At 53.9% G+C, this 52,585-nt stretch carries 45 protein-coding genes; 17 read left to right on the plus strand and 28 right to left on the minus strand.

Going from position 1 to position 52,585, the window contains the following annotated elements; genetic code table 11:
• Window positions 1-66: 66 nt before the first annotated feature.
• From ACRBCU_RS18830 to ACRBCU_RS18855, 6 genes are all read right to left on the minus strand, one after another.
• Window positions 67-918: a glycosyltransferase family 8 protein gene (locus tag ACRBCU_RS18830; RefSeq protein ID WP_431366936.1), complete on the minus strand. Its 852-nt coding sequence runs from the start codon at window positions 916-918 to the stop codon at window positions 67-69.
• Window positions 915-1,817 carry a hypothetical protein gene (locus ACRBCU_RS18835; RefSeq protein ID WP_431366937.1) on the minus strand — a complete coding sequence of 301 codons (903 nt, stop codon included), beginning with the start codon at window positions 1,815-1,817 and terminating at the stop codon, window positions 915-917. The genes ACRBCU_RS18830 and ACRBCU_RS18835 overlap by 4 nt, the downstream gene beginning before the upstream one ends.
• A gap of 28 nt (window positions 1,818-1,845) precedes the next feature.
• A complete protein-coding gene (locus tag ACRBCU_RS18840) occupies window positions 1,846-2,430 on the minus strand; it encodes an aspartyl/asparaginyl beta-hydroxylase domain-containing protein (protein WP_431366938.1) in 585 nt (194 codons plus the stop codon).
• 115 nt (window positions 2,431-2,545) lie between these two features.
• Window positions 2,546-4,162: an alpha-D-glucose phosphate-specific phosphoglucomutase gene (locus tag ACRBCU_RS18845; RefSeq protein WP_431366939.1), complete on the minus strand. Its 1,617-nt coding sequence runs from the start codon at window positions 4,160-4,162 to the stop codon at window positions 2,546-2,548.
• 126 nt (window positions 4,163-4,288) lie between these two features.
• Window positions 4,289-5,404, minus strand: coding sequence for a ParB/RepB/Spo0J family partition protein (locus ACRBCU_RS18850; RefSeq protein WP_431366940.1), 1,116 nt, complete (start codon window positions 5,402-5,404; stop codon window positions 4,289-4,291).
• Window positions 5,391-6,800, minus strand: a complete 1,410-nt coding sequence (locus ACRBCU_RS18855; protein WP_431366941.1) for an AAA family ATPase — start codon at window positions 6,798-6,800, stop codon at window positions 5,391-5,393. The genes ACRBCU_RS18850 and ACRBCU_RS18855 overlap by 14 nt, the downstream gene beginning before the upstream one ends.
• A gap of 489 nt (window positions 6,801-7,289) precedes the next feature.
• Here ACRBCU_RS18855 and ACRBCU_RS18860 point away from each other — a divergent pair, with 489 nt between their 5' ends.
• Window positions 7,290-8,498, plus strand: coding sequence for a replication initiation protein (locus tag ACRBCU_RS18860; RefSeq protein ID WP_431366942.1), 1,209 nt, complete (start codon window positions 7,290-7,292; stop codon window positions 8,496-8,498).
• Between the two features lie 5 nt (window positions 8,499-8,503).
• Here the strand turns inward: ACRBCU_RS18860 and ACRBCU_RS18865 are convergent, their stop codons facing one another.
• From ACRBCU_RS18865 to ACRBCU_RS18910, 10 genes are all read right to left on the minus strand, one after another.
• A complete protein-coding gene (locus ACRBCU_RS18865) occupies window positions 8,504-10,498 on the minus strand; it encodes a pentapeptide repeat-containing protein (protein WP_431366943.1) in 1,995 nt (664 codons plus the stop codon).
• Between the two features lie 48 nt (window positions 10,499-10,546).
• Window positions 10,547-13,942, minus strand: coding sequence for a hypothetical protein (locus tag ACRBCU_RS18870; RefSeq protein WP_431366944.1), 3,396 nt, complete (start codon window positions 13,940-13,942; stop codon window positions 10,547-10,549).
• Window positions 13,943-13,996: 54 nt separating this feature from the next.
• Window positions 13,997-16,315 carry a pentapeptide repeat-containing protein gene (locus tag ACRBCU_RS18875; protein WP_431366945.1) on the minus strand — a complete coding sequence of 773 codons (2,319 nt, stop codon included), beginning with the start codon at window positions 16,313-16,315 and terminating at the stop codon, window positions 13,997-13,999.
• A gap of 249 nt (window positions 16,316-16,564) precedes the next feature.
• Window positions 16,565-17,950, minus strand: a complete 1,386-nt coding sequence (locus ACRBCU_RS18880) for an SAM-dependent methyltransferase (protein ID WP_431366946.1) — start codon at window positions 17,948-17,950, stop codon at window positions 16,565-16,567.
• 9 nt (window positions 17,951-17,959) lie between these two features.
• On the minus strand, window positions 17,960-18,730 hold the full coding sequence (locus ACRBCU_RS18885; RefSeq protein WP_431366947.1) for a phytanoyl-CoA dioxygenase family protein: 771 nt from the start codon (window positions 18,728-18,730) through the stop codon (window positions 17,960-17,962).
• Window positions 18,727-20,547 carry an asparagine synthase-related protein gene (locus ACRBCU_RS18890; protein WP_431366948.1) on the minus strand — a complete coding sequence of 607 codons (1,821 nt, stop codon included), beginning with the start codon at window positions 20,545-20,547 and terminating at the stop codon, window positions 18,727-18,729. The genes ACRBCU_RS18885 and ACRBCU_RS18890 overlap by 4 nt, the downstream gene beginning before the upstream one ends.
• 15 nt (window positions 20,548-20,562) lie before the next feature.
• Window positions 20,563-20,715, minus strand: a complete 153-nt coding sequence (locus tag ACRBCU_RS18895; protein WP_431366949.1) for a hypothetical protein — start codon at window positions 20,713-20,715, stop codon at window positions 20,563-20,565.
• The gene (locus ACRBCU_RS18900; protein ID WP_431366950.1) at window positions 20,712-21,005 is read right to left on the minus strand and encodes a PqqD family peptide modification chaperone; all 294 of its coding nucleotides are present in this window, start codon (window positions 21,003-21,005) and stop codon (window positions 20,712-20,714) included. Before ACRBCU_RS18900 ends, ACRBCU_RS18895 begins: the two co-directional genes overlap by 4 nt.
• Before the next feature lie 79 nt (window positions 21,006-21,084).
• Window positions 21,085-21,930, minus strand: coding sequence for a sulfotransferase domain-containing protein (locus ACRBCU_RS18905; RefSeq protein WP_431366951.1), 846 nt, complete (start codon window positions 21,928-21,930; stop codon window positions 21,085-21,087).
• Complete coding sequence (locus ACRBCU_RS18910; protein ID WP_431366952.1) at window positions 21,927-22,880, minus strand: hypothetical protein; 954 nt, start codon at window positions 22,878-22,880, stop codon at window positions 21,927-21,929. Before ACRBCU_RS18910 ends, ACRBCU_RS18905 begins: the two co-directional genes overlap by 4 nt.
• Window positions 22,881-22,979: 99 nt before the next feature.
• Here ACRBCU_RS18910 and ACRBCU_RS18915 point away from each other — a divergent pair, with 99 nt between their 5' ends.
• Window positions 22,980-23,720 (plus strand): hypothetical protein, encoded by a 741-nt coding sequence (locus ACRBCU_RS18915; RefSeq protein WP_431366953.1) that lies wholly within the window; start codon window positions 22,980-22,982, stop codon window positions 23,718-23,720.
• Window positions 23,721-23,759: 39 nt separating this feature from the next.
• Window positions 23,760-25,478, plus strand: a complete 1,719-nt coding sequence (locus ACRBCU_RS18920; RefSeq protein ID WP_431366954.1) for an ABC transporter ATP-binding protein — start codon at window positions 23,760-23,762, stop codon at window positions 25,476-25,478.
• On the opposite strand, the gene ACRBCU_RS18925 is transcribed toward ACRBCU_RS18920, so the two are convergent.
• Entirely contained in the window at window positions 25,435-26,619 is a 1,185-nt protein-coding gene (locus tag ACRBCU_RS18925) for a nucleotidyltransferase domain-containing protein (protein WP_431366955.1), read from the minus strand. The two genes, ACRBCU_RS18920 and ACRBCU_RS18925, sit on opposite strands and share 44 nt — an antisense overlap.
• Window positions 26,620-26,851: 232 nt before the next feature.
• Between ACRBCU_RS18925 and ACRBCU_RS18930 the strand changes: the two genes are divergently transcribed.
• Window positions 26,852-27,385, plus strand: a complete 534-nt coding sequence (locus ACRBCU_RS18930; RefSeq protein WP_431366956.1) for a phage tail protein — start codon at window positions 26,852-26,854, stop codon at window positions 27,383-27,385.
• Window positions 27,386-27,430: 45 nt separating this feature from the next.
• Here ACRBCU_RS18930 and ACRBCU_RS18935 read toward each other — a convergent pair whose 3' ends face one another.
• The 4 genes from ACRBCU_RS18935 to gmd all read right to left on the minus strand — a co-directional run bounded on the left by ACRBCU_RS18935 (window position 27,431) and on the right by gmd (window position 30,843).
• A complete protein-coding gene (locus tag ACRBCU_RS18935) occupies window positions 27,431-27,904 on the minus strand; it encodes a lasso peptide biosynthesis B2 protein (protein WP_431366957.1) in 474 nt (157 codons plus the stop codon).
• A gap of 54 nt (window positions 27,905-27,958) precedes the next feature.
• Entirely contained in the window at window positions 27,959-28,612 is a 654-nt protein-coding gene (locus tag ACRBCU_RS18940) for a sugar transferase (protein ID WP_431366958.1), read from the minus strand.
• A 172-nt stretch (window positions 28,613-28,784) separates the two neighbouring features.
• A complete protein-coding gene (gene fcl / locus ACRBCU_RS18945) occupies window positions 28,785-29,720 on the minus strand; it encodes a GDP-L-fucose synthase (RefSeq protein WP_431366959.1) in 936 nt (311 codons plus the stop codon).
• 4 nt (window positions 29,721-29,724) lie between these two features.
• Entirely contained in the window at window positions 29,725-30,843 is a 1,119-nt protein-coding gene (gene gmd / locus ACRBCU_RS18950; protein ID WP_431366960.1) for a GDP-mannose 4,6-dehydratase, read from the minus strand.
• Window positions 30,844-31,023: 180 nt separating this feature from the next.
• Here gmd and ACRBCU_RS18955 point away from each other — a divergent pair, with 180 nt between their 5' ends.
• The 10 genes from ACRBCU_RS18955 (at window position 31,024) to ACRBCU_RS19000 (ending at window position 41,234) form a co-directional block, all read left to right on the plus strand.
• Window positions 31,024-32,280 carry a lipopolysaccharide biosynthesis protein gene (locus tag ACRBCU_RS18955; protein ID WP_431366961.1) on the plus strand — a complete coding sequence of 419 codons (1,257 nt, stop codon included), beginning with the start codon at window positions 31,024-31,026 and terminating at the stop codon, window positions 32,278-32,280.
• A gap of 173 nt (window positions 32,281-32,453) precedes the next feature.
• On the plus strand, window positions 32,454-33,434 hold the full coding sequence (locus tag ACRBCU_RS18960; protein WP_431366962.1) for a glycosyltransferase: 981 nt from the start codon (window positions 32,454-32,456) through the stop codon (window positions 33,432-33,434).
• Entirely contained in the window at window positions 33,431-34,675 is a 1,245-nt protein-coding gene (locus ACRBCU_RS18965; RefSeq protein ID WP_431366963.1) for a glycosyltransferase family 4 protein, read from the plus strand. The genes ACRBCU_RS18960 and ACRBCU_RS18965 overlap by 4 nt, the downstream gene beginning before the upstream one ends.
• The gene (locus ACRBCU_RS18970; RefSeq protein ID WP_431366964.1) at window positions 34,672-35,958 is read left to right on the plus strand and encodes a hypothetical protein; all 1,287 of its coding nucleotides are present in this window, start codon (window positions 34,672-34,674) and stop codon (window positions 35,956-35,958) included. Before ACRBCU_RS18965 ends, ACRBCU_RS18970 begins: the two co-directional genes overlap by 4 nt.
• On the plus strand, window positions 35,955-36,560 hold the full coding sequence (locus tag ACRBCU_RS18975) for an acyltransferase (protein WP_431366965.1): 606 nt from the start codon (window positions 35,955-35,957) through the stop codon (window positions 36,558-36,560). Before ACRBCU_RS18970 ends, ACRBCU_RS18975 begins: the two co-directional genes overlap by 4 nt.
• Window positions 36,553-37,779 (plus strand): glycosyltransferase, encoded by a 1,227-nt coding sequence (locus ACRBCU_RS18980; RefSeq protein ID WP_431366966.1) that lies wholly within the window; start codon window positions 36,553-36,555, stop codon window positions 37,777-37,779. The genes ACRBCU_RS18975 and ACRBCU_RS18980 overlap by 8 nt, the downstream gene beginning before the upstream one ends.
• The gene (locus ACRBCU_RS18985) at window positions 37,776-38,627 is read left to right on the plus strand and encodes a sulfotransferase domain-containing protein (protein ID WP_431366967.1); all 852 of its coding nucleotides are present in this window, start codon (window positions 37,776-37,778) and stop codon (window positions 38,625-38,627) included. Before ACRBCU_RS18980 ends, ACRBCU_RS18985 begins: the two co-directional genes overlap by 4 nt.
• Window positions 38,624-39,757: a glycosyltransferase gene (locus tag ACRBCU_RS18990; protein ID WP_431366968.1), complete on the plus strand. Its 1,134-nt coding sequence runs from the start codon at window positions 38,624-38,626 to the stop codon at window positions 39,755-39,757. Before ACRBCU_RS18985 ends, ACRBCU_RS18990 begins: the two co-directional genes overlap by 4 nt.
• Complete coding sequence (locus ACRBCU_RS18995) at window positions 39,754-40,329, plus strand: acetyltransferase (RefSeq protein WP_431366969.1); 576 nt, start codon at window positions 39,754-39,756, stop codon at window positions 40,327-40,329. Before ACRBCU_RS18990 ends, ACRBCU_RS18995 begins: the two co-directional genes overlap by 4 nt.
• An 11-nt stretch (window positions 40,330-40,340) precedes the next feature.
• Window positions 40,341-41,234 (plus strand): glycosyltransferase family 2 protein, encoded by an 894-nt coding sequence (locus ACRBCU_RS19000; protein WP_431366970.1) that lies wholly within the window; start codon window positions 40,341-40,343, stop codon window positions 41,232-41,234.
• A 3-nt stretch (window positions 41,235-41,237) separates the two neighbouring features.
• Here the strand turns inward: ACRBCU_RS19000 and ACRBCU_RS19005 are convergent, their stop codons facing one another.
• The 3 genes from ACRBCU_RS19005 to ACRBCU_RS19015 form a co-directional block, all read right to left on the minus strand.
• The gene (locus tag ACRBCU_RS19005; RefSeq protein WP_431366971.1) at window positions 41,238-42,128 is read right to left on the minus strand and encodes a hypothetical protein; all 891 of its coding nucleotides are present in this window, start codon (window positions 42,126-42,128) and stop codon (window positions 41,238-41,240) included.
• Entirely contained in the window at window positions 42,125-42,922 is a 798-nt protein-coding gene (locus ACRBCU_RS19010; protein ID WP_431366972.1) for a glycoside hydrolase family 25 protein, read from the minus strand. The genes ACRBCU_RS19005 and ACRBCU_RS19010 overlap by 4 nt, the downstream gene beginning before the upstream one ends.
• 139 nt (window positions 42,923-43,061) lie before the next feature.
• Window positions 43,062-43,898 (minus strand): sulfotransferase, encoded by an 837-nt coding sequence (locus ACRBCU_RS19015; protein ID WP_431366973.1) that lies wholly within the window; start codon window positions 43,896-43,898, stop codon window positions 43,062-43,064.
• 242 nt (window positions 43,899-44,140) lie between these two features.
• On the opposite strand from ACRBCU_RS19015, the gene ACRBCU_RS19020 reads away from it, so the two are divergent.
• Together ACRBCU_RS19020 and ACRBCU_RS19025 are read left to right on the plus strand one after the other, a co-directional pair.
• A complete protein-coding gene (locus tag ACRBCU_RS19020) occupies window positions 44,141-44,902 on the plus strand; it encodes a glycosyltransferase family 2 protein (protein ID WP_431366974.1) in 762 nt (253 codons plus the stop codon).
• 123 nt (window positions 44,903-45,025) lie between these two features.
• Window positions 45,026-47,224: a GumC family protein gene (locus ACRBCU_RS19025; protein WP_431366975.1), complete on the plus strand. Its 2,199-nt coding sequence runs from the start codon at window positions 45,026-45,028 to the stop codon at window positions 47,222-47,224.
• Window positions 47,225-47,307: 83 nt separating this feature from the next.
• Here ACRBCU_RS19025 and ACRBCU_RS19030 read toward each other — a convergent pair whose 3' ends face one another.
• The 4 genes from ACRBCU_RS19030 to ACRBCU_RS19045 form a co-directional block, all read right to left on the minus strand.
• A complete protein-coding gene (locus tag ACRBCU_RS19030; RefSeq protein WP_431366976.1) occupies window positions 47,308-47,562 on the minus strand; it encodes a hypothetical protein in 255 nt (84 codons plus the stop codon).
• An 84-nt stretch (window positions 47,563-47,646) separates the two neighbouring features.
• Window positions 47,647-49,011, minus strand: coding sequence for a polysaccharide biosynthesis/export family protein (locus tag ACRBCU_RS19035; RefSeq protein WP_431366977.1), 1,365 nt, complete (start codon window positions 49,009-49,011; stop codon window positions 47,647-47,649).
• Between the two features lie 24 nt (window positions 49,012-49,035).
• The gene (locus ACRBCU_RS19040; RefSeq protein WP_431366978.1) at window positions 49,036-49,656 is read right to left on the minus strand and encodes a YjbF family lipoprotein; all 621 of its coding nucleotides are present in this window, start codon (window positions 49,654-49,656) and stop codon (window positions 49,036-49,038) included.
• Window positions 49,653-51,701 (minus strand): YjbH domain-containing protein, encoded by a 2,049-nt coding sequence (locus ACRBCU_RS19045; protein WP_431366979.1) that lies wholly within the window; start codon window positions 51,699-51,701, stop codon window positions 49,653-49,655. Before ACRBCU_RS19045 ends, ACRBCU_RS19040 begins: the two co-directional genes overlap by 4 nt.
• 203 nt (window positions 51,702-51,904) lie before the next feature.
• Between ACRBCU_RS19045 and ACRBCU_RS19050 the strand changes: the two genes are divergently transcribed.
• On the plus strand, window positions 51,905-52,585 hold a 681-nt coding region (locus ACRBCU_RS19050), incomplete at its 3' end, for a metallophosphoesterase (protein ID WP_431366980.1).

Genomic DNA, 52,585 nt, shown 5'->3' on the forward strand with positions numbered 1-52,585 from the left:
TGCGACAGGGCGACTGTCCTCCGTCTATGTGGATCAATCACACATCCAGTTTGACACAACCACGCTTTAGCAAAGGCGCTTGCTCAGGCAATCTTTGTAGGCAGCATTCCACCAAGCAACCGCCTTGCGTGCCTCTGGATCACTCTGGATGAGCCTTTGAACAGTCGCAGGTTTCCACGGTTTTGCTGATCCGTTGAAGTGCAAAACCCTCGCATCAGTCACGCCTAACCCCCACCGTTTCGCGATGTCTTTGCGATGTAACAGCACGAAATTATACGCAGGGCCGATCAGATGTTGTTTGCCCTCAAACACGCGATTGAACAGCAATTGATCCGTATGACCCGTCGCGTTCTCATGCCACTTTGAGGGATCAATCATCGCAACAAGTCGATCCAGATTTTCCAGCGTTCGAATGCTTTTGTCCATCACCATAAAGCCTGCGTTAAAGGCAGATCGCAAACCGGCTTTTTCGGGATCATCCGCTTCTTCAACAAAGCTCTCAGGGTCGCGCATAGTGCCTCTGCAAACCGATCCGTCGCCGCAACAGATCAGCGCATAGGGCATTTCGAAAAGCGGCTCGATTGATCCGCGAAACAGAATATCGCTATCACAAAACAACACGCGATCGTACTGGGTCAGCCCAATCGCCTCAATCGAATGAAATTGCGCGGCTTGCTTGCCAAAGCTCGGCATAGCGTCGATCAACCGATCAACATTTTCACGAAGGGGCGCGCGTGGCTTTACAAACTTGATACGTTCAAAGCTGGATTGAAACGCTGCTTTGTGCCTCTCGCTCAGGTCACTTTCGATAAGCACCAGATCGCCAGAGAACCTTTGGTTCTGCTCCAAGAAAGAGTGCAGCATCACCATCGTAGCAGGCACAAAGCCGTCGCTTGTGACCGTTGCCAAAGCCTTCATTTGATGTCCTGCACGATAGCATCTGCCAAGGCTTCAATCTGAAAATCGTGGCTCGGCCTGACGGCGCGCCTAAGCGCATCCTGCTGCACCAAGTTCGTCACCGCATCAAACAAGAATTGACCCATGCCATGCCCGCGATAGTAATTTTTGCGAAAGGTAAGCTGGGTCAGCCAACGAAATTGCGCTGATCGTTCAAGGGGCTGGATTTCCACTGCCTCTTGTTCTTCGGGGGTCAAAAGATAGGCTCGAAAAAACTGACAAGATTGCGCAGCGAATGCACCAACAGGCAGCAAGAACTTCGCTTTGTCTGCCCGCATCGCCGTTAGCCCGTCGCTCGAACGATCCAGCCTTTCAAGAGCGCTGTCCATCAACCGAACCGTGGGAAAGGCCGAGTGGACCTGCACATCGGGGCCACTGAAGGAGAGCGCGCTAATGTCGTCGGACAGCATGCGATAGCCCCGATCCAGCATCGCGGCCAACAGCGTGGATTTACCAGCGCCAGATTTGCCCAGAAACAGCACCGCGCCTTTCTCGGTCGCAATCGCGCTGGCGTGGAGCGTTAGGATTTCGCGCTGTTGCAAGAGTGCGGCGAAAGCAGAGCCAAGCAAATAGGCATCAACGTCTTGCAGCGCTGCATCTGGAGCAGGATCGACCCAAATCTCGGCCCCGTCCTTCACCAAGAACCGCGCGATATTTTCGATCTCTAACAAGAAGCGGCCTTTCGAGGCCTGCCAATTGCGATACCGAACGTCAAACGGTTCAGCGCCCGATAGTTCGTTGATCCGTCCTGTTCGAACAATGACATCGCTCAGCGCATGCTCGCTCGGGCTAAGCGTCGGCAAAGGGCGATCTGATTGGATCGTCAAACCAAAGGCCGAATATTGGCGCAGGGTCGTCATGGGTGTTCTGACAACAGATCAAACACAATCAAGTGGCTGCATCAAAGTGTTCAAAGATCAAATGAATCCGATCTTCATCGCCTGTATTCTCAACGCCGTGCGGCGCGATATTGTTCACCTCGTAAGCACGGCCAACCGCCAAGTGGCGCTTGCTGTCACCGATGTAAAATACAGCGCCTTCATTCGTTTGAAGGGGGACATGCACCTTGTGCGTGACCAAGTTCGAACCTGCTCCGTCAACATGACGATCAATCACAGCCCCCGCAGACAGGCGCGCAAGCATCACTTTGGAATACTCGCATTGCTTCAGGCCATATTGCGCGGTGATCCCATTCATCACAGGCAGCAGCAAAGGCTTCCAGATCATCCAAATCGGATTGGAATAGAACTCCCGTGGATCGCGGTTTGAGGGGGTGAAACGAAAGATGATATGACGGGTATGATGGAACACATCGAATTTGTTTTCTTTGGCGTTATCTTCTTGCAGCCAGACTGTTTCAGACAGGCGCTGAACCTGCGCCCAGAGCGGCGCAACGTCGACGGGGCCGAGGTCCAGAAACGTCTCGGGCTTTTCAACCAAAGGCAGCTGCGCTGTATTCAAATCGTTCTTCATCAAAACTACATCCAAAGCATGTGCTAGAGATATAAGAAGCCAGATCAGATCGCAATTAGAAGAACAACTTTAAGGCGATAAACAACATAATTCGCATTATGACGTTATTCTCAAATCAGGTGATCACATCCGGCTCAACCCGCCCGATGAGCGTTTGCATTTCGCTGATTGTCAGCGCGGCCTTGCGCACGTTTTGCAGCATCTCTTGCGGTGCGCGATCTGTTTCGTTTTGGGCAAATTGCTCTAGGTAAAGACGCAGGGTCGCGCCTTGAGTCCCTGTGCCAGAAAGACGGAACACTGCGCGCGCGCCGTCGTCGAAAGCTATACGCATACCTTGGTTTTCGCTCACAGAGCCGTCGACTGGATCGAGGTAGCTGAACTCATCCGCAGAAACGATGCGCATACCCTCAACGGTCTGTCCTGCAAGGTCAGGAAGTTTCGCTGCGAGACGCTGCATCAAGGTCTGGGCTTTCTCGCTCGCTACATTTTCGAAGTCATGGCGCGAGTAATAGTTGCGCCCGAATGTTTGCCAATGATCCATCATGATTTCTGCAACCGATTGCTTGCGCTCTGCAAGAATATTGAGCCACAAAAGCACCGCCCAAAGCCCATCTTTTTCGCGCACATGGCTTGATCCTGTTCCAGCGCTTTCTTCGCCGCAAATTGTGACTTTGCCTGCGTCGAGGAGATTGCCGAAGAACTTCCAACCCGTTGGAGTTTCATATGATCCAAGGCCCAGCTTTTTCGCGACGAGATCGCTTGCGGCACTGGTTGGCATGGAGCGGGCAATTCCTGCAAGGCCATCTGCATATGCCGGCGCGAGATGAGCGTTGGCCGCCAGAACAGCAAGACTGTCCGAGGGCGTGACATAAGCCCCCCGCCCTACAATCATATTGCGGTCCCCGTCCCCATCAGAGGCCGCGCCGATGTCTGGTGCATCTTCGGACATCATTAGATCCATCAGAGGTTTTGCCCAAATCGGGTTGGGATCTGGATGACCTTTGCCAAAATCCTCTAGCGGGATGCCGTTCACAACCGTCCCTTTTGCAGCGCCAAGCGCATCTTCAAGAATGGCATGCGCATATGGACCTGTCACCGCGTGCATTGCATCAAAGCGCATGGTGAAACCACCCGCGAACATGTCGCGTATCGCGGCGAAATCGAACAGGCTTTCCATCAAGCTTTGATAGCTCTCAACTGGATCAACCACGCGCACCAGCATGGCGCCAAGCTGGGCCGTGCCTATTTCTTGCAGGTCAACGTCTGCTGCGTCTGCCAACTGATATTCAGATATCGTAAGGGTCGCGTCGAAGATTTTCGCTGTAAGATTTTCAGGCGCAGGACCGCCGTTTTGGCCGTTAAACTTGACGCCAAAGTCCTCATCAATGCCGCCGGGGTTATGGCTCGCTGAGAGAATGAAACCGCCATCAGCAGCGTTCAAGCGGATCAGATGCGAGGCCGCTGGCGTTGATAGGATGCCCCCCTGCCCTACGATCACCTCGCGCACGCCGTTTGCTGCTGCCATCTTGAGAATTGTTTGAATCGCCTGACGATTAAAAAAGCGCCCATCACCGCCGACAATCAGTTTTTTCCCGGTGCCGCCCTCAATCGCGTTGAACGTAGCTTGAATAAAGTTCTCAAGATAATGTTGCTCCATAAAGACACGGGTCTTTTTGCGCAAACCTGAGGTGCCGGGTTTTTGGCCTTCAATCGGTTGGGTCTTAATCTTCATCACACAATCCTTGCTCAACAGGTTCAACAATATCCCCAATGCCCTATCAAATTCTCGTTGATTGGCAAATTGCAAGTCTGCGGCGTGGATTGGAGAGGCGAAATTACGTCTTGCGCCCCCTGCCCTTTAATCTGACGGTTTTTCGAGCAAATACGCCAGATGCTCTAACGCGCTTTCGACCAAAGCCTGATCGACGTCTCCCCCGATGCGGATCATATGGCCATTGCTGTCTGTGTCATGGCGCAGAGTTACACCAGAGGACAAAACACGGGTGTCGGCCTGCCAACCAGGTTTCGCGGCGAAACCTTTGGGGCGCCCGCCCCGCGCTGGATCTTTACGCGCACCGGGCGCCGCGGCATCTATCACCTGCACCAACGCGGCCCATTCTGCTTCGGCGTTTTCAAAGGTGCCGCGCGCGAGAATATCGCGTAGGTCTGCTTCGCTTCCGTTGCGCAACGCATTGGCAAGGCGCAGGCCCTCGCGCTCTTTGATCGCTTCGGGGTACATCAGCATATCGCCAAGCTCCTCAAAGATCAGAGCAAAGGCGCGAATCTTGCTGCGCTTGGCTTTGGAGGCGACGGCAAAGAGCGTGTTCACCCCCTCTTCCGTGCTGCCGAAAACGCCCTGCTGCGCGGCGACAACAGCGATGCGGCCCCGCTCATAATGGGACAGGTTTGAGCGGATTTCGTTCTCTTCCACCATGGCAGTGATCGCGCCGCCAAGGGCATCTGGATCACGCTCAATCGCGGTGATGTTTTGCCATTTTGGATCAGAGCGCCGCGCCGCGAGTTGGCTCATGGCTTTGTAGCGACGGAATCCCGAGAGCAGACCATAAGGTGCCCTGCCCTCTTTGGTATCGTCCTTGGGGGTTTCGCGGCGAAACACCTCGATTGGTAAACGCATGCCATGTGCTTCGATCGAGTTGGTGAGTTCGCTCATTTCGTCGGCGTCGATCATTGTGCGATCACGAATCATCGCGCGCGCATCGATTTGATCGAGCGGAATCGAAAGAAGCTCTCGTCCCTCTTCGCGAATACGTTGAAGCGCGTCTGCGTCCGCCTTTTGTTTGGCATCCGCAGCCCGGGTTTTCGCATCAACAGGGTTAGCTGAGAGAGCGGCATCAGCACTTATCTGGCTGATCGGAGCCATAGCGGACCGCGGGGAGGTTTCGCGGCGAAACTCCTCTTCGATGCGATTTAGGTCATCCGCAGAGGGCGCGGCTACTTTTCTACGCTTGGCCATCGGTGTGCTCCTGTGCTGCTTCGGCGGCTAATTCTGCGGCGTCTTTGAACCATGCACCGACAATGATTTCTTTAACTTCCGCCCAGGTGCGATCAAATGTTTCGCGCCCGCGCACATAGGTATCGCGGTTAAACTCGCGGTAATCGGCCTCGTAAATGCCATTCACTTGCTCACCCGCCTGCCCGATCATCGCGGTCACGTCTTGGCGGAACGTGGTCATGAGATCGCCAAAGTAGGCTTGCACAACATTAGCGAGATCGGCCTGTTGGTTGGCATCAAAGCGGGTAATGAGCGTGCGCACCGCGTCCCATTCGAATTTGATATCCGGCAGGCCCTGTTGGCGACGCTGCACGTTTTCACCGTCCTCGATGGAGGCGAAGGTGGAATAGAGCATGTCAAAGAAGCGGCCCGTTGAATCAAATTCGAGGAAAGACGCACCGAGCGGAACGAGAAGGATGTCAGCGGCGGCAAGCGCATTGATCGTGAGGTAGCCAAGCGCCGGTGGGGTATCGAGGAAGATAAGGTCATACTCATCAAGCAAACCGCTGTCTTCAAGCCCGTTGGTGAGACCATCCCAGAGCTGCCACCCCCTGCCCTGCATACGCCAAACGGGGATCTGGAATTCGGCCCAATAGAGGTTGAGCTGCGCCCCAATGAGATCGATGTTAGGCCAGTGCGTTTCTTGAACGAGGTTTCGCGGCGAAACCTCCAAGGCTTCGGAAAGGGTTTCGTCGAGCGGAATTTCCGCCTCGCCGCGCGCGGCGCGCACGCTGTTTTCAGCTTGCACATGCTGGGCAAAATCACGGGCAAGGATCGGGAAGGCTGTTTGCCATTCATCGCTGACCTCTCCCCCCATGATGCTGGTTAATGACCCCTGACTATCCAGATCAATTACTAACACTTTGTAACCATCCAGTGCGGCGGACATGGCCAGATGCGCGCAGGTCGAAGTTTTGCCGACCCCACCTTTGAAGTTGGCAACCGCTATGACTTTGGCATCCACACCTTCCGGCCGGTAGGGCTGGTATTCGCGGTTTGCTGCACCCTCGGCGGCGAAATGGGCGCGCAGGGTCATGATCTCGGAGAGGTCGAACCACTTGGAATTGCCCTCGCCCGTGCCTTGGGGAAGGTCAGGATTGGCGCGCAGCACGCGGCGGAAATGGGCGGGAGCGACGGGGATGAGGTAACGGCAGACTTCCCATGTAGAGAAGCGGCGCAGTTGCTTTTTGCCGTCGGGCGCATGGCCTGTCTTGGCCAGTTCATCGCGGCCACGTGCGGCGAAAGCCGCGGCTTTCGCGAATCGGGCGGTGTCGATAGGCTGAGTTAGTTTCGCAGCGGCACGCTCTGGGTCGATACCAAAATAAGGGGGGAGCGGGGGTTTAGCGTTGCTCGTCATTCTGCTGATCTCATGTTCGTTTGTTATTATGATATGGACGAAAGAATGGCACATCATACGCCGAAAAGGAATCATTCTTCTTAAGCTGTCTCACATGGAAGAAAACAACGCCAGAATGGTTTAAGATATATAGATTCTTTATAGACTTTGCGTCTGATAAATGACCCTTTTTCAAAGGGTTAGTTATATTTGGGGATACGAATACAGGATAAAAGGTACCTGAATGCAGGACGAAGGGAGCCTTAGATCGGGATAAAAGGCGCCGATTCGCGGGATGAAGGGTCTAATTGGCAATTTAGGGTCTAACTTGGTAATCCGAGTGCGAAGGTCGGTTCCGATCATCCCGTAACTGGGTACCTTTAAGGGTTGGTTAACGCACAGCGCGCTCGTGGTTAAAGTACCAATTGGATGATTGAGAAGAGGTTCCTTTTGAGATAAGCTGCTCACAATAAGGTTCCAAAGAGAACCGCGAGCAGAGGTACTTTATCCATGCAGGATGATATTCCCAAGGACAGATTGACCGGCGCATTGCGGCGCGGGTCAGTGAAAAAGCACGTTGCCGCGATTCATGTGTCGGGCAAACTGACGCTGCTGCAACGCAAATTGTCGAATGTGTTGCTGCTGAATGCCTATGATCGTCTTGGCGATGCGCAGATGTTTGAAATGGACGCGCGCACACTTTGCATGATGGTTGGATATAACTCGAACGATTTTGACACGCTTAAGGCCTCACTGCGTGGCCTCGCGGAAACGGTGGCGGAATGGGACATGCTGGGCGCGGATGGGGCGCAGGAATGGGGCGTGTCGAGCTTGCTCAGCTATGCCAAGCTGAAAGGCGGGGTGTGCGAATATGCCTACTCGCCCGCGCTTGCGGAAAAGCTGGCGGATCCGAAAGTGTTCGCGCTGATTAACCTTAATATCCAGCGGCGATTTACCAGTGGGCACGCGCTGGCGCTTTATGAAAATTGCTATCGCTTTCATCGCACGGGCAGCACGGGGTGGTGGCCGCTTGAGACGTTTCGTCGTTTGATGGGGGTTGAGGATAGTGCCTATTACCAGACCTTCAAACACCTGAACGCGAAGATCATCAAACCTGCGGTGGCCGAGGTAAACAAGTCGAGCAATATCATTGTGACGGCAGAGACGCGTAAACGGGGCAGGGCAGTAACAGACATAAGGTTCGTGATCGCGCCCAACCCGCAATTGGCGATTCTGGATTTGGATGATGGCACGGGGCTGCGGCGCGCGCCTGTGTATGATCGCTTGCGCGGTATGGGCGTTGCGGATCGTTTGGCGCGGCAATGGATCACCCAGCATGGCGAAGATGTGGTGGCGCAAAAGCTGGCTTATGTGGAAGGGCAGGGGGGTGATGTGCGCTCGCCTGTGGGGTATCTGACGGCGGCGCTGAAGGACGACTATGGCGCTCCAAGCAAGCCCGAGACGCCTAAGAGCGCGCGCGCCAAAGTGTTGGCGGTGGTGCAAGAGCTGGCGAAATCGCGCACGCCGACCCAGCGCGATGCGGACAAGCGGCTGTTCATGTCAACGCTGACGCAGAACAACGCGCGCGATGATTTTGAGCGGCACGGCTGGATGTCGGCGCTGAACCGCGATGCGATAGAAGCCTTCTGGCGCGACCTGTTTCCAGAGGCGTTTGACGCCCTTGGGTCTGAGCCGCGCACAGGAGAAGCAAGAGTCTAATAAGGCTAATACTGCTCATAGTCGGACACACGGCCTGCTAGACCGTCTTGCGCGATGCCGGATGAGCAGGGCGATCCGCTTGGATTGCTGGCGGTCTTGCCCGCATGACCATTTGGACCGGGGTAGCCTGCGGTAAACTGCACGCCAGCCATATCGGGAATCGACGCTGACGCAAAGGTGATGCCGATTGCTGGGCCACCATTGCCGCCCGAACTTGCGCCGCTAGAGCCGCCCCAACCACCAACACCGCCATCGCCACCATCGCCAGCCTCGGCGTTGTTATGAGATTCGCCGCTAGAGCCAGAGCCGTTAGAGCCGGGCGCAACGGAGGGCATGTTAGAGCCACCGTCGCCCCCTGTTCCGCCAGTGCCACCTGTTATTCGCACGTTGTCGAGCGAGATCGTGGCGTCAAAGACCTGAATTCCGATAGAGGCGCCGCCCTGCACGCCGCCTGTTGATGCTGTTGCACCACATGCGCCATCACCACCGTCCCCGCCTGCGCCGCCGTCGGCAGATTCCTGAACCAGAGAGCAGGCTTGGCCAACCGCTTGGCCCGCAGCGCCGCCGCCGCCGCCACTGCCGTTTGTCCCTGCAGTGCCATTGCCGCCATGTGTCGTGAGCCAGACACCAGCGCTGGAATAGCTGCCAGCCACTGTCGTATTGGCGAGGCCCGTTGTGCCGCAGATACCATCAACGCCAGCGCTGCCATTTGGTCCATCGCTGCCGGTGTAGTTGTCGCAGGTCCAGCCGTTGGTATCACAAACGGAATCGGCTGCGGCTGTTCCGCCGCTGCCACCGTTCCCCTGATTGGAGTTACCGCCCTTTGTGCCCGAACAATCATCACCCGAGCAGGTCGCATCGCAGCTCGAAACATCGCCAGTGATGACGTTATAATTAACGTGGCCGTAGGTTGCGCTGCCGCCCGTGCCGCCCGACGCGATGGTGCAGGTGCCAGCAACGCTATCGGTGCCTGTCAGGCCGTCGCCCGCAACCGCACCAGTGATGGCGATATTGGTGAGGGTGAGGTCGGCGCTATTGCTGACGGTGATCGCGATAGAGGTGTCAGAGGTCGTTCCGTCGCTGGCCGCATTGCTGGCCAGCACGTTGAAATTGCCAAGCTGAGTGCCTGTTGAGCTATCAACCGAAATCGCAGGGCTGCCGCCAGCGGGCGCGTAGATGTTTGACGTAGATGTTTCGGGCGCTGTGCCTTCGACGCAGCCGCCAACGAGTTGCTGACCGGTCTTTAGCGAGAGCGTCGCGCTTGGGCTATACTGGCCGTAATAGGCTTTTACCGTGCAGGCGGCATCGTTGCAGGCGGTAAGGCCAGCGCTGAGCGTGAGGCATGTGTTTGTTTCTGATGTTCCGCAGCTATTGCTGTCTGTGCCAGAAGGGCTGACGAAAACCGTTTGAGACGGCGAGGCAAGGAGCGTCGTGGGGCAGGCCCAGCTTGATGAGGCGTCAAGTGTCAGCGGCACCTCGCAAGAGGCGGGGGATTGGTTTTGAATGTCGAGCCGTTTTGCCTGCGCGGATAGGGAACATCCCAGCACAGCATCGGTGAAATTCGCGCGGCAGCCTTGCATGTCGTCGATGAGGGCTGGCCCTGCGATCACGCCTTCAAGCTGTGCGCCTTCAAAATTGGCGCATGAAATGTTGGCGTATTGCAGATCAGCGGCGCTAAGAGTGGCGCCACTAAAGTTGGCTTTGCTGAGGTTGGAATTTTCAAGCGCGTTTCCTCTGCGGCCCGCTTTGGTGAAAGTCGCGCCTTCGAAGTTGGCACCGCTAAGGTCCGCGCCCGTGAACACTGCGCCCTTAAGGGTTGCACCAGAGAAATTGGCACCTGCCAGATTGGAATTGGCGAAATTCGGGCTTTGCAGGGTTTGGCCTGCGAAATTTGCGCCTTGCAGATCGCAATTGGCACAGATGTCTTGGGCGTGGCTTGTAGAGGCCCAGAGCGTCAAGCCAGCGACAATGAGTGACGTGAGTTTAGGAAGAGAAAACATTTCGAATCCTTTGAGAATTGGCGTGACGCGCTTGGGGGTTTGATGGCTTTAACTCTCGGGGATGGGCGGCAACCATTGGCTGACCGAGGGCAGGGTGCGCACCCCTGCGGTGCCGCCATTGTCGGAGGCGGGAACAGCAGGCCCTGCGACAGTGCCATTGCCGTCGGTCACATTGGCAAAGTTCAGCGTATAGAGATCGTGCCACATATCCACGTAGAGCGCGGCGGCGGCCATGCCGTTGGTGGTCACCAGCGGGTTTTCTGACGTCGCCTCTTCGCCGTATTGGTAGATCGCCATATTGTATTGATCGGGCGAGGCACCATCGCCCGTGTAATAGAGCACGAACATATAGGTCATTTTCTGATCCCCGACGGCGCTGATATCGAGATAGGTGTAATCGCCGACACCTTCGATTGGCAGGAAGGGCGTCGGCAGACCGCTTTCATCGAAGAAGCGATTTACCGGGTTGCCGTTGATGTCAAAGGCTTGGATGCGCGCGATGGCGGGGATGGGCAGGGCGAGGCCGCTGTTCGTGCCGCCTTGCGAACTTTCAAGGACCAAGATCGTGCCATCATAGGAGCAGGTGACCGCAACGGGGCGTATAAGCAGACCAACGCGGTCTGCGTCAAAGGACTGGCCTGCGAAATCGACCGCGAAGGGTAGGTCGGTATCGGCAACCCCTGCATCCGGGATTTGTGTGATGCTGAGTTTAGCGCTGGCCTGATTGACTGCCACGACTTTGCCTGCGGGGTGGATCACCATCGAATCGGGATAGAGCGAGAAGCGGCCCCAGCTTGGTAGATCATCGGATGTGTCGATCGTGACGCTTTCGCCGCCAAGGGTGATCGCGCGTAGATGATAGCCACCGCCTTCGTCAGAGGTGGCGAGGGCTTTGCGCGGATCGACGTAGTAGTCCCCAAGCGAGACATCATCTGGATCGGGAACAGGCGTGCCTGTGATTGGCGGGTTAAGTACCCATTGGCCGTTGTCGTCCATTAAGAACTTGGGTGGATAGGGATCATAAACGACTTGGCTAAGCCCTTCAAAGCCTTGCGTGGGGAAGGCCGCGCCTGCCATTGGATCGCCCGGATCATCGCCAATCGTGCCGGGGATATCGACGTTTTGCATGACCGAAAGCTGCTGCTGCGCAGTGCCGCCAGACGCGCTTGGCACACCCAAGCACGCCGCGCGCCATGCAAAGCCGAGGGCGCCAAAGCGTTGACTAAAGCTAAGACCAGACCAAACCGAAATATGATTGCCCGTTGCGCCACTATTGAGTGACGTCCCGAGGGTTTCTTGCGGGTTTTGATCGGTGGGATCCCATTGGTAATTGCCGTTTTGGTAGGTGAGCAAACTGGTCTGGGTATAGATCGAGTTTGCGTCTAGCGGGATCGGGTTTTCGACCAGATACATCGCGACTTCGGCAGCGTCGGCTTCGTTATTGTCCAGCCACCCTGTTGTGGCCTGCGCGGCAGTCCAAGAGTTGATATAGTAGGACACTTCAATCTTGAATTCGCCGCCAAGGGTGTTGTTCGGAAACTCTGCGATGATCAATTCGGTTGGTGTTGTGTCGTAGGTTTGCGTCCAAGTGACTGTTGGGCGGCTGTCTGATTTGTAGATAAAGCGTACCGTGACCGTTGCTTCGTCATCAGGGTGCATGGCGGGGAAGACGCCTGCCTGAGGGTCAGGGTTTACGGTGACTTCTGATGTGATCGTCGCCTTAACGTTTGACGTTATGTTCCAAGGCGAGGTTGTCATTTCAACGACTGTTTGCGTTATCTGAGCAACGCCAACAGACAGGGAAAGCGCAAAGAAAGCCCAGCCTGCGAAGGGGATTTCTTCGGCAGCTTCTTCCACGAGCATTTCAGCTTCGACGTAGACGAGAATCTCGAAAGATATCGGCGAGAACAGCACGTTCGCGATACTGGCCACATCGCCCCAGTCGATTTCCTTGTCCGCGACCAAGCCATACACGGCGTCAGAGAGGTAATAAATGATCTTGGCGAGCGCGGTCTTCCACACGCCTTTGAGCTCTTTGTCGATCAGTTCTTGAGTACCCGCGTTGGACATATTTGAAGCCATACCAGCGAGCATGACGACTGGAACAATCATATCCATCAGGGCGGTCAGGGCACCGCCAAACAGCGGTGTTTTCCCCCAAGTCATTTCACCGCACAGACCAAGCCCAGAGCCGAAGACCTCGGCGGAGACCGCACCCTCGGGGAATTGCATCGTCACATCAAGCGAAGCGTGAACGGTCGGAACGCCAACAATGGTCGTGACACCAGATGTGTAACCGATGAATTGCACTGTGTCGTATTCGATTAGATGTCCAAGAACCTTGCGAATGTCGTAGGTCAGCGACGTTAAGGTGTCTTCGCCAACCGGAGTCCAGTTTTTGAGCGAGATTTCGTTGCCTTCAGCGTCAAGGAAGCGGACGTAATATCCAAGATACCGCAGATCGACGTCGTCGAAATTGACTGTGAATTGCTTTTTGTCCGATTGAATATCAGTGATTTCAATCTTGAGGCCACTGGTGCGCTGGGTATTGGTAAGCGCAACAGTCCAATCGTCGTCTTGTGTGACCGCGACGCTGGCCAATTTGCTGGGACTTGCAGCGGCGGCCTTTGGCGCCGGAGCTGGATCAGCAGAAGGCGTTGGATTGGCCGCAACAATGCTTTGCCCCGCTTGCGTGCGCCATGTGGTGCCCTCAAGCGAGGGATCGCTATTGGCGAGCAACATCAGGTTGGTTTGTGCATCCCCTGCGGCATCCATGTATTGCTGGCAAGGGTTCACGAAATAGCTGTTCATCTCGGGATAGGATTTGGTCACGCCGCGGGGGGTCGTGGCGGTGACATTTGGATCAGCGTCATGCTGGAAGTGCACCAAGGTTGCCCATCCTTCGCCTTCGGTGGTTGTCGGCGTTCCCAGCTCGCGCATAAGGGTGCCGAGATCGTCGAACATGTCGGACAACACCAAATTGCCTGTCATGAACCCAACAAGAGCGCGGGCGACGTCTGGGTTGCGCGTGACAAGTTGAGGGTGGCTATAGGCCAGCGCCATCGCGGTGGTCTTGTGGTTGATCATCTCTTGCAGCACCAGATCGTCGCTTGCGTCTTCTGCGCGCGGCGGCACATAGATTGCCGCGTGGCTTGGAACGGATGGGGCAGCAAATTCGTCGAGGGTATTGGCGCTGTGTTTGATATGGACACGCACAGCAGAGTGGCGGGGCATCATCACGACTTGAGTGAAGTGGGTCAGGTGATGATCGGGAATATCCGCGAGCTTTGGGTTTGCTATGCGGGCTTGTGCGCGGCTCGCATCGGTGTGGGGCTGCAAGGGGTGATTGCCGCCTGCGGCGCGGACCCAATAGTCTTCGCCGTCATAAGCTTGCGAAAGATCGGCGTGAAAAACGGTGGCATAGCAGTCTATGGTCTCGGTCATCGGATTTATCCCCCTAGGTCGTAAAGTGCATTCTTGGAAAGGTTTGGCAGTCGTTTATTGATTTGGGCAATTTGGGTTTGCGATTGGATCCCAAGATCTAGTTTGGCTGTTAAAATCGGCGCATTGGCTGGTTTGATAAGCGGTGTAACTTCCATCAAGGCTCAGCGAGCTACAGGTGAAATCTGGATTGCAGGCCATATAGAGATTAACCAATTTACCCTGCGGGTTTTCGCTCAGGCTATGGGCGATTGTGTCGAGCGGGCCAATGTCGGTGAGTTCGTTCTGTTGCAGGTTCAAGGTTTCAAGCTTGCTGAGCGCTGAAAGATCGGTGTTGAATGAATCCAGTACAGTCGTCAGCACATTGTCAGAGAGATCGGCAAAGACCAGTTCATTCTGGATCGAGAGGTCAAAGGTCACGATAGAGTTGCCAGAGGCATCCAGGTTCTCGAAATAGGTATCTTCAATGCCGGTGATTGAGCTAAGGCAATCACCCTTTGAGACACAGTTTTGCGGAATTTCCAGCCATGTCACGGATGAAATTTTGCTCATGTTCAGTGTGGCCAGCTTGTTGTAGCCGAGTTTGAGTTCGGTCAGGTCAGGAAAGCTGAAACTGGTTGAAAATTCAGTGATCTCGTTCGCGGTCAGGTCCAAAGAAACCAGACCTGTGAAATTCTCAAGACCGCCAAGATCGCTGATATTTTGATCTGCGCAGGATAGGCTAAGCTGCTTGGCCGCGGTGGTGATGGTAATGCTGGTTGGATCGCCGGGCAAAGAGGCGAGCACGCAGGCTTCAAGGTTGGGATCGGTAAACACGACCAGATCGCTTGGCGCGGTTCCGCAATCTGGTTCGCTCCACATTATCTGCGTTGAAGGCGGGTTCGTGCAGCTGCTTGTTGTCCAATTGGGGATTTTCCATTGGTTTGCATCGCAGATCGCGGGATCACCGTTGGGGCAGGCCACTTCGGTGGTAAGATCGGGGAAAGTAACGGGGCCATAAGGATCACCCGTCGCGGCGATTGTTCCGCAGTTCTGAAAGCCTTCGACGGCAGGGCAGCAATCGGCGGCGGCTGGCATCACCGCGTTCACAAAATTGGCCTGCGTTACCACGCTATTGGTAAAGTTCGATCCACCCATTTGAGCGCAAGAAAAGGTCACGCCTGAATTTTCACCACCGCTTTGTAGCGTGGCGTTCGAGAAGTTGGCGTTTTGCAGGATGGACGCGCTGAAATCGACTTGTTCCAGCACAGTGTTGGTGCCGGAAAAGTCAACATTGGGCATGATCGCGCCCACGAATGAAGTGCCTTGCAATTGCAGGTCTTTAAAGCTTGCGCCCTCTAGATTTGAGCTGCCAAAGACGAGGCCGTTCAGCTTGGCCGCATCGAAGATCGCGTTTTGGAAATCCGCCGTTGTGATAATCGCGCTATTAAGCGGCGAAGAGGCTTGTAGATTGGCATTTTTGAACGACGCGTTGCGGAAATTCGTTTGATTCATGCTGGCACTGCTGAACATCGCGTAGTCCAGCGTCGCATAGGCGAAAATCGTTTGAGTGAGTGTCGTGGATTGGAAGTTCGCTGCGCTGCTCGGCAGTGTTGAAGTCGGCGCTGGCGTGGTGCAATTCGTGGAGATCGCGCTGGAAGAGCTGGTTTGCTCATAATAGGCGCGCGCGCAGGTTAGATCGGCGTAAGCTAAGGTCGAGCCGCTCAGATCAATGCCGTTAAGCGCGGTGTTTTGCAGGATCGCATTGGTGAGGGTAGATTCAGAGAAATCGACGCCTGTAAGATTTGCGCCCGTCATGTCGATGCTGGTGAAATCCGTCATCGAAAGCATCGCGCCACTGATGTCTTTCCCAACAAGGTTGAACAGCTCGGGTGTCAGGTTTTGAAAGTTGGTTGCGGTGAAATCAATCTTGCCCCAATTGTCGGTCGAAATCGTGCGCACGTCGATAATCGCACTGGCAAAGCTGGAGCGGCAGGTGGCATCGGAAAACGACTGCGCCCCACCAAAGGACGCGTCCATCATCGCGGTTCCCGAGAAATCCGTGCAATCAAAGTTGGCATATTCCAGCAGCACTGCTTCGATGTTAGCCGAGATAAAGCAAGCGCTGGTCAGGGTCGCGTTGTTGAACGTGGTTGTGCCGCGCTGCGTTGAGCCAAGGGTTGTTCCGCCAAAAGTGGCCCCCGTCAAATCCTGCCCCGTAAAGTCGGTTCCAGAAATGTCGCTGCCGTTAAAATTCGCGCCTCTCAGGTCCAAGCCACTGGAAGCGGTGAAATTGCGATCGGTGAGAACTTGGTTCGAATAGTCTGGCCCCGTTCCTGGTGTGCATTCGGGCGTATCCGCGCTGGCGGAAAACGATGCGCAGGTGAGGAAAAACATGGCAAGGCCAAGGCGCTTAAACTGGGATATGAGTTGTGAAAATACAGAGATATTCGGTCACCTTTATTTGGCTGAACAACACTGAAACAAGAAAGAATTTTGCATAAAACGCGAGCAATCACACGCAAGCGTTGTGTAATTTTTTTCGCCTGTCAATTTTTTATTAAAGGTCAGTTCCCGTTAAAGCTGTGCAAAGCTGAGTTTCAAACTCAACATTTGTCTTTTTACGCAAGGGGAAAACGGGCGCTTTTAGCGTTCCAAGGACAGGGCAAAAAAGCGAAATGGTGTGAAGGCGTGAGGGTCGGACAGCGGCAGAAATCGCAGATTGGACACCTGATTAATCCGAGGTCCAATGAGAGATTCGAGCGCCTCGCGCGAATAGGCCAGATGGGGAATCGGCGCGCAATCGAGCAGGGGCAAGACCCCCTTAGACAAAACGTGGAAAGAGGGCGTGTCCAAAGGTTGAAATGCTTTGTCAAAGTCGAGCATTTCACCGAGCGTTTGAATGTTTGTCTGAAAGCCGAGCTTGTCGGAGACCGTTTTCAGATGCCCGAACTGCACCAAAAATTCGAGATGGTTTTGCAGGTGAACGGCCTTTGGAACGCGATCCAATGTGCCGTATTCCGTCAGGATTGCTTTGCCCGTTTCCGAGAGGCATTTGCCTAGCGTTTCCAAAAAGCGAATGGCCCCGAAATTGATGACGCTTGTTTGATTGGGGCCAGTGATCGATTTTGGCAAATCGAGATCATATTTGATCGCTAACCCCGTTGCGTCCGAGGTTGCCTTATTATTGTGCACATCAGCAACATTGATCGGCGCGACGCTTAGATCAGCGATGACTTCATTGCTAATCACGAGATCGAATTTTTCATGTGCGAAGTCATAGGTTTCGATATTGCCGTGTAAAAATCTGATCTTGCCCAGATGCTCGGCGCAGACGGTTTTTTGCGACTCTGCCAGATCGGGAGAAAGATCAAAAAGAGTCAGGGAAATTGTGTCGTACAGATCGCGGCGGCGCTGTGAAAGGGTAGTCAGAAGCGCTTCCGCGAAATAGCCCAAGCCGCATCCGACCTCGATGATGCGCGCGTTGGGGGTGATCCAGCCTTGCTCTAACAGCCAGTCGCAAAACGCTTCGCCGTAGGTGCGATTTTTCAGGGCGTCGCTGGGTGCGCGATAGGCATGAGAAATCGTGGTTTCAACGCTGTCAAATTGCTCATGCGCGGCGCTTATTCCAGTTTTGTGAAACGTGTCGTTGTCGTCTTTCGTCGCGTTCATCGCGGCCCAGATGTCGCGCAGTTCAATAGCCGCGGCTATGGTTTTGTCGCGTTTCGCTGCCATTTTTGGATCGGCCATGCGCAAGCTGATCGCATCGGGTGCCCAAGTGATGAGATCGCGAAATATGTCATCGCATTGAGCGAGCGACATGCCCAGCATATGCGCAATATCGGTTTTGGAGCGAGAGCCATCAATGCACTCAAGGAGGCGGTGTTCGATATCGCTGAGAGTTCGGGTTTTTATTGCGCCCGAAGCGCTATGAAAAACGGCGGTCTGCGCGCCCGTGTCGTCGGTGCGCAGCCATACGAGGTCTGGCGCAATGTCGATCAAGGCGGAGGCTGAAAAATCTGCTGAATTCATTGGCGCGCCTTAAAAATAGAGCTTTGCACGTTCAAACAGAGTTTGCTGTGCGCTGTCCATTTGCTCATACCGTTGACGATCAAGGTTTAGTGGATCGATCTTGGAGAAATTGCTTGTGTCGATGAACCATTTTCGGCTGAAGCCAAGGGTTATGATCGGCCGCAAGTCTTGGGATCGGTTCGCGGTGCCACGGTGCTGCACGCGATAATCCATAAGAAGCGCCGAGCCGAGTGGGACATCCGGGCAAACGCCCGCTTGGTCTTCGGGGTTTGAAAGCGGCTTGCGATGGGTTCCGGGCCACATTTGCGTGGTTCCGTTTATCGCATTGAGCGGCACCAACGGCACAAATAGATTTAGCGCAAAGGCGGGTGTCATGTAGTCCAAGGGCGAGGCAAAAAGCCCTTGGTAATCCGTATGTGTGTGTTGGGATTCAGCGCCTGGCTGGGACACAACGCAACAAAAACAGTTGATGATATGAGCCGTGCCCAAGATCCTATCTAGGCAGAGCGTTAACGCGCGCGGGGCGTAGAGCGCAGGGTCATCAAATGCATCGTGGATTGGCAAATTGATCATCCTGCGTTTGTGCCCGACGCGGGCAAAGGTATCCGTTTTCATCTGTGATTGATAGGTTTTCGCCGCCTCGTCCTTTAGGATTTGCAGCGTTGAAAGCGGAAGAAAGTCAGTGATTTGCAAGCAACCCTGCGTTTGAAAAACCTGCGCGGCGGCGTCGCTGGGGAGGTCTTGCAAGGTGAATTTCTCAAGCTGTGGGTGCTGGGTCATCTGTGTTTCACCCCGATAAATGTCAACGCGACGAGCAATTTTGCAAAGCCAGAGCGTTTGCGCAGATTACTGACTTGTAGCGCGTCCTCAAGCTTGTCTCGATCAATATATTTCATCCTTGGAGATTGAATTTGACCTTGGCGCAGCATGGTGCCCGCCTCGCTTAAGGCCGCAAAACTGGCTTGAAGGCTCGCTCCTGCGCGCGCGGGTTCGGTTCCTTTTGGGCTTGTGAGAATGAGGTCTGGCAAAATTGGAGCCATCGCTTGTCGGTAAAAGAGCCGCTGATGGAGTGGAGATTGAAAGGCATTCTCGGGCAGCGCAAAGACAAATTCCAAAATGCGTTTGTCGAGCAGAGGATAGACATAGGTGATGCCGCGCTTCGCGCCGTCATTAGCCCACCCTTCAATGCGTGCGTTGAGATGGCCGCGCTCAAAAGAATTGCGCATTGCGCGCCGCGCGCTGGTTTTCCGCACATCCCGCCATGGGGGCAGGGGGGTGATGTTTTCAAAGAGCTGTTGGTTGAAATACGAAAGCATATGCGCCAGTTCGTCGCTCTCTTTGGGGGACAAAAGGAATGTGCTGTCGCTCCGTTTGGCGAGCGATCTAAGAATGGTTTTCCAGCGCGGAATGTCGCGTGATCCTTCGCGAATAAAGGATTGCAGCAACGGCTCGGGCAGAAGCAATGCGTATAGACCTGCGCGCAGCTCGGAAGCGATTGCCTTGAATCCGTTCCTGCCCTGCGCGCGGGCAAAGCGATAGAGCGTAAGCCATTGCAGGCGCAGAGCAAGTCCCGGCAAATATCCGCGCCCATTGAACGAGGCGACTTCATCTCCGCCCACGCCAGAGAGGATGGTTTTGACACCCAGCGTTTGCGCGCGCTTAAGCACCGGCCACTCGCCATAGAGACTGCCGTCTGCTCTGTTGATCGTGTCGTCGCGATCCCAAATTTCCAAGCAATCCTGCGTGCTGATCGGACAGAATTGCGGGCTCAGGCCCGTTGCATCGCAGGCTGCTTGGAGCAAAGCATATTCGTCAGAAGCGAAGGCGCGCCATGTGGCTTTGCCTTCGCCTGATAGCGTTTCGATTTGATCTGGTGGTGGCTGCCATGCAAAAGCCGTCGCTGGTTTGCGACCCTCGCTGCGCAAAATATCAGAGGCGACAATCGCGACAGATGTGCAGTCCATGCCGCCGCTCAGATGCACACCGATATTGTCATGATCTGGCAGACGGTCTTTGACAGCTTGCTTGAAAATTTCGCGAAATCTGCTCTGTGCTGCATCGGGGTCGCTGTAGTCCATTGGCGCTATATCGCGCGGGCTCCAATAGGGCACGCTGGCGGCGCCCTCTGGCGTGATCGTAACGATATGCGCAGGCGGCACTTTTTTAACGGCAGTCAGAAACGTTCGGCTTGGATGATTGAAAGGACGTGACAGAGCGCGGCGGGTGAATGAAAGGTCGATTTCATCGGAAACCTTTCCAAGTTGCAGCAGCTCTTCGATTGATTCGGCAATGACAAAGCGATGATCATCGTAGCTATAGTGGGCAATTCCGCAGCCGCTCACATCGCGAAAGCAAACGACCGCGTGTTTTTTTGAATCCCAAAGGGCAACGACAAAATCCCCGAGAATTAGTTTTGCCGCGCCTTCGTCAAATTTTAAATAAAGTGAGGTGAGAATCTGCTGAACGCCTGCGCGTTGATCTAGGGCGCAAAGACCTGACAACTCGCTCAGATTATCAATTCGACCTGTAAAAAACAGCAAAGCCGTCTCAGCAGCTTCTGAGAGGCTTTCTGACCAACAGATCTGGCCAAAATTCATCTGGTGTTGGCCAGTTTAGGACGGGCGATATCGGAAAAAGCCCTCAAGCGGATCAAGGCGACGTGAGCCTGTTTTGGTCTCGGTTGGGATATCAAGCGTTTTCAGCTCAAGCGATTGCCAAGCCTTTTTCTGCGAGGTTTCCAACGAGGTTTCGATCTTGTCGGTCATTTATTTTCTCCATTCGGGAGGATAATTAGGTCGCGTTCAATCAAGGAATTCACAAACGGTAGCACCTCGGCTTCACACTGCTCTGCCGACACGTCGTATTCTGAAATCAAAGTTTCTGTGAGTGACTTGATGGTCTGTTCGGTTTCAAGCAAATTCCAAATTCGCCCGGCTGGACCAGGCATGCTGAAATAAGATCCGCTTTCAACATCCATCATCACCACTTCGTCATCTAGGTCAGACGCGAGAATGTGTTGGGAACGTAAAACGAGTGTATTTAGGTCGGCTTTCATTTCTTGCTCCGCGAAGTCTACTCTACCTTAGCATGCATGGATGCACCCATCAAGAAAGCAAACTGCCTGTGCAAGCGCCTTATTTCAGATACCCGAATTTGTGCATCATTTCGGCATGATCTTTTTGTAAGGTTAATTGCTGAGCGCTTGAAAGGTGGCTTTGCCAGATGTCCTTTTTGCCTTGTCGAAAGAACGCCTTGGCCCCCGTGCGCATCGTGGCAAAGCTGTCTTTGCGCTCTTGCTCTTGTAGCGTTTTGAAACGCGTGAAGGCGATCGCTTTTTGCAGACGCGTTTCGTCAATGGGCCTCTTGAGAAATTGCAGGGCTTTCGAAAAGGTTTCCTCTGGCGTATCGAGCATATCTTCGTAGCGCATAACATGCAGTGGAAGCGTTCCATCGAGCCAGCTTTGCGCGAAATTGCTCCATGATCCTGTTTGATGTGGCACGGAATCGGTCAAGGTCTGATTTGGCGATTCATGCGCACCTGCCATGCGCGCGATGGTGCGCTCGATGCTCATCCGCAGGAAATGTGACATCGAGATCGCTACATCAAGCGGGCTTCGAAGGATCAGGATCGCGCCGGCGGAGCTGGTCGAAGAAAAAACAGGCTCGCCCGAGCGCGTGTAGGTGAAGCGCTCGTGGGTTTTGATGAACTGTGCGGCGTTGGGGTCTGCCAAATGATCGTAGACGCGTGGCCGCATTTCGGTCAGCAGGTCTGGCGGATAATCTGCGGTTTCTATCCCGAGCATGTTGTCGAATGTGCTTCGTTGATAGGCAAACGATCCGCTAGGCAGATCATTAATATGCATCGGCTTCTCTGGGTTTTGCATATAGGTTTCAAGGAATAACCGCAGCCAAGTGTTGCCAGATTTCGGATAAGAGGCGATCCAGTAATTGCCTTTGCCTTGTTGTATGGGCGCGCTCATTTTTGCGCCTCCAAGGGGGCTGATAGATGCGCGGCCAAGACGTCAACACCACTTTCCAAGCAGGCTAGATCATGGGGCTTTTTCAGGTGGTAGACCCGAGCTTGCCGTGTGATGCCGTTCAGCGCATTAAAATAGGGTTGAAACAGCTGCATTCCTTTCAGAAACGCGCGCTTGTGAACGCACCGCGTCAGCGGCGCGAGCACCTCGACCCCTGAGATTTGATCAAGCGTTGTCACTGTTTCAGGCGTCCAATCGAGGAAGATAATCTGATCCACTCGCATTTTTCGGGTGCAAAAATCGGGCATCTTGAAAACGTGTTTTCCTTGATGGTTCAGCTCCATATCAAGGCCAAGTTTGGCACTGGCATCTGGCATCAGTTTGACCGCGTTCCAAGACGGACGCGCGACGTATTCACCGTCGATGTTTTCCAGTGCGGTGATGTCATCGCTTATCATCTGAAACCCGCGTTGGTTCAGTGCAGCGAGCAGCAAGGATTTGCCCGCGCCTGACACGCCCGCAAGCAGCGCCGCGCCTGCATCTGTCACCACCGCCGCCGCATGCATCGCAAGCAAGTGGCGCTGTTGTAGCAGCGCGCAAAACCCTGTGCTCAAGATGAGCGTTTCAACCTGCTCTGGTGCGGCCTCTGGCAAAATATCAAGGGCTATGTCGCACCCGTTTTGCACCCGCATCGTGCCTATGCCGGGCACAGATATCTGGAATTGATCAGGCGCAGTTTTCCAAAGAACCCCGCAATCTTTCGCTTCAAAGTTGTTGCATTGAATGTTTGACGCCGCAATGGAAACGCTTGGCGCATCGCCAGTGTGATCAAGGGTCAATAAAGGCAGCTCGATCTGCGAGGTGATCCCAATTCCAAAGGCGCGATATCGAAACGCTGTTTGCGCGGGAGGGGCAAATGGGGGCCTTATCTGCGACATAGGGGCATTGATCATCACTTTAGGGTCTTTATTTTTTCTAGGGAGTCTGACCTAAGTTGACCAGAGCGGAACGTACACAACTGTGACGCGCAGTGTTTGGGAAAAGGAGCCAAATTGATTGTTGTACTGACAATGGGACGGTCTGGCTCGTCGCTGATGATGCAAACGCTAAAACTGCTCGGGGCAGACGTTTTTGGCTATACGTTTCGCAAAAATCCAACAGACGCTCATTTCGCGTTAAACCCGAAGGGCTACTTTGAGGATGGGCGGCTATATGCCCGAGGATTGAAGAGTGAAGCGTTTCGAAGATTGCAGGCGCAGGGCAATCCCAAGATTGCGTTTAAGACCGATGTTCTCAATTTTGTCGAAAGCGATGCGATAGAGCTATGGCAAGGCGCGATCCATCAGATCACCTGTGTTTTGGTGTCTATTCGAATTCCCTGTGAGCAAGCCAGATCAGAATTTTTAGGGACAGATGTGCACCCGATGCCTGACGGCTCAATGCCCAGTGCAAAGCTGGCAGAATTTCAATTCTCGACCGAGTTTTTGCAAAACTATCGCCAGAATTTCCAAACGCTGGAACGTCATATTGAAGGGCCGCTGTCGTGCTATGGTGATCGTCTTCATGCGATAGATTATGCTCAGGCGCGCATTGATCCAGATCGCTATGTGCGCCGCGTCGCAACCTGTGCAAAACTCACGCCAACGGACACTGAAATTGAGCAAGCCATCGATAATATCGAAGAGGGGCTTTATCGAAACAAAGCGGATGATCTGAGCGAGACACAGGGGCATTGGGCGCAAAGGCTGGGCGCGCAAAAAGTATATGAAGAGCTAAGAATGCGTTTTCCATGACCGCGCCTTGAGATGAACTAAGCAGAAAGAGCCAACATTATGTACGCAGCGTTTCGTCAATATTTGCGAGACTTTTTGAGCTACGCCAATGATCAGATCTTGCGCGCTGTTGGCTATAGCTTTGCTGGCGCGTTGACCGAAGGGTTTGGTCTGCTGCTTTTGTTGCCAATTCTTCAGCTTGTTGCAGGCGAGAGCGATGCTCCGCTTGCGCTATGGCTTGGCGAGACGATGCGCGCCATTGGGCTGCATTCAATCAAAGCTCAGGTGATCGCACTGATCGCCGGATTCATGGGTTTGATCGTCTTGCGCAGCTTCATCACATGGAAGCGCACCACGCTGTTGGCACGTATTTCGCAAGGTTTTATCGACCAATGGCGCTCTCGTATTTTTCAGGCTTTGGCAAATGCGAAATGGCAAACCCTGCTGAATGTGCAGATGCACGAAGGGCAGCACGCCATTTTGCAAGATGTGAACCGAATGGCGGGCGGCACGCATCATATTTTGCAAGGCAGTGTCACCGCGATCATGGTTTTGGTGCAGTTGGGTGTGTCCTTTTTGATATCGCCCGATTTGACAGCGCTTGTGCTGGTTTTGATCCTCGTTAGCGCTTTGATTTTGCCGCGCCTAATGCGCCGTGCGCGCAGGTTGGGCGCGCGTCAAACGCAGGCGGGTAAGCAGCTTCAGCAAACCCTCGTTCAGTTCATGGCGGGATTAAAACTGGTCAAAGTCTATCGAACCGAAGCTGCCCATGTGGCGCATTTCGACAATAACGTTGGTGAAATTCGGCATGAAATTTTGCGCTTTGGTGTTGAACAAGCGACAGCGCAGGCGATTTTTCAGATCAGTAGCGCATTGATGCTCAGCATCACGGTTATGCTTGGGCTGTTTGTACTGAACACCAGTCCGCTGACCTTGATCACGGTTGTCATCATTATGGCGCGTATTTCCGGACCTGCTTTCGGGCTGTTTAAAGGCGCGCAACTTTTTGCAAATATGCTGCCCGCCCATAGTGCGCTGTATGCGCTTTTGGCGCGGTTGGAAAATGACGAAGTGCCCGTCGATACGATGCTTCCCAAGCCAGAAGGCGCGTTGGGTGTTAAGTTCCAAGAGGTTTCATTTCGGTATGAGAACGGCGCAGATACGCAAATTGACGGTCTGAATATGAAGGTCGACGCAGGGCAGATGATCGCTTTGATCGGCCCGTCTGGCGCGGGGAAAAGTACAGTTCTAGACTTGATGAACGGGCTTTTGACGCCAAGCAGTGGGCAGGTTCAGGTTGGCGATCTGTCTACGTCCGATCCGCAGGCGCTAGGCGCGATCGCGCGGGCGCTTGCCTATGTGCCGCAGGATTCTTTCTTGATTGATCGCACGCTGCGCGAGGCGTTGTTGATGGATACGAAGAATGCCTCGGACAGTGAGATCGAAAATGCGCTGCGTTTGACGGGAGCAGATAAGATCGTCGCTGGTTTGCCTGAGGGGCTGGACTATATGGTCGGGGATCGCGGTCAGCGGTTTTCTGGCGGTGAACGTCAACGCTTTTGCCTCTCGCGCGCGCTTTTGCGTCAACCCGGTTTGCTGATTTTGGACGAGGCGACATCTGCGCTGGATCGCGCGTCAGAGGAGCTGATTCTCGCGGGATTGCGCAAGGACTACGGTCATATGACGATTGTCGTTGTGACCCACCGCGCGGTTGATCCAAAGATTTTCGATCAGATTATTTCGTTGGAAGCGCAGAAGGACGCAGGGCGCGGCGCATAGCCCAGCGGGGCAACCGCAAGATCGGATAGAGCCAATCTAAATGAGCAGGCAAGGGCATTGCGATGATGTCATCCAGTGACGCGCGATGCACCTTGAGCAAGCCCAAAGCCGTGCGAGAATTTGGATAAAAGTGCCGCTGCATCCACCATCGGCGTGCGTTGAAACCTATTTTTTCAAAGACGCGTTCGCGGGTGTAGGGGGCTTCGATACGGTGCAGCGCATAGTCGGTTAACTGCCGTGTCCGCGCCGAGACCGCCGTCGGGGCAGGCGTTGCAAACAAATGATGACACAAGAGCTGGGCCTGCTCTGCGGCAAGGCCGGCCCCTTTTGAATGGGCAGCTTTCATCAAAGGCGCAATGACGTCGTCGCCTTTTGAAAAATACAGGGCTGCGACATCCACAAGCCAACGCAGCCGTGCCCAATCATGCAGGGCACCGTGCTGGCACAGGTAGGCAAAAAGGTCCGCATCCGCCAGCGTTGTAATCTGGCCATAACCTTCAAGCGTCACCGTTTGCGTGGACATCTGACGCTCGATATCGGGCAAAAGGCCGGGCGCATTGGCGAGTTGCCAATGCAGCTCGATGATCATGCCATAAGGGTCAATCAGTTCTATCTGATTGCGATGACGGATAAGCGCGTCGCTTAGCTGCGCGCTGATAGGGGCCTGTGTTCGCCCGATAGAATAATTGGACCCTTCCAAGAGCTTTAGCGCGGTTGGAACATCTTGGGCAGAGACAAGAATGTCGAGATCTTTGCTGCGCTTAATCCCAAGGGTGCCATAGGCGATCTGAGATAAAGATGGTCCTTTGAATTGAACCGAAGCAATCGCGTTTTCGCGCATGAGCGTTTCCAGACGCACGGCTTCTTGTGCTTGGCGCGCAGCGTTTACCGCGATTTTTTGGGCACCTAGTTTGATCGTTGCGGAAAACTCTGCTGGAACTCCGGGCTGCTCGCGCAGCGCATTATGCACCAGTCCCACGACACGGTGTCGCCTGCAGACTTGCTCTACCTGTTCCCAATCTGTGATTTGCGAAATCGCATTGCGCACCGCAATGCGCGCGCCTTCATTTTGTGGCCAGCGGCAGCAAGCGGCAACAAATTGTGTTTCGCGTGAAAGGGGGGCGGGTTGTTCAAACGTCATTCCTGTTCTCTAGCAGTTCAAAGGCGGCACTGCCAACGACACAAGCATTTGGGGTATTGACCACAAAAAGATACCACAAAAGTGTATTTTTTGCAGACAGGCGGGAAAAAATTCTTATCATACAATTTAGCCGAGTAGTTTGGGTAAGGGGTACACGTTAACGCAGATTCTGAGGGCGAGACATTTTCTCGGCAAACGCCATGGAATAAATTGAAAAATTGGGAGTCTCCTTATGGAACCTTTTCTTGGACAGATCATTATGTTTGGCGGCAATTTTGCGCCGCGCGGTTGGGCGTTTTGTGATGGTCAGCTTTTGCCGATTTCAGCAAACTCCGCTCTATTTTCCATTTTAGGAACAACATATGGCGGGGACGGGCGCACGACATTTGGCTTGCCCGAGATGCGGGGTCGTTTGCCGCTTCATCCCGGAAATGGCCCTGGTTTGCCATCATATCATTTGGGTCAACGCGGCGGTCGCAATGACGTGACATTGTTGACTTCGAATTTGCCGAGCCACAATCATGACGTAGGGATTAGAGTGGCAGCCGATCCTGCAGATACGGCGAACCCGAACAATAAGGCGATTGCAACGAGTACAGTGGATATGTTTACGGCAGTAACGAACGATACTAACTTGGTCCCTCTGTCACCAAACTCCGTTACCCAGCACAATGTTGGTGCCAACATTCCCTTCGAAATCGACAATCCTTACATTGCAGTGAACTTCATCATCGCGCTTCAGGGTCTGTTCCCAAGCCGCAGCTAGAGTGTTGCGGATACACAGCCGCTTCCCTTTTTTGGGGGGCGGTTCTCAGTCGCGAAACTGAAAGCTGGCCACAACAGTATGTCCACCATGTGCCGCACCGCCGGTGACAACGCAGGTGCCAGCTGTCACCCAGACATGCGCCGTAAGCATATCGTTCTTGGTGTCTGGCATGACGCCAAATCGCGTATGGTACGGAATGCGGAAAAGTCTGAGCAAAATACAGGCACAAATCGCTTGCGGCAGGCAAACGGAGTGCCAAGGCGTGCGTTTGGCGGTCATGCGGATTGCTTTCCCGATAGCACGCGCTCGATTTTGGGATCGTTCGGGCAAAGCCAAGATATCGTTCTTTGCCTCAGATCTTTTCCCAAATACCGCAACATATCCGCGAAATGGAAGGCATAGAATCATCAATCTGGCGATGCCCAGCAAACAGAACGCGGGCAAAATCAACGCATGTTCAATCAGCCCATAGGACCAGAATGAGGTCCATTTTCGAGATGCAGTTGCTAGAAAACTCATGCCGCGTGCGCCTTTCAACTTGAAACGCTCACGGCTTCAAGGAAGGAAATTATATCAACTTCCCGCACGCATACAAATGACAACAAGCGTGCGCCAAACGATCCGCAATTCTTGGAAAAATCCGAGGTTCTGAATGTATTCCAAATCCGCTGAAACTTTCAGCTTTGTCCCTGCAATACTTTGCACATAACCGATTTGCGTTTGAGCAAGGCCGCTAATTCCCGGGCGAATGATGTGACGGTCAGAGTAACCCGGAACAGAGACGATATATTGCGATGCATATTGAAAATAATCGGGCCGAGGGCCAATCATGCTCATTTCGCCGCGCAATACGTTCAGAATTTGAGGTAACTCGTCGATCCGCAATCTACGCAGCTTGCTTCCAAGGGGCGTAATGCGATCCACTTCTAACGGGCTATCTGGGCACCGCGATGTTGCTTTTTCCTCGGACATCGTGCGGAATTTGTAGGCCTGAAACGGTGCGCAATTCTGACCCATGCGCGTTTGAACGAAGATCAATTTACCTTTGTTCATGAAGGGGTTAAGGATCAAAAGGACAATTGCGCTAAATGCTAAGACAGGCAAAAGCAGCACGCAGCAAACCACATCAAACAAACGTTTGAAAAAGAAGAAACGAGCATTTTTACTGTGGTGAATCACACCATCCGCTTGGGATGCGCTGAACACAGAAAAATCGTGGCTACTCACGGCGGTACGGTTCCCTCGTGAAAAATGAAAGCGTTAAAAAATATATACCTTTGATTAACAGATCGTAAAATCTTGGTCAATGATCGGGGCTTTGTCTAGCTCAATCTTAAATTGCTTTGCTTGGAAGTTGCGCAATTTGATGCAAATGGGTTAACGCAGCGGCGAAACTGTCTTACCCGAGCGTCGTTCGGAAGGCCGCATAGGTGCTGCAAATGCCATCTTCCAAGGGCCGTGCATTGTCCCAGCCAAGGTGCTTCAATCGCGTGCTGTCCATCAACTTGCGGGGCGTTCCGTCAGGCTTGCTTGGATCGAAAACAAGCTCTGCTTCATACCCGACAACTCGGGTGATTGTCTCGGCAAGCTCTTTGATAGAGACCTCAACACCGGAGCCGACATTTATGTGCTCGTCACCTGAATAGGTTTGCAGCAAAAACACCAGCGCATCCGCCAGATCGTCACAATGAAGGAATTCGCGCAGAGGTGTGCCAGACCCCCAAAGTTCGAGTTTAGGGGCGTTATTTTCCTGAGCTTCGTGGGCTTTGCGCATTAACGCAGGTAGCACATGACTGGTCTCTAAATCGTAGTTATCGCCGGGGCCGTATAGGTTGGTGGGCATCGCGGAAATCCAGTCGCGCCCATGTTGTGCGCGAAAGGCCTGGACAAGTTTGATGCCTGCAATTTTGGCGATTGCATACCATTCATTTGTCGGCTCAAGCGGCCCCGTCAGCAGGCTATCTTCCGTGATAGGTTGCTCGGCGAGTTTGGGGTAGATGCATGACGATCCAAGGAACAAAAACCGCTCGACGTCGTTGGCATGAGCGGCGCGCATGATGTTAGTTTCGATCAGCAGATTGTCGAGCAGGAAATCGACGGGCTGCCTGCTGTTGGCAAGGATGCCGCCAACTTTTGCCGCCGCCATAACGATCACATCGGGGCGCATTTTGCCCATCCACGAATCAACTTTAGATTGATTCGTCAGGTCAAGTTCGTCCCGACCAGCGGTGATAACTTCGCAATTTTCGCGCGCAAGTCGCCGCACCACAGCGCTGCCAACCATGCCACGATGCCCTGCCACCCAGACGCGTTTTCCGCTTAGATCGTAATGCATTGCTCTATTCTTCCAAACTGACAGGAAGAGCGAGGCCATGCTCTTTTAACAGCGCATGACGACGCGCCGCTTTTAAATCTTCGTGAACCATTTCAGCGCACATCTCTTGCGCCGTGATTTCAGGTTCCCATCCCAACACCTGTTTCGCTTTGCTTGGATCGCCCAATAACGTTTCCACTTCGGCGGGGCGAAAATACCGTGGATCAATGCGTAAAATGACATCGCCGGTTTTAATTTTTGGGCAAATTGCGGAATCTACCGAAACAACGGTTGCGATTTCATCAATGCCAGTGCCAGAAAATTCTAGCTCGATCGAAAGCTCTGCCGCGCTCCATTGGATAAAATCGCGCACGGAATATTGTTTGCCCGTTGCAATCACAAAGTCTTCTGGCGTGTCTTGTTGCAGCATCATCCACTGCATGCGCACATAATCTTTTGCGTGGCCCCAATCGCGCAGCGCGTCGATGTTGCCCATGTAAAGACAATCCTCGAGCCCCATCGCGATATTGGCCAAACCACGGGTGATTTTACGGGTGACAAAGGTTTCTCCGCGCCGCGGGCTTTCGTGGTTAAACAAAATGCCATTGCAGGCATACATGCCATAAGCTTCGCGGTAGTTCACGGTGATCCAATAGGCGTATAATTTCGCAACGCCATAGGGAGAGCGGGGGTGAAACGGTGTCGTTTCGCTCTGGGGGCTTTCCTGCACGAGACCAAATAGCTCGGATGTAGAGGCCTGATAGAACTTTGTTTTCTGCTCAAACCCAAGAAAGCGGATTGCCTCAAGCAAGCGCAGCGTGCCCATACCGTCCACATCTGCGGTATATTCAGGCGCTTCAAAACTCACGGCGACATGCGATTGCGCGCCCAGGTTATAGACCTCATCCGGCTCAATCTCGGAAATGATGCGTGTGAGGTTGGACGTATCGCTTAGATCACCATAGTGCAGCTTGAACCGCTGGGTTTCGATATGCGGGTCTTCATATATGTGATCAATCCGTCCTGTGTTAAACGAGGAGGCGCGCCGCTTGATGCCGTGAACGTCATAGCCCTTTTCCAACAAAAACTCGGCCAGATAAGATCCGTCTTGACCTGTAACGCCTGTGATCAGGGCTTTTTTCATCAAATTCACCTAGCTCGTTCTAAATTCAGTTAAAAAGTCTTTTGAGAAAAAGGGTAGCACTTTCTTGACCCTATATGATGTTTCTAAGCGAATGGCGATCAGGCGTTTCCACAGATTGCCCTTGGGTGACATAGGCGCAATTGCGAGTTAGGAAGCTTCAGCTAAAGTGGAAAATTCATCATGTCGCCCCTGCGCAGGATCGCAAAAAATTTTGGTATGGTTCTGTCTGGCTCGCTTGCGATTACGGCGATGGGGTTTTTTGCTCTGGCATTGAACACACGCGCTCTTGGCATTGATGATCTGGGCAAGTTGTTTTTGGTGCAAGCCACCTGCGAGTTGACGGCGAAATTGATCAGTTTCCAAAATTGGCAAAGCTACACCAAAGTCGGCGCAGACATCGAAGGGCGGGGAAGTCTAAAGGCGCTCTGGCTCTATGGTGTTGCTTTGGATTTTGCCGCGGCGGCTGTGTCCGCTTTGGTTGTTGTGCTTATTTTATTATTTGCGCCGGCTTTGGTCGGGCTTGATCCCGAAACCGCAAGACTTGGCCTCTTTTTTGCGGCGGGGATGCTGTTGTCGGGCAGAGGAACCTCTATCGGGGCGCTTCGCTTGCTAGGCGCATTCGGCTGGGCGGTGACGATTGACGTGCTGCAAGCGGTCTTGCTGCTGGTTAATGCCGCGTTGCTGTTCGCGATTGGCGCCTCTTTGAGCGCCTATTTGATCACGATTCCGACGATAACAGCGGCTGCATCAGTGCTTGTTTTGCTGGGCGCGTGGATCAAAATCAAGGCGCAAGATGACAATAAGAAAAACCCGCGATTTGACCGTGTCGCGCGCCGCAAGTTCCTGACATTTGCCTTGGGTGTTAGCGCATCAGGCACGCTGAATGCCGTGCGTCAACGCGGTGAAATCCTGATCGTCGGTGCAATTCTTGGCCCCGCAGCTGCCGCGCTATTCGGCGTCGCCTATCGCGTTTCAGAACTTTTTTCACGCTTTGCGGAAACTGCTAGGGTTTCAATTTTTCCTGAATTCAGCCGCCTTGTTGCTGCGGGGCAATTTTCTCAAGCGATGGCGATAGCGAACAAAATATCAAAATGGGCTACCGTTATTGCTGCGGCCGCATTTTTCGGTTTGATGGTAGCGGGTACCAGCATTCTTGCGCTGCTATTTGGCCCAAATTTCGGTGAGGCACAGCCAATGTTGCTTTTGCTTGCTGCTGGGTCTGCGATCTACGCAAGCACCTTTGCCTTCACGTCCCTCGTGCAGATTACCTTTGGGAGCTGGCGCTTTTTTGCAATCAGCTTGTTTGCTTTTGGCGGGTTTTGTGTGTTTGGTGTCTTGGGCCCGCTTTTCTTTGGATTAAATGGTGCTGGCGCTGGTGCGATCGCAAATGCTGTTGTTCTGGCGGCGCTGAGCCGACAAAGCCTTATGAGAAGGTGATTGTGTCGTCTAAGTTGGCCAATTCAGACGCGCGTGCGAATTCTATAGACGAAGTAGACTTTTCATGAGGTAAAGAGTGAATTAGGTCGGCGTTTACGATTTTTGGACCAATGACATTTTCGACTTAGCTGTTGCTGAAACATGGCTGTCGGCTAGGAAATAAGGCGAACTATATGAAATCTTCTATTCATTTTGTGGTCCCTGCGTCCTTTGCTCGTGAGCTTTCAGAATTGCCTGACCAAGCTTTGGGACAGAATTTTCCGTATTGGTTTGCCGGTCGCTACAATTGGGTTGCGCAATCATGGATGGTTTTGCGGCAGTACCGCGAAGGGTTAACGATAGGCACCACGCCCAAAGCGGGGGTGATGAATTTCAGTCATGTCATGGGCTGGCGAGAGAATAACACGCGCAACGGTGAATTTCGTATAAGCGTTCGCGCTGACTATCGTCGCATGTTCGATGTGGATTTCGAAATTTTACAAAACTCAACGGTAAAGACAGGGTCACGTCAGGCCTATTTGCCATACTGGCCAGTTCCCGGTTTGATCGCGCGCAACCCCGATCGCATTGGGCTCAAGACCCTAGCTTATGCAGGGCTTATTGGACCGTTGAATTTAGCCAACGAATTGCGCGCCGCAGATGATCGCTTGAACGCCTATGACTTTCGCGTGATTGAGCCGCATCTTTGGCACGACTTGTCTGAAATTGACGCCTTGGTGGCAATCCGCAGTTTCGACACCAAAACACATGACGCAAAACCACCTAGCAAACTGTTTTCTGCATGGTTGGCCGGTGTGCCTTTGATTGCTGGATATGACAGTGCCTTTTCTTCGGTGGGTAGGCCAGGGGTCGACTACATCCGCGTCAAAAGCGAAGCGGAATTTCATGAAGCCCTCGCGCGGCTTGCCAGCGATCCCAAGTATTACGCGTCGTTCGTAGATGCAGGCAAAGCGCGCGCTGCGGAAGTAAGTCACGACGCAATTGCGAAAATCTGGCTTGAGTGCATCGACACACAGATCACGCCTGCATTCGAAAAATGGCAGGCCGAGGGCGATGCACCATTGCGCGGCTATTTAGCCCGCACAGCAGACGGGATGCGCACAACAGCCTCGCGCGCAAAACGCGCGCTGCGCGCTGTGAAAGGGCGCTCGTGAAACGCGATGTTTCAGTCTTGGTGGTCCAACTCGGCGCGCGCCGCCAATACGCGGTGCCTGCTGCCTTTGCGCAGGCGGGTCAGCTAGAGGCGCTTTATACCGATCTTTGTGCAGGGCGCGGTATTGGGCGGCTGGCACCTTTGATCCAGAAAATCCCGCCTGTGGCGCGGCGCATCAACCTAAGCCGCCGCACCCCGCCGCCCGACGTTCTGGCGCGCACTCATGTCTTTCCAAGCTGGTTCTTGCAAATGCGCGCCGCGCTTTCTGGTGGCGGCACACAGGGCGCGCGCTTGAAAAAAATACGCCAAGCCCATCACCGCGCGTCTATGCGCATGTTGAAATCAGGCTTTGGCAATGCCACCCATGTGTTAACAATGTTTGGCGAAGCCACAGCGTTTCAGCGACGAGCAAAGGCACAAGGGTTGGTGACGATCACAGATATGAACATCGCGCCCAGCACCGAAGCGATTGTGCGCGATGAGCAGCGCAGCTTCCCAGATTGGGAAGCACCCAAGATTTACTATGGTCAAGCGCATGCGGCTAAGGCGGGTGTCGCTCCGATGATGGACGACGTTTTAGCGCATACCGACATATTCCTTTGCCCCTCAGAGTTTGTTCGCAGCGACCTGATCAACAATTTTGGCGTTGCGGCGACCCGCACGCGGCTGGTGCCTTACGCGGTAAATCCAAAATGGAGTGCGGTGAAAGCTCGCCCAGATGTCGGGCGCGTTTTGTTTGCGGGTGGGGCGGAGCTTCGCAAGGGCATCCATATCCTCGCCGCCGCCGCCAGGATCCTGAACGAGCGCGGCCTAAGCTATCGTTTCGACGTCGCTGGCACCGCATCCGTTGAGATACGCGCGCGCCCGGAATGCGCAGCGCTGACGTTTCTTGGCCGTCTAAACGCACAAGACATGAGCGCGGCCTATAGCACCGCTGATATAGTGGCGTTGCCCTCCTTGGCCGAAGGATCGGCAGGCGTCACCTATGAGGCGCTTGGATGCGGCCTGCCTGTTGTCACAACATTTGAAGCAGGCTCTGCCGTGCGCGACGGGATTGACGGCAAGATTGTTCCTGCGCGTGACGCGAGCGCGCTTGCCGATGCAATTGAACTGATTGTGCAAAACCGTGACCTGCGCGATTCAATGGCCAAAAACGCACGCGCGCACGCATTGGAACTGAGTTGGGCAAAATATAGCAGCAAACTCCAAGATGCGCTGTTTGACCCCCTTGGTGCGCTATGATCGTTGTTGTTCTTCTCAGCTTCGCGGTGATCTTTCATGGCATTCGCGTTCATGCGGGATATTTGAAGCTGCCCGTTCTCGTGGCTGTTCTCTATCTTTTGTGGTTCTTGCCGCAAGTCGCAGGCTTGGCCACTGACATTTCCGTACCCGCCTCGGGATATAACCGATTGATCCTGATGATGAGCGTCTGCCTGATCGCGTTCTGGATTGGATGGTATCAAAAGGCGAAACCCGTAATTCCCAGCCCGCCGCCGGATTTCACCAAAATGGTGCTGCCGACGCTCATACTGACTTTGATAAGTATTGCGATCAATCTTTTGCTCGCGCGCTACCGCAACGAATGGACGGGCGGGCAACAATGGAGCGGACCCATCACAATCGTCGCCTTCTTTGCGCAAGTGCGCGAGGTCGCACTGGTGCTGTCGCTCTTGCTCTTCCTCAACCTCAAAGATCGCCGCTCTTTTATGCTGCTTGCTGCAAATTTGGCAATTACAGTGCCGGTGGCAATCGTGTTGCTGCGTCGCTCAGAAATGATCGGACTTCTGGCGGCACTCTTATGCGCATATTGGTTCGCACGCAGGAAAACGATTAGCCCGCCAATTCTTGCCGCTTGCGGTGTTGGCCTTGTGATTGTTGTTTATGTCATTGGCCCCCTGCGCGGGGCGTCTTTGGCAATCGAAGCCAGCACGGGTGAGCGACCGTTGTTGTTTGACCCTGATCTCTGGCGCAACATCAATATCGAATCCGCCATTGCCAAAAATCTTGAGAAAGCACATGACGTGCGAAATGCACTATATGTGATTGATTACACGGCGGAAAACTGGGCTTATAACTTTGGTTTGGCGCTATGGAATGGCTTTGTACGGCTCTATATCCCCGGTCAAATTCTTGGCGCAGAATTTAAACAATCGCTCTATTTCGAACAAGCCCGCAATACGTTTGACTACATCCACTTGGCGTATGGTTTCGAATTTTCGGTCGGAACAACGTCGACAGGCTTCGGCTCTGCCTTTAGCGATTTCGGTTATTTTGGCGCGCTCTACTTTTTCCTGATGGGTTATGTTCTGAAGCTTATGTTCACATATGGGTGCGCTGGATACTTTTGGTCGCAAGTCGCCTATATGTGCTTTTTGCCCAAAGTGCTGGTGTCACTCACTCATGGCCATGACAAATTCTTTGTGTCTATTCCCTTCCTTGCCATTGTAATTCTATCTCTGCGGGCCGCTTCTAAATACCGGTATCGTTTACGTGCGGTGCCGCAGCGGCAAAGGCAGATAAGATGAAGAGATCAATTCCCAATTTGACGATCCGAGCGTTGCATACTGCTGCGCGACGTAGCGCGCTCGCGTGGCGGTGGATTTGGTATCAACTCACTGTCTTTGTCTGGGATCATCCCATTTCGCGCGATACGCGCTTTTATGGTCGGCTTCGCACGGCTTATGTGCCGGCAAATACCTCAACAGGGCGCGGCTGCGGGTTCGGGCATAATGTGTTTCTCAGCGCAGGGCGCGGCGCTAAGATTACGCTCGGTGCGCAGGTGACCGTCAATGATGGCTGCCTGTTGGTCGCCAGCGAATCTATTGAAATCGGCGATCGCGTTGCAATCGGGGAATATGTTTCGATCCGCGATCAACAACATATTCATACCGCCGGAAAAGGCGTGCGCGATCAAGGGTACAAAGTAGCACCCGTCACCATTGGTGCCAATACATGGATCGGACGCGGCGCGTTTATTGGGCCCGGCACCCACATTGGAAAAGACTGCGTGATCGCCGCGAATAGCGTCGTCCACGGTACGTTTCCCGATGGTGTGTTGATCGCAGGGGCGCCCGCGACACTGCGCAAATCACTAAGCGATGACACAGGGAGCGCCGCAGATGCCTAGCGCTGCGCCATCAATCGCCATTCTGACGCGGCAGGTTACCCATTACCATCACCCGCGCTTTGAAGCGGCGGGGCAGAGGTTGGGCAATCTTCATGTGATTTCTGTTGCCAATGAGGGCAAATTTGCTCAGGTGCTCGCCAGCGATGCGCCCAGCGGGTACACCGTGCATCGGATGTACCAAGACCTTGAAACCTATCGCGCGGCGGTCGGGCAGGGCGCGCTTCAAACCCAGCTTTGCAAACGATTGAATACGATTGCGCCTGATGTGGTGGCGATCAGCGGATGGGCATCCCCTGAAAGCTACGCCGCGCTCAGTTGGGCGCGCGAAAACGCCCGCGGCGTCATTGTAATGTCTGACAGCCGCGCTGAGGACGCGCCCCGCAATATGCTGCGCGATTGGATCAAAGGACGCGTTGTGCAGGCCTGCGATAGCGCGCTTGCCGCTGGGCAATCGCACAAGAGCTATCTCGCTCAACTTGGCATGCCGCCCGAAAACATACGGCTCGGCTATGACGTCGTAGACAACGCCTATTTTCGCGAAAAAGGCGCGGCGGCGCTGCGTCAGGCTGATGCAATCCGCTCTCGGTTAAACCTTCCTGCATCCTACATTCTGGCATCTGGCCGCTTTATCGCGAAGAAAAATCTGGACATGCTGATCACCGCTTATGGGCAGGCCTGCGAGCCGCTCACAGCACCGCCAGATTTGGTGATATTAGGCGAAGGCGAATCAAGACAAACGCTGGAAACCATGGCCAATGACCTCACCTCTGGAAAGGTCCATCTGCCCGGCTTCACAACCTTTAAAGAGCTGCCCGCGCTCTATGCTTTATCGCGCGGGTTCGTACATATCCCGACCAGTGAGCAATGGGGCCTTGTGATCAACGAAGCCGCTGCAACAGGTCTGCCGATTGTCGCCTCGCAAGAATGCGGCGCTGCGCAAGAATTGGTGCAACCAGGGCGGAACGGCTGGAGAGTGCCCGCCAAAAACCGAGATGAAATCGCCAAGGCGCTGCACGCGATGATGACGCTTGATGATAGATCACGCCATGAAATGGGCGCGGCAAGTCAAACAATCGTTAGCGACTGGGGGCCAGCCCGCTTTGCAGACAGCCTTGTCCAATGTGCCCAGATCGCGATCGGGTCCGACAAAACGCTGTCCTTCATCGACAAAGCAATCATCAAAGCAATGCGCCGCCGCGTCATCGAGACCGTCGCATGACCCAAGCCGCAGTTACCCGCGCCAACGCGCGCCAGCCGATAATCGTCGCATCCCACCCGCGATCTGGCACGCATCTGGTCATGGACCTCTTGCGCCGCCAATTCAGCTCTCTGCACAACTGGCGATTTTTCGGGCTTCCTCTGGACCACCTTTATCTCAACCTCGAACGCCTTGGCGCGGATCACCGCCGCTTTAGCCAAGCGCAAGCGCGCAAGATTGTGAACAGACCCAAAAGGGCTCTGCTCAAGACCCACTTCACCGCTGATTTTGCCACCAGCTGGGCGCAAGATGAGCGCACGCCACCAAGCGGAGCTTGGCGCGATCTGGCAGAGCAGGCGCATACACTCTACGTTGTGCGTCATCCAATGGATGTGATGGTGTCGTATCATCAATTCCTCAGTGCGATTCACACCGATGTGGCGCAGATGGACCTGATGACTTTCCTGCACAGCCGTCACTGGGACAATAGCGCAGACCGTCTTGGCTGGTGGCAATCACATGTGCAAGGGTGGTCTGCAAAGCCCGATGCCTGCGTTATTCGCTACGAAGACGTGGTCAAAGCAACCCAAAATACGTTATCGCAATTTGCGCACGAAATGGGTGAACAGAGCAAAGATCGCAGGCCGCTCTTGCCGCCCAAAGTTACTTCGCTTCGCAAAACACGTCTGAACAGATTGACCCGTCTTTCCCCTGATAGCACCGCCATTATTGCGGATCGCGCAGGGTTTCCCGCGATCAATTGGCAAAGCGCGCTTTCGCCGTCAGATCGCCGTGAAATCGCTGAGCGGCTAAACCCTGAACTAGACCGTTTCGCCTACTCGCTTGATGACAAGGCGCGCGCGAAATGAACCCTGCAAAGCTAGGCATACTCACCACTGACTTTTCGCCCCGCTCTGGCGGCGTATACGAGGCGATCTTGGGTCAGGCGCGCGCGCTTTCTCAGGCCGGGCGCACACTTGAGGTGATCAACCTGACCTCGCAAACACAGGCACCTTCGCAGACCGATCTCACAGTAAGAGCCGCGCACTCAGGCAAAGACGTGAAACGCGCGCTGATGCAGTCAGAGGCGCGCATCGTGCACTCTCATGGGCTATGGATTCCTGCGGTCTCCCTCGGGGTGCGCAGTTGGCGAAAGCACAAAGAGCGCGCGCTGGTAATCTCTCCGCATGGCATGCTCGATCCTTGGGCGCTGCAAAACGGACGCTTAAAAAAGCGACTGGCGCTTGGCTTGTACGAGCGACGCGCGCTGAATGCGGCCGATTGCTTGCACGCGCTAAACCCAGCCGAAGCCAGCGCGATGCGCGCCCTTGGGCTAAAACAACCGATCGCAATCATTCCAAACGGAGTTGATTTTCCACCGTTGCCATCAAAACCAAACGCCCCAGATGATCCGCGTCGCACTTTGCTTTTCCTTGGCCGCTTGCATCCAAAGAAGGGCCTGAGCGAAACGATACAGGCGTGGTCTTTGCTGCTCTCCAAACACCCCGAAGTACGTAGGCGTTGGCGCATCGTGATTGCTGGTTGGGATGATGGCGATCACCAAACCACGCTTGAAAATCTGGTGCGCAAACTTGGGCTTGAAAATGACATCAGCTTTCGGGGCGCGGTTTACGGCACACAGAAAACAACGCTGCTCGCGGGTGCCAGCGCGTTCATTCTTGCCTCTCATTCAGAAGGTTTGCCAATGGCAGTGCTCGAAGCATGGGCGCATGAATTGCCTGTCTTCATGAGCAAACAAGCCAACCTGCCAGAAGGGTTCACCGCAGGCGGCGCGGTTGAGACAGGCACGTCGCCAGAGACCATCGCCAAAGCGTTAGAACACCACTTAGAGAGCGATGATCTACTCGAATACGGACGGGCAGGGCGCGCATTGGTCGAAGAAAAATTCACTTGGAACAGCGTGGGCTTGCGGTTGAATGCAGTATACGCTTGGCTTCTTGGCGAACAAAACACGCGCCCCGATTGGGTTTTGACATGACACAAACAGGTTCATCACAACGCGATAAAGACTGGGTCGCCGACAATCGCGCCAGCCAGAAATGGACGCGCCTCGAACTGGCTGGCCGCGTTGTTTGGGCCTTGGTCCAGCCGTTGTTTCGCTTTAGCCCGCGACCGCTTTGGGGTTGGCGACGTATGTTGCTGCGCCTGTTTGGCGCCCAGATTGGCCGCGATGTACATATCTTTCCAACCGCCAGAATCACCATTCCTTGGAACCTGAGCGCCGCCGATTCAGCCGCTATCGGGGATCGCGTGATTGTCTACGCGCTTGGCCCTATCCACATCGGTGCGCGCGCGACCATCTCGCAAGGCGCGCATCTTTGCGCAGGCACACATGATTGGCGCGGTCCGGCGATGACCCTGCTGAAACCGCCAATTACCATCGCAGAAGACGTCTGGATTTGCGCTGATGCTTTTGTCGGCCCCGATGTCTCTGTCGGTGCCAAAGCCATTCTCGGTGCGCGCGCAGTTGTCATGAACGATGTGCCAACAGAGGCAATCATGATGGGAAATCCGGCGCAACAAGTTGGACAGCGGGGGGCGCGCTCCTGACCCTTTGTGTTGTGATCCTCACCAAAAACGAAGAGCGCCATATCACCCGCGCGCTTGCCTCCGTCAAAGAGATCGCAGATCGCTGCCTTGTTGTGGACAGCGGCTCTTGCGATCATACCGTCAGCTTGGCGAAACAGGCAGGCGCAGACGTTCTTGAAAATCCGTGGATCAACTACGCCACGCAATTCAACTGGGCGCTTGATCATCTGCCCAAAGGCACCGAATGGGTTCTGCGTCTTGATGCAGACGAAATCGTCACACCTGAACTTGCGCGCGAAATCAATGATCAATTGGCAAGCTTTGGGGAAGCGACGACAGGAGTTTATGTCTCGCGCCGCATGACCTTCCTAGGGCGCGCGATTCGCTGGGGCGGGGTCTTTCCAATCCGCGTATTGCGCCTGTTTCGTGCAGGGCAGGGGCGCTGTGAAAATCGCTGGATGGACGAGCATATTCAAGTCACAGGCACGACCGCCGAACTTCACGGCGAAATCATCGACGACAATCAAAACCCGCTGACATGGTGGGTGAGCAAACACAACGACTACGCAAATCGCGAAGTTGTGGACCTGCTGAACCTCGAACATGGCTTTATGCCCCACGAAACCGTCGCAGATCTGAAAGGCAGGCAACAAGCAGGGGTCAAACGCTGGCTAAAAGAAAAAGTCTACGCGCGTTTGCCCGGTGGCTTCCGCGCCTTTGTCTATTTCTTCTATCGCTACATTGTTCGGCTCGGTTTTCTCGACGGCAAAGAGGGCACCGCCTTTCATGTGCTACAGGGCTTTTGGTATCGCTACCTCGTGGACATGAAGTTGCACGAAACAAAGACCTACATGAAAACGCAAAATGTGGATGCGCTCACTGCAATCCGCGACGTATTGCAGATCGACGTAAAGCCGCATGAATAGCCGCTACTGACTGACGACGAACTTCAAAACGCGATGAAGTACTAACTTCAGCACCAAACCCACAAAGAGCGGCACCAGAATCGCATGGGTCAGCACCCGCGCCCAGAACGACCAAACGAGCGAGCCCGCCGCCTCTACCTTTTGCGTAAGATCATTTGAAAGGTGATCAAAAGCAGAAAGCGCCGTGCCTTTCTTTACCCATTCCTTCGCTGATGACGCATCCGTTGCACGCTCGACTATATCGCTATGCAGCGCCGCCAGCCCTTCGCGGGTGGAGGTATGTAGCGCATGGGTTATCTCTAGTGAACTCCACGCGGAAATCTGAATGCTGTAGGGCACGATGATATAGGTGAAGAGAAACAAAGCGATGGCGATGAAAGCCACGTCTTCCAATAGCGCGGTCAGTTTCGCCTCTGCGCCCATACCGCGCGCGATCAGCAACAGGCCAAGACCAATCATCGCGAAGGCAAAGATCGTCCCGCTTACCGCATTGGAAATCGCGAGCAAAAAAGTCAGCACCTCAAAGGCCGCAGTAGACAGCACAAGCGCATCAACCCCTTGATTCAAAAGCAAACCAAGCGAATGTATCGCATGCCCGACACTCACGTTTGCAGAAGCGACAAAGTTAAATCCAAGCTCTACGCTAGAGACCACATCAACAACCGCCAAAATCGCGCCAAGCGTTGCCAGCTCTTTCACCGCGCCAGCTTGGACCGATTGAATATAGGCTTGGTTGCTCTCGTTTAGCTGTTGCCCGCCAAGAAATTGCGCCAACGGATCCAACACACCGGTGAACCAAACAAGCCCGACTACAAAGAGGGCGATGCCTAGTATCAACTGCATCCCGATCTCGATTTCGCGTGCAACATCGTTTTCAGTTTTCAGCAGGCTCATGTTTTATTTGCTCCGCATATGGAATTGGCAAGCGCGTCGTAGGAGGCTGCAACGTCGAGATCGACCAAACCTTTGATCCCCGCTATGCGCCCTTTTTCGGAGTGCTGCCAAAAGGTCCAGGCAGGCGCAGTTTTCGGGGGTTTCGGCACGCTGCTATATTCAGCCAACCAAAACGGATAACCCGCTAAATCTGCCCCGAGATGCGCGCGCCAAAAAGCGGGGCTGGCATAAACGACGGGTTTGCAGCCCGTTGCCGCCTCGACGTGGTTAAGCCAGACAAGCACGCTGGCTTTGTAACTCGCGCTTTCGCTAGAATTTGGCGCTATCTCCAGATCAAGCGCAGGGAGCAAATCGCCCTGCGTATCCCCCACCGTTTTTAGGAAATGCTCGGCTTGCGTTTTGGGGTCATCATTCGGGCGATAGAAATGATAGGCACCAAAGGGCACGCCTTGTTTCGCCGCCCCCGCACGATGACGGGCAAAGCTTTTGTCGACATAGCTATTGCCCTCACTTGCCTTGGAATAGGCAAAGGCAAGACCATCCGCCTTGGCCTTGGCCCAATCGACAGTCGACTGATAATGCGAAAGATCTACGCCCTTGGGTTGGCCAGTCTTATGCGTCTGCACGTTGGTTGCCGGGGCTTGCGCAGCCGTTCGCGCCGCTTGCGTTGTCACAGCCTTGGCTTCGTGATCTGCGACACTCACCAAAGCGGGGCGGGTCACAACAAGCGCCCCAACGGCGATAGCCACAACAGCAATAAGCACTTTGCTTGGATCAAGACTCTTGTGAAGCACGCCGACCCCCTAACAGGAAAATTGAAGATGAAATCGAATGACTAACAGCGCACTGGGTAAAAATGCTTAAAGTTGTTTTTAAGATACCTCAAATAACCTAAGCGTGTATAGAAAATTCTCACATGCGCGGCAAAACCAGCTATCTCGCACGGGTAATCAACTCGTATCCAAAATGCGCTAACAGTGATTGATGCGGCTCCATTAGCGCGTTGATCGCCTCTAACTGCGCCTGCGTAAGGCGGCTGATCTGCTCATCATTCATGTTGCGCAAACGCTCGTTATAATCGTGTTTCACCAACAGCTTTTGATCAAGGTTCAGCTCTTTGATTTCAGGCACATGGGCTTTGATCTGATCTGCAATTCTAATCGGCTCCGCACACATATCTTCATAGGTGAAAAAAGTGCTGATCCCCCTGTAGCGCCTCTGGTTCTCGCGCTGCATCTCCAAGCACGCCAGAATATGGCGCGTCGCAATATGCAAAAGCGCATCCAGATCAGTCGTTCCCGGACCGCGCCGCCGCACGATAGCTTCAATCACCGCATAAGGATTGCGCACCATGATCAAAAAACGCGTGTTCGCAAAATTTTGTTTCAGCATTTCGGCATAGGCCAGAAACGGCGGCGCCTTCGTAAAGAAAACCCGCGCATCCGCGCTATGTGCCTGCGCTTGGAAATACCAGGTTTTCTTATTCTGCGACCAATTGAAAATAGCAGGATCAACAATTCGATCCAACGACGCCTTGTCAGCCGCCCAAATCAACGCGTTGTCCCTTTGGGTAATCGGTCCAACAAAGCCAAGCGCATGCTGCCCCTCTCGCGACAAGGACCAAATATTAGGCGATGTACCCATCGCTTTTGAAAGATAGGTCGAGCCGCTATTATTCGGGCAAAGCAAAAACAAATTGCAAGAAAGCTGTTGGCCCATATTGGTCTGGGCACCAAAGAACGTAACAGGTGAAGCAGCCATATGGTTCATGCCAAGCCTTTTCCGGTGCGTATTTTAAGAGAAACGGAAACCAGAAATGCGCGGCTGAAGAAGCCTGCATCAGAACTTGTATGCTACATCTAACATACGTCTTTAAATTGCATCGTGCAATCTTTGCGCGTTTGAAAAATTAAAATACACCATTATCGTGTTAGAACAGGCCTTGCACATAGGCAGTGAACAGCACATGGATTACCCTGCAAACTATGCCGCAAGGCAGGGGAAGAGGGACCATGCACGATCCTGAGCCGTTAAAAATCTCTGTTGTGACAGCCGTTTACAATCGCGCGCACACGATTGGTGAAGCCATTCAGTCAGTGCAAGATCAAACCTATTCCAACATCGATCATGTCATTCAGGATGGCGGCTCAACCGATGAAACGTTGAATGTCATCTCAGCATTAAACGAGCCGCGGATCGCCCTGCAAAGCGCTGCGGACGGAGGCATCTACGACGCCATTAACAAAGGCATGGCGCGCGCAACGGGGGATGTTGTCGGCCTCATGCACTCCGATGATATCTTTGCCGACGCCACAATTTTGGAACAGGTCGCAAAAGCCTTTGAAGATCCCACAATCGCGTGCGTTTACGGAGATCTGCAATATGTCAGCGCCGATGATACAACGCGCGTTATCCGCCATTGGGAGTCAGGCAATTTCCAACGCAGCGCAATGAAACGCGGGTGGATGCCACCACATCCGACCTTTTACATTCGGCGCAGGGTTTTGGAGCAGCTTGGAGATTACGATACGTCCTATCAAATCGCCGCCGATTATGATGCCATGCTACGCTGGCTTTGGCGCGCTGAAATCAAACCCGCTTATATTCCACACGTCATGGTCAAAATGCGGGTTGGCGGCGAAAGCAATCGCTCGCTCGGGCGCATTCTAAGGAAAAGCCGCGAGGACTACCGCGCGCTCAAATCCAACGGCGTAGGCGGTCTCGGTGCGCTGTTTTTCAAGAATGCCAGAAAAATCAATCAATTCAGAATTTGAAACTAAACATCTCGCCCACAATTGGCTAAGTGTATCGGGTCAGCTTCTAGCTGTGCGATCAGCTTGATACGCGCACAAGTATCTGACATCGTTTTGTAGATTTCATTTAGGCTTGAGAACACTATGACAACGACGCGTGACCAAGAAAACACCGACGCGTCGCCCGCGCGCGCAGGCAAAGCGCGCCAGAATGTCGACTACACCCCTCCTATGTCTCAAAAAACCGGCTCAGATGACGAAGTTGACCTGTTTGGCATCATAGGCACGCTCTGGCGCGGCAAGTGGACCATACTTGCGCTCGCTCTCATCGCGGGCCTGTTAGGCGGCTACTATGCCTTCAACGGGACCACCGCCAAATATTCAACGACCGCGCGGCTTGCTTTGCAGCTACGCGATCAAAACGTTGTTGATTTGGAAAGCGTTGTTTCTGGCACATCGAAAAATCGCGCAGCAATCAACACAGAACTTGAAATTATCCGCTCGCGTGGGTTGCTCGAAAAAGTCGTTACAGAACTGAACCTAACAGCTGATCCTGAATTCAACGGCTATCTGCGTGAGCCCTCCAGATTTTCGCGGAAGTCTATCAGGGCATTTCTATCCGACTATTTGCCAATCAAAAAACCTGCAAAAAGGCCGCTACCAAACGCTGAGCGAGCGAAAACAGGTGCCGTTAACAGATTGCGCGGCGCTGTGACTGTTTCTTCTCAACGAAACACCTATTTGATTAGCCTTTCTGTAAAGACGGAAGATCCGAACAAATCAGCCCTGATCGCCAACACATTGGCAAAAACCCACATCGCCGAACAAATCGCGACTAAATTTTCAGCGACAGAATTCGCCACCAACTGGCTGTCAGAGCGCGTGCTTGAGCTCGAGCTTGAATTGAAATCCAAAGAAAGCGCAATCAAAGACCTTCAGGCCGAAACGGACCTGATCAGCCTGGAAGCACTTGGCGTTCTGAATGCGCGCACCAAGGACATGCGCGAACGTGTTTCGGCGGCGCAAATTTCGCTGGTCAATGCGCGCGAAGAACTTGCCAGATTGGAAGACCTCGCTGAAAGCCAAGACATCGACGCGATCTTGGCAGAGGCGACTGACATTACGCTCAACCGCCTCGCAGCCGGCGCACGCGGTGATGATGAAACCGCTAAACGCGCTTTCTTTACCCGCTTTGAGCGGATCTTGGTACGCGAGCGGGCAAATACAGAGCGGCAAGAAACCCAGCTCAGCGCGCTTGAAGACTCCTTTACGCGTTTACAAGCCCAAGTCGCCGTTCAAGCGGAAGATCTGGTGCGCCTGAACCAACTTATCCGAGAAGCCGACGCAACCCGCGTTTTGTATGAAACCTTCCTGACCCGCCTAAAAGAAACCTCTGTTCAGATTGGCCTGCAACAAGCGGACACAAGGATTTTGTCAGAGGCGATCAAAGGCCGTCTGGTCGAGCCACGTAAAAGCCGGATCGTAATGACCTGGCTTCTTTTGGGTGCCTTTATTGGCACAAGCATCGTCTTGCTTCGCCAGTTTATGCACAACGGATTTCGCACCGCCGAAGATCTGGAACAAACAACCGGCTATACCGTGCTGGGACAAATCCCGCGTATGCCTATTCGCAAGCGCCGCGCCTTGGTGGATTATCTACACAACAAACCCACGTCAGCCGCCTCTGAATCGATCCGCAATCTAAGAACCTCGATCTTGCTTGCCGATGTAGACAACCCGCCGAAAGTTATCATGTTGACCTCCTCCATTCCGGGAGAAGGCAAAACCACCCAAGCCATCGCATTATCTGCCAACTTGTCAGGTCTTGGGAAAAAGGTGCTATTGATCGAAGGCGACATCCGCCGCCGCACCCTGAGCCAATATTTTGCGTCACAGGGCGAGAGCGATTTAATTGACGTGCTCTCTGGCGAGAAAGAGCTAAAAGACGCAATTCTTCATGATGAAACCTTGAACATTGACGTGCTTATGGGCGGCAAACCTTCAATCAACGCTGCTGATTTGTTCTCTTCCGAGAAATTCAAAGCGTTTATAACCCTTGCCCGTTCAACCTATGACTACGTGCTCATCGACACGCCGCCTGTGCTCGTGGTGCCTGACGCTCGCGTGATTGCCGATCAAGCCGACGCAATCATCTACGCGGTCAAATGGGACGACACAGGCAAGTCATTGGTTGTCGACGGCCTGCGCCAATTCTCAACTGTTGGATTGCGCGTTGATGGGCTTGTGCTGTCGCAGATTGATTCCCGTCGCATGAAAAACTACGGCTATGGTGGCAAATACGGTACGTATTCGAACTATGGCAAGGGCTACTACGACATCTAAATTGCCCCGCTTAAGGCGCGCCAAACAAAAGACCCACGCAAATGCGTGGGCCTCTAAACTTTGATACGTTTTGTAGCGACGGTTTAATCTGTGCTTGAAGTGTTTTTCTTGTTCGCGCCCAACGCGCCAACAATGCCAACCGCGACAATGCCCAACCCGAGTGTTGTGCCCAAATTAGCAAGCGCTGGCGCTGGAGGGGTCGGTGTCGTGTTCCCGGCAAGGCAAGCATCCGCAGTAGCATTCGCAGGGTTCGAGCAATCAAGAAACACGTTTTGCGCAGAAACGGATGACGCAACACTTGCAATCACAGCGGCGCAGGCAAATTTTTTCAAATACATCAGGGTCTCCTAAACAAATTTAAGTCTCTTTAGCACAAACGCCGAATTTTGAATAGTCAAACTTCGCGCATAGGTAGAGTTCGATCAATTCACCGCCGCGTTAGATACATTCAACAAAGACGGCAAGATTTGATCAATCGCACGGTTCCACTTGGTGATTGGCTGCTGGGCAACAAAAACCACGTCATTTGGGCGCATCTCAAACTGTGTGCTAAGGGCAAAGTTTGCAGCATTCTGCGCATTCAGATGCCACGCAGTGACGGCGCCAAACTCACGCGGATCTTGCGAGGCGCGCAGAACGTAGATCTGCGAAATATCCCCTGTTGGGCCAAGAATACCGCCAGCAGTATCAAACATCGCATCCGCAAGACTTGCGCGGCGATCATAGGGCAACGCGAAACGCGATTGCTGCCCGACTTCGCCCGTCAAATAAACATAGTCCCGCGTGTCAGAGCCTAGCTCAATTCGGCTCGTGTAGTTGCTGCGCGCCTCAGCCAGCGCAGCGCGACGCAAGCCCACCTCTGTTTGCAGCTCGCTCAACGCAGCTTGCCGCGCGAGTCGACGTTCACCAAGCAGTGTAATCTGCTGGGCGAAATAACTTTCGGCTTGGCTCAGCTCGTATTGGGTATCCACAAAGACTGAATCGCCATGGATAAGACGCGTGTTCAGCAAATCAGAACGCTCATAAAGTTTTGCCAATGGAATCTGGTAAAGCGTTCCACCGCGATAAATGCGAACTGATGCAAAATCCTGATCCTGAACCGTCACACCACCAGCCGCGGCCAAGGCTTCGGACAACACCAAAGGCGTAAGCGAAATTGGCAAAACCGCAGGGCTTGCAACTGCGCCACCCACAGAAACGCGGCGCGAATTAAACTGGGAAATTTCCAAGCTGAACGTTGGATCAAACTGGTTTTCCACCAAGCGCTGGAACAGTTCCGCCTCGGCATCTTCAATCGTCATGTTGGCAATCCGAACACGGCCAACATTAGGAATATTCACCGCCCCATCATCTTGAACCGTATAGCCCTGACGCGAATTCTGCGCCGCCAAAAGACCCGTCAGCTCTTCGATCGAGCCGCCAGAGTTTGGCGTCGACAGCAAAACAACATCGCCAATTCCGATTTCATAAGGACCAACAGACACCGCTGGAGGCGCGTTCATGGCCAACGCGCGGGGGCGCGTTTCTGGATCTACCGTAATATCTGGCAAAGCGCCAGCGCCGCGCAGGCCAGAACCACCACCAGCCGTCATCGAAAACACCGCAGGCAGGGTTTTTGGTTGATACGGGGAGCGGTTCGCTTGGATAACCGTTTCGCCATTTAGCTTAACCACCCGAACATTCGTTCCGTCATCAACACCTGGCACAACTGAAGACGAGCGATAAACAGCGCTACATCCAACAGCGACTGATAAAGCGGCGAGTAAAATAAGATTTCTAATTGTCACATCCCCCGATGGCGCTCGTATAGATCAGTTCACAAGCCGCGTCGATATCGACCCGACAAAGGGGCCGACCCATTGCCGTGACTGTACGATTTGGCGGCTCGAAACATCGACCCAATAAATATTCGCAAATTTCTGGTCCAAACTACTACACTCTTCACGAACCACGCGCACAGCTGCATGGCCTGAATGGGTCTCTGACGTCGCATCTATCTGGCAGCGATAGGTGCGCGTTACAGCTTGGTCATTTCCGTTGAGATAGGTGTGGAAACGATCCGACCAGCCTGACGTCAGCCCGAGAACATGCGCCAAAGGCTGGCTAAGCTCCGAGGCCAGCAACCCCTCACCCATGCCCCGCGTTCCATGCAGCATGCCGTTTTGCAGGATGAGCTGCGAGCCATCACCGCTCAGCCAATATTCATACCCGTCCTTGCGCGCCTCAAGCAAAACCAAACCCTTGGTCTTTTTGCGAATGTTCCCCACCTCAAGCCTTGGCGCATTGGCGCGCAACAACGCCTGAACGCGCGGCGGCGTTTTCGCGGGAGCCAGCGCAGCCGCGACTTGCCCAAAGGAGGAATCGTCTCTGCCCTCTGAGGTACAGGCAGCGAGGAATACTGCGCAAAGCGTTATGAAGTGCCAGACTTTCATCGGTAAAACCGCCCCCAGCCATCGCTTAGATTACGCGCGCGATAATCACGCACATCCCCATAAAGACGGTTGCTCACATTCACACGCGCCCCACCATCTCGCAGCACGGGTTGAATAAGCTGCGTCGTCGATTTGCGCGAGGGTTTGCCAGAGAGCCACGACAAAGGCACTGTAACGCGAATACCCTTGTCAAAGGAACCTTCGCCAAAATCACTAAATGGGACGTCGGTCAGCGTGACATAGCCGCCAACCTTAAAGCCGTTGTTAAACTCGCGATCAATGCTAAGCGTCGCGCCATAATCTCCGGCCAGATAACGTCCGACATCCAACTGCGTGGTAAACCCGTTGTCAAAGTCATAGTAGGCCGAAACATGGCCCGTCAGGACTTCGTAATTTTGCAGGCCAAACAGCATGTTGAAATCACGCTGCTTCACATAATTTAGCTCAACCCCAAGCGCCAAGCGGCTGTTGTTGGGATACCATAGCAGCTCGCCCGACACGCCAGCATACATGTCTTCGAGATAGCCAACTGTTGTGCGTCCAAACAGGTTTGCACCTGGTCGAAACACATATTCCGCCGTCAATTCATTGATTTCCAAGTCCGATTGCTTTGCATACAGCACGGCATCAGAGCGCACGCGCTGGATAACCGAATTGGACAAGCGCGTTGCATCAGCAATATTTCCCGCAAACGGATAGCGCGCGATGCCGGAAAACGTCAGCCCGGGCGTTGGCTGATAAGACGCGCTGAGCTGCACCCCTAAATCAAGGCGCACGGGGCTATCGGGATCGAAAAACGAAAACTCCGTATAGGGCCCCAGTCCAAAGGTGAACTTTGGAAACGCTTCTGGCACTTCGCCATCGCGCGTCATTCTGGGCGCATCTTCGATCTTGGCGCGCGCAAGCGATTTCCACGAACCATCGTAATCTTCTGCCAGTTGCTCCACATCGCTACGCTGCAATGTCACCGAAGTCATCGCAACGCCGCGCGTCTGAAAGGTGATGACAAAGGTTTCCACATTTGCAGGCAACACCGCCGCCATAGCGCGCGCGGCGCGACCGGCGGCCTGGGCTTCGACGTCCCAGCGATTGTTTTCCAGCCGAACAGTGGCGCGCGACCCGCTTGATGTGAAACCTTGCAGCGCCATTCCGTCATCAGCCAACAAACGCGTCAGGCTTTTACGTGCCTGCTTTTTAACGCTCGGCTGGTCGAGATCATAAACCGACAGCACCGCCTCCCCGCGCGAGCGCATGGGCAATGGGGCTTTCTCAGAGCCCCCCGGAATGCGCCGCCGCGCCGGATTAAAGTTGTAGGTGTACTGAACGCCAACCTCTTTGCCACCGATCACAAAAGCCCGCAGGTTTGATCCGCTCTTAAAGCTGTAGTTCAAGCCAACGTTAAACGGGCTATTGATGCCGATCACACCGCGCTGAACCTGAAAATCGTAAGCGTCGGAAGAATATTCCAGCTGAAAACTCAATCGCTTTGTCGCTTGATACTCAATCCCACCAAAGACCGCCGCAGGCCCACGAAACCACGCGCCGAAATCAGGGCGACCTGCAAGCGCATGCCCCCCCAAACTATCGGACGGGCGCGTATCAAAGCTGCTGTTTATGCGGCTTAGCGGATTGGAAAACGTGCCATGCTGGGCCAAACGCCCCCAGCCCATGCCGCCCGTGACCTTTAAACGGTTTCCGAACGTCTTGGTCGCAACAATGTATTCACTAGCCGCGATCCCCGTTCCGCCAAAATCGCGCAAGCCAATTGCGAGAGAGGGGCGATGGGCCGTCTCTGTCATGAACTGGTATTGAAGATCAAAACTGCGGTCGTATAGATTGCCGGACGGGATCGAGAAACCTTCAAGTATGCTGTAACGAAAGCTACCCGTGAGGCGCGGCAAGATCTGAAAGGTCAACGTATTGCGCGAGATCTTGGCAAATCTATTCGTCGTTAGGGCCAAATGACCATCAGGCAGCGCTTCGGCTGTTGGAATATCAACCAAACCTGGCGTACCGTAGGTCGATAGCGTTTGGGCAAACGCCATGTTAGAACTCGCAACGAAAACAAGCGCGCTCAATGCTGAAAATTTGCCAAGAACCATTCTCGCCCCAGAGCCCTAAGTAATCGCCATCCAACCCGCCAATTAAGAGACGTCACGAATGCGCATCAAAACACGCCCTAATTGTCTTCCACCTTGGGCTCGCACGTGCAACATACGTGTAATCTACTGGCGAGGGTAGCTAGAAAATGCTGAAAAAACTACTTCGCTCGCTGACTCCGCAGCGCTCTGTTTCGTTTGATGCAAAACCCATCGCTCCGTTCATTGCGATCGGGGATATTCATGGCCGCCTGGACCTTCTGAGCAAGCTTTTGTCAGAGGCTCCCAAGGTCCAAATCGTGCTTGTCGGTGACTACGTGGATCGCGGCGATGATAGCGCTGGCGTTCTACGCCTGCTTTCGACGCGCCCCGATCTCATTTGCCTCTCTGGCAACCATGAAGAACTGATGCTCAAATTCATCGACGCACCGCAAACCCACGGCTCGCATTGGCTACGTTATGGAGGTCTGCAAACGCTGGCGAGCTACGGCATCGCGGGCATGACCGAGACCAGCAGCCCCGAAGCCATGAGCGAGGCGCGTGACGCGCTGCTTAGCGCGATGGGAGAGGATATGCTGAACTGGCTCAGAGCCCGCCCAACCCATTGGCAATCAGGCAATGTCGCTGTCGTTCATGCCGGTGCAGACCCCAAAATTCCTGTCACAGAGCAAAGCTATAGAACCCTTCATTGGGGCCATCCCGATTTCAGGAAATCGCCGCGAAACGATGGCGTGCTTGTTGTCCATGGGCACACCATCGTCGATGCCCCGCAAAACACAAACGGCCGCATTTCTATTGACACAGGGGCCTATGCGACAGGGCGACTGTCC

Origin of the sequence: Planktotalea sp. (assembly GCF_050633725.1) — a bacterium.
Taxonomy (GTDB): domain Bacteria; phylum Pseudomonadota; class Alphaproteobacteria; order Rhodobacterales; family Rhodobacteraceae; genus Planktotalea.

Excerpts from the sequence above, each read along its gene's own strand:
- ACRBCU_RS18855 (WP_431366941.1), bottom strand. The coding sequence starts at position 6,800 with ATGACGAGCAACGCTAAACCCCCGCTCCCCCCTTATTTTGGTATCGAC.
- ACRBCU_RS18870 (WP_431366944.1), bottom strand. The coding sequence starts at position 13,942 with ATGACCGAGACCATAGACTGCTATGCCACCGTTTTTCACGCCGATCTT.
- ACRBCU_RS19045 (WP_431366979.1), bottom strand. The coding sequence starts at position 51,701 with ATGGCGTTTGCCCAAACGCTATCGACCTACGGTACGCCAGGTTTGGTT.
- ACRBCU_RS18935 (WP_431366957.1), bottom strand. The coding sequence starts at position 27,904 with ATGAGTTTTCTAGCAACTGCATCTCGAAAATGGACCTCATTCTGGTCC.
- ACRBCU_RS18830 (WP_431366936.1), bottom strand. The coding sequence starts at position 918 with ATGAAGGCTTTGGCAACGGTCACAAGCGACGGCTTTGTGCCTGCTACG.
- ACRBCU_RS18975 (WP_431366965.1), top strand. The coding sequence starts at position 35,955 with ATGAAGAGATCAATTCCCAATTTGACGATCCGAGCGTTGCATACTGCT.
- ACRBCU_RS18985 (WP_431366967.1), top strand. The coding sequence starts at position 37,776 with ATGACCCAAGCCGCAGTTACCCGCGCCAACGCGCGCCAGCCGATAATC.
- ACRBCU_RS18840 (WP_431366938.1), bottom strand. The coding sequence starts at position 2,430 with ATGAAGAACGATTTGAATACAGCGCAGCTGCCTTTGGTTGAAAAGCCC.
- ACRBCU_RS18900 (WP_431366950.1), bottom strand. The coding sequence starts at position 21,005 with ATGAAAGCCGACCTAAATACACTCGTTTTACGTTCCCAACACATTCTC.
- fcl (WP_431366959.1), bottom strand. The coding sequence starts at position 29,720 with ATGCATTACGATCTAAGCGGAAAACGCGTCTGGGTGGCAGGGCATCGT.
- ACRBCU_RS18920 (WP_431366954.1), top strand. The coding sequence starts at position 23,760 with ATGTACGCAGCGTTTCGTCAATATTTGCGAGACTTTTTGAGCTACGCC.
- ACRBCU_RS18895 (WP_431366949.1), bottom strand. The coding sequence starts at position 20,715 with ATGACCGACAAGATCGAAACCTCGTTGGAAACCTCGCAGAAAAAGGCT.
- ACRBCU_RS18885 (WP_431366947.1), bottom strand. The coding sequence starts at position 18,730 with ATGACCCAGCACCCACAGCTTGAGAAATTCACCTTGCAAGACCTCCCC.
- ACRBCU_RS18910 (WP_431366952.1), bottom strand. The coding sequence starts at position 22,880 with ATGATCAATGCCCCTATGTCGCAGATAAGGCCCCCATTTGCCCCTCCC.
- ACRBCU_RS18905 (WP_431366951.1), bottom strand. The coding sequence starts at position 21,930 with ATGAGCGCGCCCATACAACAAGGCAAAGGCAATTACTGGATCGCCTCT.
- ACRBCU_RS18990 (WP_431366968.1), top strand. The coding sequence starts at position 38,624 with ATGAACCCTGCAAAGCTAGGCATACTCACCACTGACTTTTCGCCCCGC.
- ACRBCU_RS19025 (WP_431366975.1), top strand. The coding sequence starts at position 45,026 with ATGACAACGACGCGTGACCAAGAAAACACCGACGCGTCGCCCGCGCGC.
- ACRBCU_RS18880 (WP_431366946.1), bottom strand. The coding sequence starts at position 17,950 with ATGAATTCAGCAGATTTTTCAGCCTCCGCCTTGATCGACATTGCGCCA.
- ACRBCU_RS18865 (WP_431366943.1), bottom strand. The coding sequence starts at position 10,498 with ATGTTTTCTCTTCCTAAACTCACGTCACTCATTGTCGCTGGCTTGACG.
- ACRBCU_RS18850 (WP_431366940.1), bottom strand. The coding sequence starts at position 5,404 with ATGGCCAAGCGTAGAAAAGTAGCCGCGCCCTCTGCGGATGACCTAAAT.
- ACRBCU_RS18955 (WP_431366961.1), top strand. The coding sequence starts at position 31,024 with ATGTCGCCCCTGCGCAGGATCGCAAAAAATTTTGGTATGGTTCTGTCT.
- ACRBCU_RS19005 (WP_431366971.1), bottom strand. The coding sequence starts at position 42,128 with ATGAGCCTGCTGAAAACTGAAAACGATGTTGCACGCGAAATCGAGATC.
- ACRBCU_RS18875 (WP_431366945.1), bottom strand. The coding sequence starts at position 16,315 with ATGTTTTTCCTCACCTGCGCATCGTTTTCCGCCAGCGCGGATACGCCC.
- ACRBCU_RS18890 (WP_431366948.1), bottom strand. The coding sequence starts at position 20,547 with ATGAATTTTGGCCAGATCTGTTGGTCAGAAAGCCTCTCAGAAGCTGCT.
- ACRBCU_RS18970 (WP_431366964.1), top strand. The coding sequence starts at position 34,672 with ATGATCGTTGTTGTTCTTCTCAGCTTCGCGGTGATCTTTCATGGCATT.
- gmd (WP_431366960.1), bottom strand. The coding sequence starts at position 30,843 with ATGAAAAAAGCCCTGATCACAGGCGTTACAGGTCAAGACGGATCTTAT.
- ACRBCU_RS18930 (WP_431366956.1), top strand. The coding sequence starts at position 26,852 with ATGGAACCTTTTCTTGGACAGATCATTATGTTTGGCGGCAATTTTGCG.
- ACRBCU_RS18925 (WP_431366955.1), bottom strand. The coding sequence starts at position 26,619 with ATGACGTTTGAACAACCCGCCCCCCTTTCACGCGAAACACAATTTGTT.
- ACRBCU_RS18995 (WP_431366969.1), top strand. The coding sequence starts at position 39,754 with ATGACACAAACAGGTTCATCACAACGCGATAAAGACTGGGTCGCCGAC.
- ACRBCU_RS19020 (WP_431366974.1), top strand. The coding sequence starts at position 44,141 with ATGCACGATCCTGAGCCGTTAAAAATCTCTGTTGTGACAGCCGTTTAC.
- ACRBCU_RS18835 (WP_431366937.1), bottom strand. The coding sequence starts at position 1,817 with ATGACGACCCTGCGCCAATATTCGGCCTTTGGTTTGACGATCCAATCA.
- ACRBCU_RS19030 (WP_431366976.1), bottom strand. The coding sequence starts at position 47,562 with ATGTATTTGAAAAAATTTGCCTGCGCCGCTGTGATTGCAAGTGTTGCG.
- ACRBCU_RS19015 (WP_431366973.1), bottom strand. The coding sequence starts at position 43,898 with ATGAACCATATGGCTGCTTCACCTGTTACGTTCTTTGGTGCCCAGACC.
- ACRBCU_RS18960 (WP_431366962.1), top strand. The coding sequence starts at position 32,454 with ATGAAATCTTCTATTCATTTTGTGGTCCCTGCGTCCTTTGCTCGTGAG.
- ACRBCU_RS19040 (WP_431366978.1), bottom strand. The coding sequence starts at position 49,656 with ATGAAAGTCTGGCACTTCATAACGCTTTGCGCAGTATTCCTCGCTGCC.
- ACRBCU_RS18845 (WP_431366939.1), bottom strand. The coding sequence starts at position 4,162 with ATGAAGATTAAGACCCAACCGATTGAAGGCCAAAAACCCGGCACCTCA.
- ACRBCU_RS18860 (WP_431366942.1), top strand. The coding sequence starts at position 7,290 with ATGCAGGATGATATTCCCAAGGACAGATTGACCGGCGCATTGCGGCGC.
- ACRBCU_RS18980 (WP_431366966.1), top strand. The coding sequence starts at position 36,553 with ATGCCTAGCGCTGCGCCATCAATCGCCATTCTGACGCGGCAGGTTACC.